The sequence below is a fragment of the Jannaschia marina genome (assembly GCF_013404595.1).
Taxonomy (GTDB): Bacteria; Pseudomonadota; Alphaproteobacteria; order Rhodobacterales; family Rhodobacteraceae; genus Jannaschia; species Jannaschia marina.
The window spans coordinates 1-55,891 of sequence record NZ_JABVAX010000012.1; the positions used below are offsets into that span (position 1 = coordinate 1).

Below are 55,891 nucleotides of genomic sequence, written 5' to 3' on the forward strand. Positions count from 1 at the left end.
TGCGACCGCCTGAACGGCACCCCCAGAAAGTGCCTCGGATGGCGAACCCCAACTGAAGCATTCAGAGAAGAGATGATGAAACTGAGATAGCGGAACCGTCGCAACGACTCTTGAGAATCCACCTGCATCACGGGGTCGACCGGATCGCATCGGGCACCTCGACGCTTCTGGAGGCCCCGGGGCGGATCAACCTGACGCTGCGGGTCGTGACCTGACCCCGGAGGTCGGAGATCGTCGGGTCGGGCCCGACGATGACGGCGCGCGGGTCACCGGGCGAGCGTGCAGCAGCCCGTGAAGCTGCCCCGATCCACCTGGATCAGGTCGAGGCGATAGCCCGCGAGCGCCTCCGACATTCCGTCCGAGCAGATCTCGCGCGAGAGAATGCCGTAGAGCGGGCCGTGGTCGCTGTCGGTGATGAGGGTCCAGGGTTCGCGGCGTCCGCCGACCGGGGCGATTTCGGGCACCTCGATCGAGAGCGATTCAACCGGTGTGGAGAACCCGAGTCTCGCGGGGCGCAGATCGAGGCTCCAGAACGGCTCGGCCCCGTAGCAGACGCGGATCGCGGGCACGTCGCCCCAGTCGTGGCCCGGCTGCCGGTCGAGGAAGCGCATCGCGGCCCAGCCGGCGATTTCACCCAGGTTGACCTGCCCCCACCGGCCGCCCGCGTCCAGCGCGACGACCTCCACGTCGGTCGCGTCCGGGGCCAGGGTGCCGATGATCTCGCCCGCCGTTCCCGGAGCCGCGCGCACGTTCAGCACGTCGTCCGCCGCGACCCCGGTGACCGAGAAGAGCGCGGGCAGACGGGCCTCCTGTGCCGTCGCGGGCAAGGCGAAAAGGAGCAGGAGGAGCGCCAGCGCCCTCATCGTCCGGCGAACCAGGACGCGGAGGCGTGCTGCCGCGTATAGAACTCTCCCATCATCCCGATCATCAGCGCGATCACCCCGATCATCAGCGGATATTCCCAGTTGGTGTAATGGGGGTTGTAGTTGATGAAGGTGTAGCCCCGCGCCTGGTCGATCGCGTGGAAGAGGGGGTTCCAGTCGAAGAAGGCGAGCATATGCGCCGGCAGGGTGTTGGCCACGAACATCTTCCCCGAGGCGATCATGTTCACCCGGCTGTAGACCATGTTCACGATCCGGACGAAGTTCGGCAACCACGGCTTCAGTGCCAGGAGAATGGTGCCGATGGCGGCACCGGAGAACCAGGCGAGCATGAACATGCCGAAGGCGGCGCTCGGATCCGCGATGACGATCGGACGCCAGGCGACATGCACGGCGAATAGGATCAGCACCATCGACAGGACCTGGATGTAGAGCGACGAGAGCGCGGCCGAGAAGATGGCGATGGCCGTGTTCATCGGCGCATGTTTCATCATGGGCGAGGTCGGGCCTTCGGCCCCGGCAAGGGCGCCCAAAGCCTTGATATGCGTCATGAAAAGGAAGATCCCCGACATGATGTAGAGGATGAAATCGCCGCGGAGCGCCGCGCCGCGCAGGCCGAGTACGTTGAAGAGGACGACGAAGGCGGTGATGAAGATCACCGATTGCATGATGTTCATCACGAGGGCCTGAAGGCCCGTCGAATGCCCCCTGCGGATATTGCGGACGGTCGCGTGGTAGACGAGTTCCGTCAGGGTGAACGCGCGGGTGAGCGCGGTATCGCGTCGTTCTACTCTGAACATCGGTCCACTCCTGTCGCGCGCTTGCCCCCAAGGCTCCGCGTGCAATAACCGTATCTTCGCAACGAAAGCATTACTTCAAGGTATATAGGCATGGATTTCGACAAAATGATGTTGGTTCTCCGCAAATTGTCTCTCGAGGCGGGTGAGAGGATCATGGATATCTACGCCGCACCGGACTTCGAGGTGAAGACGAAGTCGGACCAGAGCCCCGTGACCGAGGCCGACGAGGCCGCCGACGCCCATATCTCCGCCGGGCTGCGCGCGGCCTTTCCGGAAGCTGCCGTCGTCACCGAGGAACAGTCGGAGACCCATGACCTCGACGTGCGCGATTTCTTCATCGTCGACCCCCTCGACGGAACGAAGGAATTCGTGAACCGGCGCGGCGACTTCACGGTCAATATCGCCTGGGTCGAGGACGGGGTGCCCCTGCGCGGCGTGGTCTATGCCCCGGCGCGCGAACGCCTCTTCTGGACCCTGCCGGATGGCACGGCGGTCGAGGAGATAGGTCCTTTCGACAAGGAGACCCCCGGCACCGTCACCCCGATCCGCGTGTCCGAGCCCGACAACGACGCGCTGATGGTCGTGGCCAGCAAGTCGCACCGCGATGCCGCGACCGATGCCTACATCGGGAAATATGCCGTCGCCGACATGAAGTCCGCCGGATCCTCGCTCAAGTTCTGCCTCGTCGCGACGGGTGAGGCGGACCTCTATCCCCGTCTCGGCCGGACGATGGAATGGGACACGGCCGCCGGCCATGCCGTGCTCGCCGGGGCCGGAGGACAGGTCGTGCGGTTCGACGATCATACGCCGCTCGGCTACGGCAAGCCCATCTTCGAGAATCCGTTCTTCATCGCACTGGCACCCGGCGTGGCGCTCAAGGCCGGCTGACGGCCCCATTATCGTCTAAATTGCTTTACAGAATTGCCCTGAGAGACGGGCTCAACCAATCTGGGTGTAACATGAAACGATCCGTGACAAAGGCGATCTTCCCGGTGGCGGGCCTCGGGACGCGCTTCCTTCCGGCGACGAAGTCGGTGCCGAAGGAGATCATGACGCTCGTCGACCGGCCGTTGATCCAATACGCCATCGACGAGGCCCGCGCGGCGGGCATCAAGGAGTTCATCTTCGTGACCTCGCGCGGCAAGTCCGCGCTCGAGGACTACTTCGACGACGCGCCCGTCCTCGAGCAGGAACTGCGTCGAAAGAAGAAGAAGGATCTCCTCGACATCCTCAAGAGCACGACCATGGATTCGGGCCAGATCGCCTATATCCGGCAGCATCGGGCGCGGGGCCTCGGCCACGCGGTCGCCTGCGCCCGGCGGCTCATCCACAACGAGCCCTTCGCCGTGATCCTGCCCGACGACGTGATCGCCGCCAACAAGCCCTGCCTGGAACAGATGGTCGAGGCCTATGCGGAGACCGAGGGCAGCATGGTCGCCGCGATGGAGGTGCCGGCGGACCGGACGTCCTCCTACGGAATCCTCGACGTCGAGGAGGGCGAGGGTCAGACGCTACGCGTGCGCGGCATGGTCGAGAAACCCGAGCCGGGAACGGCACCGTCGAACCTCGCCGTGATCGGCCGCTACATCCTGAGCCCGCGCGTCATGAAGCATCTGTCGGGCATCGGCGAGGGCGCGGGCGGCGAGATCCAGCTGACCGACGCGATCGCGCGGGAGGTCGGCGGCGACGGCGTCCACGGGTTCCGCTTCGAGGGACAGCGCTACGACTGCGGCTCGAAGGCGGGGTTCCTGCAGGCGACGGTGGCCTTCGGCCTCGCGCGGGACGACCTGCGCGACGAGCTGTCCGAGTTCCTCTCCGCGCTCAGCCTGAGCACAAGCTGACGGCGATGCCCGGAGTCGACGATCTCTGGGCGGCGTACAAGTTGCGCTGGAGGCGGAGGCGTCTTCTGATCCGTTCGCTTTCGAAGCGCGGGCAGCTTCGCGCGCTCGTCGACCGGACGGGGGCGCTGCCCCGCCGCGCGATCCTCTGCTTTGCGACGGTGCGCAACGAGATGGGGCGACTGCCCGCGTTCCTGGCGCATCATCGGGCGCTGGGTGTCGGGCACTTCCTCGTGGTCGACAACGGCAGCGACGACGGCACTGCGGCCTATCTGGCCGCGCAGGAGGACATCTCGGTCTGGACGACGCAGGGCAGCTACAAATCCTCGCGCTTCGGGGTCGACTGGCTGACCGTTCTGATGATGCGGCACGGGCACGGGCGCTGGTGCCTGACGCTCGATGCCGACGAGCTCTTCGTCTATGCGCATCACGACCGGCGCGACCTGCGGGCGCTCACCGGCTGGCTCGACCATGTCGGCCGGCGCTCCATGGGGGCGCTGATGCTCGACATGTATCCGCGTGGACCGCTGGGCGAGGTGACCGATGCCGTCGCTCCCCTCCGGCAGCTGCCCTATTTCGACGCCGGCAACTACGTGATGGTGCGTCAGCCGAAGCTGCAGAACCTCTGGGTGCAGGGCGGACCGCGGGCACGGGCCTTCTTCCACGCCGACCCGCGGCGCGCACCCACGCTTTCCAAGGTGCCGCTGGTCCGCTGGAACCGTCGCTACGCCTACGTCAGCTCGACCCACTCTCTGCTGCCGCGTCACCTCAACCACGTCTACGACCGCAGGGGCGGGGAAGCCCCGACCGGCGTTCTGCTGCATACGAAGTTCCTGCCCGAGATCCTGCCCAAGTCCGCCGAGGAGAAGGCACGGCGGCAGCATTTCGAAAACTCGACGCTCTACGAGGGGTATTACGACGCGCTCACCGCCGACCCGATACTCTGGACCGAGGCATCGACCCGCTACGAGGGCTGGCGGCAACTCGAGGGGTTGGGCCTTTTGTCACGTGGCGGCTGGGACTGATGCGATGACATATTCGGCTGAAATGCATCGCGGGCGGAGAGGGCAACCGATTGGCTTCATTTCGGAAAGGATGCCGCCTATAGGTCATCAAGCGTTCTCTGATCGGTTTGAAGGTGGTACTGCGTCATGGGGCTGATTTCGTCCTACCGTATGCGCCTGCGCCGCCGATACTGGCGCATCCGCGCCCTGCGCCGCCGCCGGCAGCTCTCGGTCGTGCGCGACCGGACGTCGCGGATCGGGGCCGACGCCATCCTGTCCTTCACCACGGTCCGCAACGAACGCCTCCGGCTGCCGTACTTCCTTGATTATTATCGCAAAAAGGGCGTCGATCATTTCTTCTTCGTCGACAACGGCAGCGATGACGGCACCCGCGACTACCTTGCAGCGCAGGAGGATGTGTCGCTCTGGACGACGACGGCCAGCTACGCGAAATCCGCCTTCGGCGTCGACTGGCTCAACTGGCTGATGCGGCAGCACGCGCATCGACACTGGTGCCTGACGGTCGATGTGGACGAGTTCCTGGTCTACCCGTTCTGCGACACCCGCCCCCTGCGGGCCCTGACCGACTGGCTCGACGCCTCCTCGATCCGCAGCTTCGGCGCGATGCTCCTCGACATGTACCCGAAGGGCCCGATCGGCGCGCAGCCGTACCGCGAAGGGCAGGATCCGTTCGAGATCGCCGCGTGGTTCGACAGCGGCAACTATCTCTTCGAGAAGAACTCGACCTTCGGCAACCTCTGGATCCAGGGGGGCGTACGGGCGCGGCGCTTCTTCGAGGGGGCACCGGGGAAGGCCCCCGCGCTCAACAAGGTGCCGCTCGTCAAATGGCGGCGCGAGTTCGTCTACATCAGTTCGACCCATGCGCTTTTGCCGCGCGGGCTGAACCAGACCTACGACACCATGGGCGGGGAGAAGGCGACCGGCGTGCTGCTGCACGCGAAGTTCCTGAACCTCTTCGTCGACCGCGCCGCCGAGGAGGCGGGCCGCTCCGAACACTACCGCGCCGGAGACGAATACAAGGCCTACGCCGGCGGGCTCGACGCGGATGAAGATCTCTGGTGCAAGTGGTCGGAGCGCTACATCAACTGGCGGCAACTCGAGATCCTCGGCCTGATCTCCAAGGGGAACTGGGCATGACGCTGGGTTTCGTCCTCCTCGTGCATACGGCCTTCGACCGGGCCGAGCAGGTCGCGCGCTATTTCGCCGCGAACGACTGTCCGGTCGTGATCCACGTCGACGGCAAGGTTCGCGCGCGGACCTATCGCGCGTTTCGCGCGCGTTTCCGGGAGGAGCCGAATATCCGCTTCACCCGCCGCGTCCGCGTCGAATGGGGGACATGGTCGCTCGTGCGGGCGACGCAGCTGGCGACCACGCGCCTTCTCGGTCTCTTTCCCGACGTCCGGCACGTCTTCCTCGCCTCCGGATCGTGCCTGCCGCTGAGGCCGGTGGCGGAGCTGCGCAGCTATCTCGACGATCATCCCGAGACCGATTTCATCGAGAGCGTGACGACCGATCAGGTCACGTGGACGGTCGACGGCCTCGAAACCGAGCGGTTCACCCTGCGCTTTCCCTTCTCCTGGCGGAAGCACCGGCGGCTCTTCGACGGCTACGTCCGGCTGCAACGCCGGCTCGGGCTGAAGCGCAGCATCCCGGACGGCGTGTCGCCCCACCTCGGCAGCCAGTGGTGGTGCCTGACGCGCCGCACGCTCGAATCGATCCTCGAGGCCCCCGACCGATCGGCCGTCGATACCTATTTCGCGCGCGTCTGGATCCCGGACGAGAGCTACTTCCAGTCGCTCGTGCGACGCTACGCGACCGAGATCGAGAGCCGATCGCTGACGCTCTCCAAGTTCGACATCCAGGGCAAGCCGCACATCTTCTACGACGATCACCAGCCGCTTCTGGAGCGATCGGACTGCTTCGTCGCGCGCAAGATCTGGCCCCATGCCGACCGGCTCTATGAGACCTTCCTCGACGACAGCCGCGCGCCGACCCGGCGGGCGGAGCCGAACCCCGGCAAGATCGACCGGGTCTTCAGCAAGGCGAACGAGCGTCGGGGGCAGGGGCGCACGGGTCTCTATTCGCAGGCGCGTTTCCCGGCTCCGGGCTACGAGAACGGGCTGACCTGCGGGCGCTACAATGTCTTCTGCGGGCCCGAGCAGCTTTTCGAGGCGTTCGAACCCTGGCTCGCACGGCGGCTCGGCGGGCGCGTCCACGGGCATCTCTATCACCCCGAGAGGGTCGCCTTCGCCGGGGACGAGACGGTGATGAACGGCTGTCTGTCGGACAGCGTGGCGCTGCGCGACTACCGGCCCGAGCAGTTCCTGACCAACCTTCTCTGGTCGACCCGCGGCGAACGGCAGAGCTTCTTCTTCGGGCCGGGCGACGTGCAGGACATCGCGCCCTTCCTAGCGCGCGATCCGAACGCGACGCTGATGCTGGTGACAGGCGCCTGGGCGGTGCCGCTCCATGTCTCGAACGAGCCCTTCGAGGCCGTGAAGGCCGAGGCCGCACGTCTGCAACGGGCGGAGATGGCCTTCGTAAAGGCGCTGCGCAGCCCCGGCGTCGCCGCCCGCGTCCATATGTGGACGCTGGCGGATTTCGTGACCCAGCCGCTGGAAAAGCTGCAAGGCGTTCTCGACGAGATCGTCGGCCCGGGGCCGCGTCGGTTGACCGAAATGCCGGAGATGCACGACCTTTCGGCCTTTCACGGCTTCCTGCAGAAGTTGCGCAACGGCGGGATGAAGCCGCAGGTCATGGGGGATTTCCCGGCCGACTACGGCAGTCGAGAGGGGCGGCACCATGGCTGACCGCTTCGACGCCTTCGTCCTCTTCGCCGAGATGCGGACCGGGTCGAACCACCTTGAGGAGTCGCTCAACGCGCTCGACGGCGTGCAAAGCTTCGGCGAGGTGTTCAACCCCGTCTTCCTCGGCAGTCACAACCGCACGGAACTCTTCGGCATCGACATGGCCGCGCGGGAGGCGGACCCTGCTCCGCTGCTCGATGCGGTGGTGTCGGAGCCGGGACTGACCGGGTTCCGGTTCTTTCACGACCACGATCCCCGCGTCCTCGATGAGATCCTCGACAATCCGCGCATCGCCAAGGTCGTGCTGACGCGCAATCCGCTCGACAGCTACGTCTCTCTCGCCATCGCGTCGCAGACTGGGCAGTGGCGGCTCACGAACCCGAAGATGGCCAAGGCCGCGACGGCACGCTTCGTGGCGGAGGATTTCGACGCGCTGATCGAGCGGCAAATGACCTTCCGCGACCATGTGCAGCGACGCTTGCAGGTGTCGGGGCAGGGGGCGTTCTGGATCGCCTACGACGACATCGGGGATCTGGACGTTCTCAATGGTCTGGCCGCCTATCTTGGCGCGGGCAGCCGGCTGGCGGAGGTGCCCGGCAAGCTCAAGCGGCAGAACCCGGGCGATGTGGAGGACAAGGTCGAGAACCCCGGGGAGATGCGCGCCCATCTCGCCACGCTCGACCCGTTCCTGCTCACGCGGTCCGTCAACGTCGAGCCACCGCGCGGGCCGGCCGTACCGACGCTGATGGCGGCAGCCGATAGCCCGCTTCTGGCGCTGCCACTCCCTGGCGGCCCGACCGAGGCGATCCGGGCGTGGCTCACCGTGCTCGACGGGGCACCGCCGGTCGAGGGGATGACGCAGAAGGACCTGCGGCCCTGGATGCGCAAGGCCAAGGGGTTCGTCAGTTTCGCCATCGTGCGTCACCCGCTCCTGCGCGCGTATCGGGCTTTCGAGCGGATGCAGTCCGGCAAGGGAAACGCGGCCAATACCCTGCGCCGGGTGGTAGCGAACCAACATGGGGTCGATCCAGACGGACCGGCCCGGGACGCGTTTCTGGGATTTCTGAAATTCCTGAAAGCCAATCTGAACGGTCAGTCCTCCCTGCCCGTCGCACCCGAATGGGCAAGTCAGGCGGCGCTTCTGTCGGGGATGGCACAGGCCGTTCTGCCGCAGCGCCTGATCCGTGAAGAGGAGGCCGCAGAGGAGCTCGCGCGGCTCGCCGGGCGCGTCGGTCGATCGGCCCCGGCGTTCGAGATGCCGATGCCGGCGGACGTCGTGGCCCTTCTCGATTCGGAGGTGGAGGACGCCTGCATCCAAGCCTATCGGCGCGATTTCCTCGCCTTCGGCTTCAAGCGCTGGAAGAACTCCTGACGGTCAGGCGGCGACGGACGGCTGCGCCTCGGTGATGACCGTATAGAGCAGCGCCGGATCGCCGTTCGCCCGCAGCTTGGCGCAGAGCGAAGCATCGCGCAGCGTGCGCGAGACGAGGGCCAGTGCCTTCAGATGGGCGACGCCGGCCCCCTCCGGCGCGAAGAGCGCGAAGACCAGATCGACGGGTTTGCGGTCGGTCGCGTCGAAATCGAGCGGCGTTTCGAGCCGGAAAAACGCGCCATGCACCTGTTCGAGATCAGGCAGGCGGGCGTGGGGCAGGGCGACGCCGCCGCCCACACCCGTCGTGCCGAGCGCCTCCCGCTCCTGCAGGGCGGAGAAGGCGGCGTCGTAGGACATCTCGTGCTCGGCCTGCATGACTTCGGCCAGGTCGCAGAACAGTCGCTTCTTGCTGGACGCCTTTGGCAATACCTTCACGGCCCCGGGGGCCAGGATCTCGCTCAGCTGCATGTGCTCGTCCTCGTCGGTGCCGACGTTGCGGCGTCAGGTGCTGGTTGCGGGGTCTATCCAGCCGACGTTTCCGTCGTCGCGCTTATAGACCACGTTCACGCCGCCGCCCTTTTCGTTCTTGAAGACCAGCACAGGCGCGCCGGCCAACTCCATCTGCATGACCGCTTCACCAACCGACAGGGACGGGATCTTCGCTTCCATCTCTGCCACGATGACGGGGGCAAGCGAATCCGGCTCGTCCTCGGTCTCTTCCGCGGCGAGGATATATGAGGCGGCACCCGAAAGTTCAACCGGTTGGCTGCGTTCCTGGTGGTGGTTCTTCAGCCGGCGCTTGTAGCGGCGGAGCTGCTTGTCCATCTTCTCGCTGCAGCCGTCGAAGGCGGCGTAGATCTCCGTCGCCTTGCCCTTGGCCTGCGCCGTCAGGCCCGTCGACAGATGCACCGTCGCCTCGCAGCAGTATTCATGCGCCGACTTGGAAAACACGACATTCGCGTCCGTGGGGCGCTGCGAATACTTCTCCACGACCGAGCCGAGCTCCGTCTTCACGTGGGTCTGCAGGGCCTCGCCGATGTCGATCTGCTTTCCGGTAATCTGGTAGCGCATGATTCCTCCTTGGATAATTCGGAGCGGACCCGTCCGCCGGCGCGCGTTTCCTCGGGTGTGTGGCACCGGGCCGGTCGCGTGAGCGGCGGTCTGCACGGTCGTCCCATCGTGCGGGACAGGGGCAGCGGGTCGGGACTCCATTCTCCGATTGGGCGCTTTTCGTGACCCCCATGTCAATCTTGAAACGTGTCGAAATCGCTCCTAGCGTGCGAAGCCGCGCCGTTCAGCGCGAGAACCCCTCACCCAGGTAGACACGGCGCACGTTGTCGTTCGCCACGACCTCGTCGGGCGTGCCGGACATCAGCACGCCACCGTCGTTCAGGATGTAGGCCCGATCGACGATTTCCAGCGTTTCCCGGACGTTGTGATCGGTGATGAGCACGCCGATGCCGCGCGATTTCAGCTCCACCACGAGGCTGCGGATATCGCCCACGGCGATCGGGTCGACGCCGGCGAAGGGCTCGTCGAGGAGCAGGTAGCGGGGATTCGCCGCGAGGCAGCGGGCGATTTCGGCGCGCCGCCGCTCACCGCCGGAAAGGGCGAGTGCGGAGGCCCGGCGCAGGTGCTCGATATTGAACTCGCTCAGAAGCTCCTCGAGCCGCTCGCGCCGCCGGTGCCGCTTGGGCTCGGCGACCTCGAGGATCGCCATGATGTTCTGCTCGACCGTCAGACCGCGGAAGATCGACATCTCCTGCGGGAGGTAGCCGATGCCGGCCTTGGCGCGGCGATACATCGGCAGCCAGGTCACCTCCGTCCCGTCGAGGCTGACGGTGCCGCCGTCGGGCGTCACGAGGCCCGCGATGCAGTAGAACGTCGTCGTCTTGCCCGAGCCGTTCGGCCCGAGGAGCGCGACCACTTCGCCGCGCGCGAGGTCCATCGACACGTCGCGGATGACGGGGCGCTTCTTGTAGGACTTGCGCAGGTTGCGAATGTGCAGGCCGCCGCCTCCTTCGGTCACCGAAAGGCCGCCGGTCACGGTTGCAGCGTCGTGCGGACGCGCCCGGTCACCGTGCCGGCGCCCGAATCGAGGTTCACCGTCAGCCGGTCGCCGGCGAGCGTATTGCCGGCCTGCGTGACCACGACGTCGCCCGTCAGCAGGATGTCGGAGGAGCCGAGCGTATAGACCGCCTCCTGTCCCTCGGCTGCGTCCTCGCCCGCAACGATCAGCACGTCGCCGTTCGCGTTCAGCCGCTCGATCCGGCGGTCGCCCTCCGTGGTGGCGTAGTCCACGGTCACCTGCCGGGCCGACAGCCGAAGCTCGCCCTGCGCGATCACGACGTTGCCGGTGAGCGTCGCGCGGCCCGTCGCCTGATCGACCTCGAGGTTGTCGGCGGCCACCTCGACGGGCGCGGAACTGTCGAAATCGCCGCGTCCGAAGCCGATGTCGGCGGTCTGCGCCCACGTCGGGGCGGCCAGGAGGGAAAAGGCGATCACGCGCAGGAACATTGTCATCATCCGGTTCAGCTTGGGGGCGTGTATAGCAGGTCCACTCCGTTCGTGAACACCAACCGTCCGGCACCCGTCTCCGGGTCTTCGGTGAGCGACATGCCCCCGGCACGCAGGGTGCCGAGCGGCCCCTCGCCCCGCACCTCGCCCGGGGCCTCGACCGCAAGCGTGCCAAGCGTGCCCGAAAGCGCCTCGGTCCGCAGGGCATAGCCCGTCGACGTGTCGATCCGCACATCGCCCAGAAGCTCGATCGTGCGGGTGCCGGTGTCGACGTTGCCCCTGCGCGAGACCACGGTGGCCCGCCCGCCGTCGGTGTCCTCGAGCACGAGGCGCAGCGTCTCGGCGGACATCAGGCGCGGATTCGCGGAATCTGGCCGGGCCGCGCGCGCCGAGAGGTCGAAGGCCGTGCGTCCCTGCGAGACGCCGGTGAACCGCGGCATCGTGAGTTGCTGGTCGTTCGCGCGTTCGGAGACGTCGACGGTGGCAAGGGGGATCGCGTCCTCGGGGTTCACCCGGCGCGCCAGCAGGAACATGCTCGACAGCAGAAGCAGGGCCAGCACCGGCAGCACGAGCGCCGCCAGACGGACGAGGCGGCTGTAGAGGGGGTTGCTCGGGCTTCGATCCAGCATGGGTTCTCTCTAGGCCGGGCGCGCGCCTTTAGGAATGGGCGAAGATGTCGGTCTCCGGGTACCCGATCAGGTCGAGTTTCGCGCGCGTCGGCAGGAAGTCGAAACAGGCCTGCGCGATCTCGGTCCGGCCCTCGCGCGCGAGCCGGGCGTCGAGCTTCTCCTTGAGGCGATGGAGATAGAGCACGTCGGATGCGGCGTAGGCCATCTGCGCCTCGGTCAGCGTCTCGGCACCCCAGTCGGAGGTCTGCTGCAGCTTGGAGATATCCTCCTGCAGGAGTTCGGACAGCAGCGCCTTCAGCCCGTGCCGGTCGGTGTAGGTGCGCACGAGGCGCGAGGCGATCTTGGAGCACCAGACCGGTTGCGCCAGCGCGCCGAAGCTGTGGAAGATCGCCGCGATGTCGAAGCGGCCGTAGTGGAAGAGCTTGAGCACCGCCGGGTCATTCACGAGCCGCGCGAGGTTCGGGGCCTCGGTCTGCCCCTGCGCGACCTGCACCAGATGCGCGGTGCCGTCCCCCGACGACAGCTGCACGAGGCAGAGCCGGTCGCGGTGCGGGTTGAGGCCCATCGTCTCGCAGTCGATAGCGACCGAAGGCCCGAGGTCGAGCCCGTCGGGCAGGTCGCCCTTGTGCAGGGTGATCTTGTCCTGTGCGATGGTCATCGGGGGCCTCCGTACGCCGGGATCGGATGCAAGAACGCCCGGCGGCCATTGCAGCGCGCCGGGCGTTTCTTGATGGTCGACCGTGGTGCCCAGGAGAGGACTCGAACCTCCACTCCCATACAGGAACTGGCACCTGAAGCCAGCGCGTCTACCAATTCCGCCACCTGGGCATCCACGGTGGGCGGTGCGTATCTCCGGCACCCGGGCGTGTCAATCGCCACCGGATAGAAACTGACGCGGAAAATCGAAACTCTTGCCCGCGCCTGCCCCGGGGGGTATCGCAGGGCCAATTCCAGGAGGCCCCTCCATGCAGAAGCTCGTCACCATCTTCGGCGGTTCCGGTTTCGTCGGCCGCTACATCGCGCGCCGGATGGCCAAGCAGGGCTGGCGCGTGCGCGTCGCCTGCCGCCGTCCGAACGAAGCGCATTTCGTCCGGATGTACGGTGCCGTGGGGCAGGTAGAGCCGGTCTTCGCCAACATCCGCGACGACGCCTCGGTCGCCGCCGCGCTCTCGGGGGCGGATGCGGCGGTCAATTGCGTCGGCGTCTTGGCCGAGGCCGGGCCGAATACATTCGACGCGACCCAGGCCGAAGGGGCGACGCGGATCGCGCGCCTCGCCGCCGCCGAGGGGATCGCGACGATGGTGCACATCAGTGCCATCGGAGCCGATGCCGAGAGCGACAGCGACTACGCCCGCACCAAGGCCGAGGGCGAGGCCGGCGTGCAGGAGCATATGCCGGGGGCCGTCATCCTGCGGCCCTCGATCGTCTTCGGACCCGAGGACGAATTCTTCAACCGCTTCGCCGGAATGGCGCGCTTCGCGCCGGTCCTGCCGGTCGTGGGGCCGAACACGCGGTTCCAGCCGGTCTTCGTCGACGACGTGGCGGCCGCCGCGGAATTCGCCCTGCTGGGCAAGGCGCAGACCGGGATCTACGAGCTGGGCGGGCCGGATGTGGATACCTTCCGCGAGCTGATGCAGACCATGCTCAAGGTGATCCGCCGGCGCGCCCTCGTGGTGACCGTGCCGTTCTTCGTCGCGCGGATCATGGCTTCGGTCCTCGACTTCGCGCAGACGGCGACGCTGGGCATCCTCCACAACGGCACGCTGACGCGCGACCAGGTGCGCAACCTTGCCCGCGACAACGTGGTCACGGGCGACCGTCCGGGTTTCGAGGCGCTGGGCGTCGCGCCCACGACGATGGAATCGGTGCTGCCCGGCTATCTCTGGCGCTTCCGCCCGTCGGGCCAGTATTCCGATATCAAGGACAGCGCGAAGAACCTGAAGACCTGACCTGAGGGTCTTTCGCGCTAGATCGCGGTCCTGAACCGAGAGGACCGCAATGGCCAAGACATCCCGCGACCTGACCGAAGGCCCCGTCTGGAAGGCGCTTGCCGTGCTTTCGGGGCCGATGATGCTGGGCATCCTCGCGGTGATCTCGACGGGCCTCGTCGACGCCTATTTCCTCTCGAAGGTCTCGTCCGAGGCCCTTGCGGCGGTGGGTTTCGTCTACCCGGTGACGACGGCGATCTCCTCGCTTTCGATTGGGCTCTCGGCGGGGGCGGGTGCCATCATCGCGCAGGCGCTCGGGCGGCGCGAGGACGACGACGACGTGACCCGGCGGGGCCTGCACGCGCTTGGCATCGGCCTCGTACTCGCGGCTCTGGCCTCGGCGCTCTTCTGGCTGCTCGACGGGCCGCTGTTCGCGTTGCTGGGTGCGGAGCCGGAGGTGCTCGAGGCGGCGCTGCGCTACACGCCGCTCTGGTGTCTGTCGTTTCCGTTCCTCGTGTCGATGATGCTCATCAACGCGATCTTCCGTGCCCACGGCAGCGGCCTCGCCTCCGCCGGCATCATGGTGTTCTCGGCGGTCGTGAATGTCGCGACGACGCCCGTCTTCATCCTGGGTCTCGGTCCGCTTCCGGCGCTCGGCATAACCGGGGCTGCGCTCGGGACGCTGGTGGCGATGGTGACGGCCTCGATCCTGGCCGTGGCGCTGGCCCTTCGGGCCGGCACGCTGCAACCCTGTTCGGAGCCGCTTCGGGACTTCTGGCGCAACGCGAAGACCATCGCCTCGATCGGCGGCCCGGCGGCGACGTCGAACGCGATCAACCCGGCCGGCATGGCGCTCGTCACGGGGGCGGTGGCGACCGTGGGCTCCGCCGCGGTCGGCGGCTTCGGCGCGGCGACGCGGGTGGAATCGCTCGTGGCGGTGCCGCTCCTGGCGCTGTCGTCGGGCATCGGGCCGGTCGTCGGTCAGAACTGGGGCGCGGAGATGCGCGACCGTTCGCGCGAAGCGCTGCGCCTCTGCCTTCAGTTCTCGGTGGGATACGGGCTTCTGGTGGCGATTGCGCTGACGCTCTTCGCGGGCCCGATCGCGAGCGCTTTCGGTGCCGGGGATGACAGCACTGCGGCCGCCGAATCCTACCTGCGGGTCGTCGGCTGGTCGATCTTCGGGTTCGGGATGCTGGTGACGGGGAACGCGGCGCTCAACGCGATCTCGAAGGCGGGCCATGCGATGACGCTTTCGGTCGCGCGGGTGCTGGTGGTCTACGTGCCGCTCGCCTGGCTCGGCGTCACGCTCTTCGGCTACGCGGGCGTTCTGGGCGCGGCGGTCGTGGCCAATATTTTCGGAGCCTGGGCCGTTCTGGTCGCGGCGCGGGCGACGGACCTCCTGAAGACGGACGTGGCCCCGGTGGGTGCGCCGGCGCGCGTGGTGCCGGATTGAGGCGAGCGGGCAGGGACGACCGTTCCTAGAGATACACCCAGCCGAGCAGAAACGCCCCGAGCATCATCCGGTAGATGACGTAGGGCGTGAAGCTGACCGTGCGGAGGAGGCGCATCATCAGGGCGAGCGCGGCCAACGCCGCGAGGAAGGCCATCAGCGCGGCCACGCCCGCGTCGCGCAGGAGCTGCCCGTCGGCCTGACCCACGACCTCGAGCGACAGGAGCGCGCCCGAGGCGATGATCGTCGGGATCGACATGAGCATGGCGATGCGCGCCGCGTCCTCCCGCGTATAGCCCATGGCGCGCGCGCCGGTGATGCAGATGCCCGAGCGCGACGTGCCGGGAATGAGGGCGAGCGCCTGCCAGAGGCCGAAGGACACGGCCTGCTTCGGGGTCCAGTCGGCGAGGTCCTTCTCCTCCGCGCCGATGCGGTCGAACCACCACAGGAGCGCGCCGAAGAGGATGGTCGCCCAGCCGATGACCTCCACCGAGCGCAGCAGATAGGTCAGGTGCATGAGCTGCAGCACGAGACCCACGATGACGACGGGGATCGTGGCGACGGCGAGGCCCAGGGCGAGCCGGGCATCGGGGCCGCCGCGCCCGCGCAGCAGGTCGCGCGTGCCGGCGAGGGCGCGGGCGACCTCGGAGCGGAAGTAGAGGACGACCGCGCCGAGCGTGCCGACGTGCAGCGCGACGTCGAGGGCCGTGCCCTGATCGGCGATGCCGGTGAGCTGCGGCACCAGGATGAGATGGGCGGAGGAGGAGACGGGCAGAAACTCGGTCACGCCCTGGACGATCGCCAGGAGGATGAGGTGCCAGAGTGCCATTTGGGTCGCCCGATTCGCCTTGTTTTGCGCAGCATGGCGAAGGCCGATGGGCAAAGAAAGGCACCGGATAGGTCCGATTCGACCCTAAATTCGACGATTTGTCGCGGCGATGGCACGAAACCCTCGTGCAAAAGGACTATTTAGGTCAGCATTATTGACTTTATACTTCCGCGCACATCGTCTATGCGGGACATCTGATTTGGCAGGAGGGATTCATGGCCGGCAACAAGATGCTCCAGTTCGTCACCGTCGACCGCCAGACGCCCGAGAAGCGCGAGGCGACCGATCGCAAGACGGACTTCGGAGAGATCTATCGCGAGTTTGCCGCCGAGCGGGCCGCCGAGCAGGCCGGCCGCTGCTCGCAATGCGGCGTGCCCTATTGCCAGACCCATTGCCCGCTGCACAACAACATCCCCGACTGGCTGCGCCTCGTGGCAGAAGGCCGGCTCGAGGAAGCCTACGAGGTCAGCCAGGCGACCAATACCTTCCCCGAGATCTGCGGCCGCATTTGCCCGCAGGATCGCCTGTGCGAGGGCAACTGCGTGATCGAGCAGTCGGGCCACGGCACCGTCACCATCGGCGCGGTCGAGAAGTACATCACCGACACCGCCTTCGAGAATGGCTGGGTGCCGTCGATCAAGCCGCGGCGCGAGCGCACGGAGAGCGTTGGCATCATCGGCGCGGGCCCCGGGGGGCTGGCGGCTGCGGATGTGCTGCGCCGGGCCGGCGTGCAGGTGACGGTCTATGACCGCTACGACCGCGCGGGCGGGCTGATGACCTACGGCATTCCCGGCTTCAAGCTGGAAAAGGATGTGGTCATGCGCCGCAACGACCAGCTGGCCGAGGGGGGCGTGACGTTCGTGCTGAACTGCGAGGTGGGTTCCGACATCACATTCGACGAGATCCGCGAGAAGCACGATGCCGTCATCGTCGCCACCGGCGTCTACAAGTCGCGCGAGCTCGACGGGGCGAACGCGGATGCGCGCGGCGTCGTGCGGGCCATCGACTATCTGACCGCGTCCAACCGCAAGAGCTTCGGCGATGCGGTGCCCGAATTCGACGACGGCTCGCTCGATGCGGAAGGAAAGCGCGTCGTGGTGATCGGGGGTGGCGACACGGCGATGGATTGCGTGCGCACGGCGATCCGCCAGGGTGCGACCAGCGTGAAGTGCCTCTACCGGCGCGACCGCGCCAACATGCCCGGCTCCCAGCGCGAGGTGGCCAACGCCGAGGAGGAGGGCGTCGAGTTCGTCTGGCTGACCGCGCCGGCGGGCTTCGAAGCGGGGCTGCAGGAGGCGATGGAGGGCGGCCCGGCCGTCACCGGCGTCAACGTGCAGAGGATGCGCCTGGGCGAGCCCGACGCGACCGGGCGGCAAAAGCCCGAGCTGATCGAGGGGGCCGACTACGTGGAGGAGGCGGATCTCGTCATCAAGGCGCTGGGCTTCGAGCCCGAGGCGCTGCCGACGCTCTGGTCCAAGCCCGAGCTGGAGGTGACTCGCTGGGGCACGATCAAGGCCGATTTCCGCACGCATGAGACGCCGCTCGAAGGTGTCTATGCCGTGGGTGACATCGTGCGCGGAGCCTCCCTCGTCGTCTGGGCGATCCGAGACGGGCGCGAGGCGGGCGAGGCGATCCTGGCGAAACTCGCCGGGGCCGATGTGCCCGTGATCGCTGCCGAGTAAGGGGCCCTGCCCCATCCCTGATCCCCGCCGAAACCGGCGACCCGACCCGAGAGGCCCCATGGCTCCGACCGTTGACACCGTGCTGCAGGACGAGGACCTGATGCTGCGCTGGCTGCCCGGCAGCGCGCGGCGCATGGTCGTCGTCTTCACCGGCATGAGCGCGGGCTTCGGGGGCGCGCCGCTCGACGAGTTCGCCGGATCGGCCTCGCGCCGGGGCGAGAACAACGTGCTGTTCGTGACCGACCGCCGGGCGAGCTGGTACGCGGCTCCGGGGCTCTGGCCCAAGGTCGTCCGGCTGGTGCGGTATCTGCGCAAGTCCGAGGGGATCGAGGAGATCGTGACCCTGGGCACGTCGATGGGCGGCTACGGCGCGCTCCTCCTGCCGCGGGAGATGCGGGTGCGCCGGGCGATCGCCTTCTCGCCGCAGCTGACGCTCGACCGCACGCTCACGGACGATACGCGCTGGCCCGACGTCATGGGCAAGTACGGCCAGATGCCCGCGCGCAACGTCGGCGAGACCTTCGGGGCGACGCGGACGCAGTACTACCTGACCGCCGGGGGCGGCTGTGTCGAGGATGTGGAGCAATTGGGATTCGCGCCCGAGATCAAGCGCGTGCACCGCTGGGTTCTGCCCAAGAGCAAGCACAACCTCGCCGGGCGTCTCAAGGAACTGGGCCTGCTCTACGAGGTGATCGGTGCCGCCATCCGGGGCCGCAAGGCACGGGTCGAGACCCTCTATGCGCGTTATGCGAGGGCTATCGCATGAGCTGGGTCGACGTCTATCGCCGCGATGGTCGGCTGGAGGGTCGCTGCCTCTGCGGGGCGGTGCGCATCGAGGTGTCGGGCGCGCATCTCGCCGGCATCGGGGTCTGCCATTGCCTGATGTGCCAGCGCTGGACCGGCGGGCTCTACGGCGCGTTCGAGGCGGAGGCCGCGGCGGTCACCGTGACCGGGCCGGTGACGCGCTATGCCTCGACCGACTGGTCCGAGCGTGCCTTCTGCACGACCTGCGGCAGCAGCCTCTGGCTGCGCAATACCGACAAGGCGGACCTGCCCTACGAGCTGATGCCGGGGCTCTTCGCCGGGGCGGCGGAGTTTCCGCTCCTCTCCGAAATCTATACCGACCGGCGACCGGCCTACCTGCCGCTTGCCGGAGATCACCGAACCAAGACCCGGGCCGAATACGAACGGGACAATCGTGCCATCGAGGGAGACGATCCATGACGCATTACTTCAGCGATTGGGAACGCGACGAGCTGACCCGCCGTGCGGAGATCGCCGGACAGAGCCTCTACCACGAGGAGAGCGAGCACGCCTCCTGCGGCGTGGGCCTCGTCGTCGACGTGTCGGGCAAGCGGTCGCGCAAGGTGGTTCAGGCGGGCATCGACGCGCTCAAGGCGATCTGGCACCGCGGCGCGGTGGATGCCGACGGCAAGACGGGTGACGGCGCGGGTATCCACGTGCAGATCCCGGTGGAGTTCTTCAAGGACCAGATCCGCCGCACCGGGCACGAGCCCCACGAGGGCAAGCGCATCGCCATCGGCCAGGTCTTCCTGCCGCGCAACGACTTCGGCGCGCAGGAAACATGCCGCACCATCGTCGAGACCGAAGTGCTGCGGATGGGTTACTACATCTACGGCTGGCGGCACGTGCCGGTGAACATCGAGTGCCTGGGCGAGAAGGCCAACGCGACCCGGCCCGAGATCGAGCAGATCCTGATCTCGAACGTGAAGGGCGTCGACGAGGACACCTTCGAGCGCGAGCTCTACGTCATCCGTCGCCGGATCGAGAAGGCCGCCATCGCGGCGCAGATCAACGGGCTCTACCTCGCGTCGCTGTCGTGCCGGGGCGTGATCTACAAGGGGATGATGCTGGCCGAGCAGGTGGCGGAGTTCTATCCGGACCTGCAGGACGAGCGCTTCGAGAGCGCCTTCGCGATCTACCACCAGCGTTATTCGACCAACACCTTCCCGCAGTGGTGGCTGGCGCAGCCTTTCCGGATGCTGGCGCACAACGGCGAGATCAACACGCTCAAGGGCAACATCAACTGGATGAAGTCCCACGAGATCCGCATGGCGTCCTCGACGTTCGGAGAGATGGCGGAGGACATCAAGCCGATCGTGCCGCAGGGCGCGTCGGATTCGGCGGCGCTCGACTCGGTCTTCGAGGTGATGGTGCGCGCGGGCCGCTCGGCCCCGATGGCGAAGACGATGCTGGTGCCGGAATCGTGGTCGCAGTCGGCGGTGGAACTGCCCGACGCCTGGCGCGACATGTACGCCTATTGCAACGCGGTGATGGAGCCGTGGGACGGGCCTGCCGCGCTCGCCATGACCGATGGCCGCTGGGTCTGCGCCGGTCTCGACCGCAACGGCCTGCGCCCGATGCGCTACACGCTGACGGGCGACGGCCTGCTGATCGCCGGGTCCGAGGCCGGGATGGTGCCGGTGGATGAGGCCACCTGCGTCGAGAAGGGCGCGCTCGGTCCCGGCCAGATGATCGCGGTGGACATGGAGAAGGGGAAGCTCTTCCACGACACGGCCATCAAGGACAAGCTCGCCCGCGCGCTGCCCTTCGGCGACTGGGTCGAGAAGATCACCGACCTGGGCGACATCACCAAGGGCGTGGCCGAGACGGCCGTCCACGCGGGTGCGGAGCTGCGCCGGCGGCAGGTGGCCGCGGGCTATTCGGTGGAAGAGCTGGAGCAGATCCTCGCGCCGATGGCCGAAGACGGGAAGGAGGCTCTGGCCTCGATGGGCGACGACACGCCCTCGGCCGTTCTCTCGGAGAAGTACCGCCCGCTCAGCCACTTCTTCCGGCAGGCGTTCAGCCAGGTGACGAACCCGCCCATCGACAGCCTGCGCGAATTCCGGGTGATGAGCCTGAAGACGCGCTTCGGCAACCTCAAGAACGTGCTCGATGAAGACGGCTCGCAGACCGAGATCCTCGAATTGCCCTCGCCTTTCGTCGGCAACGCACAGTTTCAGGCGATGTTCGAGCATTTCGAGGATTCGGTCACGACCATCGACTGCACCTTCCCCGCCGATGCCTCCTACGGGGCCCTGAAGGAGGGGCTGGAACGCATCCGGGCCGAGGCGGAGGACGCGGTGCGTTCGGGCGCGGGGCATATCGTGCTGACCGATCGTCTGCAGGACGAAGACAAGGTCGCCATGCCGATGATCCTCGCTACTTCTGCGGTGCATTCGTGGCTGACGCGCAAGGGCCTGCGCACCTTCTGCTCCATCAACGTACGCGCGGCCGAGTGCATCGACCCGCATTACTTCGCCGTCCTCATCGGCTGCGGGGCGACGACCGTGAACGCCTATCTCGCGCAGGACAGCCTTGCCGACCGGATCGAGAAGGGCCTGCTCGATTGCTCCCTCGACGAGGCGGTCGAGCGTTATCGCAAGGCGATCGACGCGGGCCTTCTGAAGATCATGGCCAAGATGGGCATCTCGGTCATCTCCTCCTATCGCGGGGGCCTGAACTTCGAGGCCGTGGGCCTGTCCCGTGCGATGTGCGCCGAGTATTTCCCGGGGATGCTCAGCCGCATCTCGGGCATCGGCACCAATGGTATCCAGAAGAAGCTGGAGGCCGTCCACGCCGCCGCCTATCACGGCGCGTCGAACGTCCTGCCGATCGGGGGCTTCTACAAGGCGCGCCGCTCGGGCGAGAAGCACGCCTGGGAAGCGCAGACCATGCACATGCTGCAGGCGGCCTGCGACCGGGGGTCGTTCGAGCTTTGGAAGCAGTTCAGCCACGCGATGCAGTCGAACCCGCCGATCCACCTGCGCGATCTGCTGGCGATCAAGCCCAAGGGCGCGCCGATCCCGATCGAGGAGGTCGAGAGCATCACCTCGATCCGCAAGCGCTTCGTGACGCCGGGCATGTCGCTGGGGGCGCTCAGCCCCGAGGCGCACAAGCTGCTGAACGTCGCGATGAACCGGATCGGCGCGAAGTCCGACTCGGGCGAGGGTGGCGAGGATCCGGCGCATTTCGTGCCGGAGCCGAATGGCGACAACCCGTCGGCGAAGATCAAGCAGGTCGCATCCGGCCGCTTCGGTGTCACTGCCGAGTACCTGAACCACTGCGAGGAGCTTGAGATCAAGGTCGCGCAGGGCGCGAAGCCCGGCGAGGGCGGGCAGCTTCCGGGCATGAAGGTCACGGACCTGATCGCGCGGCTGCGGCACTCGACCAAGGGCGTGACGCTGATCTCGCCGCCGCCGCACCACGACATCTATTCGATCGAGGACCTCGCGCAGCTGATCTACGACCTCAAGCAGATCAACCCGCGCTGCAAGGTGACGGTGAAGCTGGTGGCCTCGTCCGGTGTCGGCACGATTGCGGCGGGTGTCGCCAAGGCCAAGGCCGACGTCATCCTGATCTCGGGGCACAATGGCGGCACCGGGGCCAGCCCGGCGACCAGCATCAAGTATGCCGGTCTGCCGTGGGAGATGGGGCTCACCGAGGCGCATCAGGTTCTTGCCATGAACAACCTGCGCGAGCGGGTCACCCTGCGGACCGATGGCGGGCTGCGAACGGGCCGCGACATCGTCATGGCCGCGATGATGGGGGCCGAGGAGTACGGCATCGGCACCGCGGCGCTGATCGCGATGGGCTGCATCATGGTGCGTCAGTGCCAGTCGAACACCTGCCCCGTCGGCGTCTGCACGCAGGACGAGCGCCTGCGCGCGAAGTTCACCGGCACGGCGGACAAGGTGGTGAACCTCATCACCTTCTACGCGCAGGAGGTGCGCGAGATCCTGGCCGAGATCGGTGCGCGGTCGCTCGACGAGGTGATCGGACGGGCGGACCTGCTGACGCAGGTGTCGCGTGGCTCGGCCCATCTCGATGATCTGGACCTCAACCCGCTTCTCATTACCGTCGACGGTGCCGACCGCATCACCTACGACCGCGAGAAGGCCCGCAATGCCGTGCCCGACACGCTCGATGCGCAGATCGTGAAGGACGCCGCGCGGTTCCTGAACGACGGCGAGAAGATGCAGCTGCAATACGCGGTGCAGAACACGCACCGGACCGTCGGCACGCGGATTTCGAGCCACGTCGTGAGCGCCTTCGGAATGCGCAATTCCCTGCAGCCCGATCACCTGACGGTCAAGCTCCAGGGCTCGGCCGGGCAGTCGCTCGGCGCGTTCCTCTCGCCGGGGTTGAAGCTCGAAGTGTCGGGCGACGCGAACGACTACGTGGGCAAGGGCCTCTCGGGCGGGATGATCGTGGTGCGGCCGGCAATGGCCTCGCCGCTCAAGGCCGACGAGAACACGATCATCGGCAATACGGTCCTCTACGGCGCGACCGACGGGCACCTCTTCGCCGCCGGCCGGGCGGGTGAGCGCTTCGCGGTCCGCAATTCCGGCGCGAAGGTGGTGATCGAGGGCTGCGGCTCGAACGGATGCGAGTACATGACCGGTGGTGTCGCTGTGATCCTCGGCCGGATCGGTGCCAACTTCGGGGCGGGCATGACGGGCGGCATGGCCTATCTCTACGACTCGGAGGGCCGTGCCGAGACGCTGATGAACATGGAGACGCTGGTGACCTGCCCGGTGACCGTCGCCCATTGGGAGAGCCAGCTGCGCAACCTGATCGAGCGCCATGCCGCCGAGACGAACTCCAAGCTCGCGCAGAAGATCCTCTCGGACTGGGAGCGCGAGAAAGCGCATTTCCTGCAGGTCTGCCCGAAGGAAATGCTCGTCCACCTGCCCGCGCCGCTTAGCGAGGAAGAAGGGGCGATCCCGGCGGAGTGAAACTGGGTATTGCAGGGCCCTCGGTTGTGAGGGCCCTGCATTTTTTGACTAGCCAGATCGGAGTTCATGCGCCCGTTGGCGAGATCCGATGTGGGTTTTCTCGGTAAGAACGTCCGCAATCCTAGCGGCATTGGTGCCAAATTTGGCCGCAATGAAGTATTGGGCGTCACCTGACCAGCGGAGAAGCCATACAAAGACTGCCTCTTCAAAGGTCAAGCTTGATCGCCTGACTCGTATATTGTTGAGTCGCGGATAAATCATTCGAGTTCCTTTCGGTGATTTGGGCGGGGCAGCGGCAACTGCCTCGCCAACCTTGCCCGGAGATGGTTGGCGCGTGATTCATACCACACGATGTATGGTAAGAGCCGAGAGCATTGACCAAATGTTGCGCCCTAAGCGCGCCAATGGTCTTCTGTCTATAGAAGCAACCTAATCAATTGAGCTTGACCCGATTAGCCCGGCCCGCTTGGTGAGGCGCATGGCGAAGACCGCGAAGAAGAAGAGCCCGGCGAAACGGAAGACCGCGACGCGGAAGGATACGCGGCCGGGGCCTTTGCGCCGGCTTCTGCGATGGGTCTGGCGCGCGCTCTTCTGGGGTGTCGTCGCGGTCGTTCTCTGGGTGCTGGCCTATCGCTGGATCGACCCGCCGGTGACGCCCTACATGCTGTCGGAGCGGATGCGGCTGGGTGCGCTCGATCACGAATGGGTCGATCTCGACGATATGGTCCCGGTCATGGCGCGGGCGGCCGTGGCGGCAGAGGATGCGAACTTCTGCGCCCATTGGGGCTTCGACGTGACCGCGATCCGGGAGGCGATCGAGGCGGGCGGCACGCGGGGGGCCTCGACCATCAGCCAGCAGGTCGTCAAGAACGCCTTCCTCTGGCAAGGCCGCAGCTGGCCGCGCAAGGCGCTGGAGGCTGGGCTTACGCCGCTGATGGAGGCGCTCTGGCCCAAGCGGCGGGTGGTCGAGGTCTATCTGAACGTGGCCGAGTTCGACGAGGGCGTATTCGGCGTTCAGGCGGCGGCGCGGCGCTATTTTGGCGTCGACGCGGCGGACCTTTCAACGGGGCAGGCAGCGGCGCTGGCCTCGATCCTGCCGAACCCGAAGGTGCGGGATGCCGCGGCGCTCACACCCGCGCTGCAGCGCAAGGCCCGGCGGGTCCGCGACGGGGCGGCGACAATCCGTGCCGACGGCCGCGCCGCCTGCTTCGAGGATTGAAATGCGTCTGCCGACGGGGCATTCCCGGAGCATGATCCAGCTTTACCATTTCGCGCTTTCGCCCTTCTGCCGGAAGGTCCGCCTCGTGCTGGCCGAGAAGAAGATGGAGGTCGAGCTGATCGACGAGCGCTATTGGGAGGCGTCATCGGAGTTCCTGCGCCGGAATGCCGCCGGCAAGGTGCCGGTGCTGCGGATCGACGGCCTGACGCTGGCCGACAGCGGGGCGATCTGCGAGTACCTCGAGGAGACGAACCTCGAGCCGCCGCTCCTGCCGAAGGATCCGGCGAAGCGCGCCGAGGTGCGGCGTCTGGTGGCGTGGTTCGACGATAAGTTCCACCACGAGGTGACGTCGAAGCTGGTCTACGAGCGGGTCAACAAGAAGCTGACGCGGCAGGGCTATCCGGACGGCACGAACGTCAAGGACGGGGTCAAGTCGATCAAGTTCCACCTCGACTACATGGGCTGGCTGCTGGACCGGAACCGCTGGCTGGCCGGGCCGGACCTGACGCTCGCCGACTTTGCCGCGGCGGCGCATCTGTCCTGTCTCGACTATTCCTCGGACGTCGACTGGAACCGCAACGAGGCCGTCCACGACTGGTACTCGAAGATCAAGTCGCGGCCCGCCTTCCGATCGGTTCTGGCCGACGTGGTGCCGGGGTTCAGGCCGGCGAAGCACTACGCGGACCTCGACTTTTGAACCTGCGCGCCGGGCTGGAGACCGAGGCGCGCGCGGCGGGGTTCGTCTCCCTCGGGGTCTGCCGGCCCGATGCCATTCCCGACGCTCCGGCGCGGCTCGCGGCGTTCGTGGACGCGGGATTTCACGGCCAGATGGGCTGGATGGCCGAGCGCATGTCCTGGCGCGGTGATCCGGCGAGCCTCTGGCCCGAGGCGCGCTCGGTGATCGTGCTGGCCCACTCCTACGCGCCCGATCACGACCCGCTGGGTGATCTGGATCGTCCCGAACACGGGGCAATCAGCGTCTATGCGCAGGGCCGCGACTACCACGACGTGGTCAAGAAGGCCCTGAAACGCGTGGCGCGCTGGCTGGTGGCGGAGGCCTGCTGCGAGGTGAAGGTCTTCGTCGACACGGCCCCCGTGATGGAGAAGCCGCTGGCGCAGGCGGCGGGTCTCGGCTGGCAGGGGAAGCATACAAATCTGCTGAGCCGCGACTTCGGCAACTGGGTGTTCCTGGGCGCGATCTTCACGACGGAGGCGCTGAAGCCGGATGAGCCGGAGGGCGAGCACTGCGGATCGTGCCGCAGGTGCCTCGACGTCTGCCCGACCGATGCCTTCCCGGCTCCGTTCCAGCTCGATGCGCGGCGCTGCATCTCCTACCTGACGATCGAGCATCGCGGGCCGGTGGGCGAGGATCTACGTCCCGCCCTCGGAAATCGCATCTACGGATGCGACGACTGCCTCGCGGTCTGCCCTTGGAACAAGTTCGCCGTCGCGGCGTCGGACCTGCGTTATCACGGGCCGCACCGCGCGCCGCCGCTGGCGGACCTCGCCGTACTGGACGATGCCGGCTTTCGGGAGCGGTTCAGCGGCTCGCCCATCAAGCGGGTCGGGCGGGACCGGATGGTGCGCAACGTCTGTTACGCGATCGGTAATTCGCGCCAAGAGCGGCTGAAACCCCTTGTGCAGGGACTATGCGAGGATACGGATGCCGCCGTGGCGGATGCGGCGCGTTGGGCAGTGGGGCGGTTATGAAGACACTTCTGAGCTTCGGGCACGGCTATTCGGCGCGCGCTCTGACACCGCTTCTGCTGGCCGACGGCTGGCGCGTGATCGGGACGACGCGCTCGGAGGAAAAGGCCGAGATGCTGCGGGGGGAAGGCGTGGAGCCGGTGATCTTCGGCGCGCCCATCGACGCGGCGCTGGCCGAGGCCACCCATGTGCTGACCTCCGCCGGGCCGGGGGCAGAGGGCGACCCGGTGCTGAACACCTATTTGCCCGCATTAGAGACGTATCTGGGGGGAAAGGACTGGCTCGGCTACCTCTCGACCACGGGCGTCTACGGCGACCACGACGGCGGCTGGGTCGACGAGGACACACCGCTCACGCCAAGCACGCGCCGGGGCCGCTGGCGGGTGGAGGCGGAGGCGGCGTGGCAGGCGCTGGCCGAGCGCACCGGCGCGCCGCTACATATCTTCCGGCTGGCGGGCATCTACGGGCCGGGGCGGGGACCCTTCGCCAAGGTGCGCAGCGGAACCGCACGGCGGATCGTGAAGCCCGGCCAGGTCTTCAGTCGTATCCACGTCGACGACATTGCGCAGGTGCTGGCCGCCAGTATCGCGCGGCCGAACCCGGGGGCCTCCTACAACCTCTGCGACGACGACCCGGCCCCGCCGCAGGACGTGATCGGCCATGCCGCCGCGCTTCTGGGCCTGCCGCCGCCGCCCGAGGAAGACTTCGCGACCGCCGACATGACGCCGATGGCGCGCAGTTTCTACGCCGAGTCGAAGCGGGTGCGGAACGACCGCATAAAGACGGAGCTCGGCGTGCGCCTGCGCTTCCCCGACTACCGCGCCGGTCTTGCCGACCTGTTGCGCCGCGACCGCGACACGACGACACAAGACACGTAGGCCGTTCCGTCGCCGCGTTTTTTCGGCTATGTCGGATGCGGGAAAGTGCAACGTCAGAGTGCAGGCAGTCATGGAACAATTCACCCGTCGGGGGGCGCTTGCGCTCTCACTCGGCTCCGCCGCCTTCGTCATGGGCTGCGGAAGCAAGTTCATCACCTATCGTGGCCCGGAGGTCACGCGCGTCGAGGTGCAGAAATCGAACCGCGCGATGTATCTCTTCCACCACAACGTCCTTCTGGAACCCTATCAGGTGCAGCTCGGCTTCACCGCCGCCGGCCCGAAGCAGTTCGAGGGCGACGGCAAGACGCCCGAGGGGCGCTATCACATCGACCGCCGCAACCCGGATTCGTCGTTCTATCTGTCGATCGGGATCGACTACCCGAATAACGACGATCGCGCCTTCGCCGAATCGATGGGCAAGAAACCGGGCGGCGACATCTTCATCCACGGTTGGGGCGACAAGCGTCGTGGACGCGGCGACGACTGGACGGCGGGCTGCATCGCGGTCACGAACCGGGAGATGAAGATGGTCTATGCGATGGTGCGAAACGGTACGCCGGTCGACATCTTCGCCTGACATGAAAACGGGGCCGATCAGGCCCCGTCCTCGCTGGATCGCAATCGCGGATCAGGTGCCGACGTTCAGCGTGTACCAGATCTTGCCGTTCGATTCCTGGAAGAAGCCGAAGCCCATGCGCCGGCCCTGCGGATCGAGCAGAACGCGGCGCGGCCCCGGCTCCTGCAGCCAGGCGGCAACGGTCTCGAGCTCGGTTTCATAGGTTTCCGACAGCGTTTCGCCCAGCAACTGGCCATCGAAGCCGACGCGGCGGGCCCGGTCGATGGGCGAGGAGCCGTCGGAACCGAAGTGCCAGGGGCGATTCTGGAGCGACATGTCGCGGGCATGCGTCTCGGCCGCGGCGGACAGCTTGCTGTCGAGTTCGAGCGGCGTGGCACCCGCGCCCTGACGCAGGGCGTTCACGGCATCGAGCGCGCGGAAGGGAATGCGCCGCGCGTCGGATGACGAAATGCGATAGAGCTTCGGAAGCGGCTTGCCATCCGGGCCGATCTGCGGCGGCGGCGGGGCGCAGGCGGTGACGGCGGTCGCGCCGAGAAGAAGCATGGCAAAACGGCGGTTCATCTGCAGGTCCCCTGGGTCTTTCAGTTCGAGGCTGACTATACCGGAGCCGGCGGTGAGGCAAATCTTCTGAACGTGTTGGCGTCGGCGAAACTTTGCGTGGTGTTGCGTGTTTGATTTACGAAATGACATAAATGTCCGTACCGATTCCGGATCAGGACGTGTCAACCGCGCGCGCCACCGCATCCACAAGACAGGAGATTTCCATGCGCCGTATCGATCGTCGGACCTTCCTTGCAACGGGGGCCGCCGCCACATCCGGGTTGGCGATGCCGGCTCTTGGTCAGAACCTACCGGATACGGTCCAGCTCGAAGCCGAGCTGTCGAGCACCACGCGACGGAACACCTCGAGCTTCCATTCGCAGAGCTGGCAGCCCTATTTCAACAGTCTGCGCAACGGCGCGATCCTCGTGGATATCGACAGCCGGGCCCTGCACATGTGGGAAGAATCGGGTGTCCATCACCTCTATCCCTCCTCCGTGCCCCAATCCGAGGAACTGACCCGGCGGGGCCGGACGCGGGTGGTGCAGAAGGTCGTCGGCCCGACCTGGCGGCCGACGCCGAACATGCGGCGGCGCAACCCAGAATGGCCGGCTGTCGTGCCGCCGGGCCCGGACAACCCGCTCGGCACCCATGCCCTCTATCTGTCGTGGACGTATTATCGCATTCACGGCACCCATGACACGCGCAAGATCGGCCGGCGTTCCTCCTCCGGCTGCATCGGCCTCTACAACGAGCACATCGCCGAAGTGTTCGCGATGTCGAAGGTCGGGACGCAGGTGTTGCTTATTTGACGAGGTGCCGTCGAAAGCGGCTGCGGCAGGCACCACCGGGCGTTGCAAAGGTTTGGCTTAGCTGCTTAACGAGTCGCACGAGGTACAGTCTTGGGTGCCATATGGTGTGGCAACTGTCGCCTCACCGATGGCGTATCTTGGAGGATACTATTATGAAGAAACTCGCACTCGCCGCCGCCCTGTCGGTCGCTTCCACCGCCGCTTTCGCCGGTAACCCGGCCCCCGCTCCGGTCGAGCCCGTTGTCATCGTCGAGGACACCTCGTCCTCGTCCGCCGGCATCATCGTTCCGATCCTGGCGATCCTGCTGCTGGCCGCTGCCGCTGCTTCGGACTGATCCGACAGGCGACGAACCACAGGTTCAGGAAGACGCGCTCCCTCGGGGGCGCGTTTTTCGTTTGGGCGGCCCGAATGGATCGGACCGCCCGCCGCGTCAGGCGGCGGCGCGTGACGCCGCGGTGTCACCCGACAGCGACAGGAACGTGTCTCGGTCGCGCATCAGGAAGAGCGCGAGCGACGCGCCCAGTACCGGCAGGGACGCCGCGAACAGGATATTGCCACCCCCCACGACGACAGGCGCGATCGTCGGGATCGACACCAGAAGCGTCACTGCGTTCATCAGGAGCACGCCGCCCGTCGTGATCGTCCGGGCGAGGCCGGCGACGAAGGCCAGCAGGAAGGCGATCTGCAGCACGCCGATGGCGATCACCGGGGCATTGCCGAGGTTGATGCCGTAGAACGAGGCGAAAATGCCCTCGCCGGCATAGGATCCCGGGGTCGTGACCTTCAGCAGGGCCCAGAGCAGCATGAAGAGGAAGAGCGACAGGCGCAGGCCGAAGAGGCCGAGCGCGGTGGAAGAGGCATTCATGGGTCTATCCGTTCTTGAAAGCAAAGCCGGCGTGAGGTGCCGGCACCTTCAAGCTGGGCGCGCGGCACCCGATTTGGAGGGGCGATACGACTTCGTGACGGGGCCGTGAGCCACCTGTGAACCGGATGAAAAAGAACCCCTGAACCCGGCGTGCGGGAACAGGGGTCAAGGTGCACCCGCCGGACATTGGACAGCGGGCGCAGGCGGTAACTCGTGCGCTCAGTTCAGCTTGGTCATCTCCGCGCGGATCTGCTGCCGCAGCGTGTCGATGGAGACGGTTTTTCCTTCGCGCCGGAAGTGCCAGTAGGTCCAGCCGTTGCAGCTCGGCGCGCCCTCGTAGGCGGCGCCGACCTGGTGGATCGAGCCCTTCACCCCGTCGCCCGAAAGCGTGCCGTCGGCGCGGATCTTGGCGCGGAAGCGACCGTTGCCTGACTGCAATTCCTCGCCCGGGCGCAGCATCCCGCGCTCGACGAGCTGGCCGAAGGGCACGCGCGGCTCGGCCCGTTTGGAGGTCGTCGTCTCGAGCGCCTCGCGCGGCAGGGTGCGGACCTTGGCGATGCGCTCGGCTGCGAGTTGGCGGTACGCGTCTTCCCGTTCGATCCCGATGAAATGACGGCCGAGCATCGTGGCGACCGCGCCCGTCGTTCCGGTGCCGAAGAACGGGTCGAGCACAACGTCGCCCGGGTTGGTCGTCGCGACCAGAAGGCGATGGAGCAGGGCCTCGGGTTTCTGCGTCGGATGGGCCTTCTCGCCGCGCGCGTTCTTGAGCCGCTCGTGCCCCGTGCAGATCGGGAAGGTCCAGTCGGAGCGCATCTGCGTGCCCTCGTTCAGGGCCTTCAGCGCCTCGTAGTTGAAGGTATACTTCGACCCCTCGGACTTGGAGGCCCAGATCATCGTCTCGTGGGCGTTCGTCAGGCGCTTGCCGCGGAAGTTCGGCATCGGGTTCGTCTTGCGCCAGACCACGTCGTTGAGGATCCAGAAGCCCTGATCCTGCAGCGTGGCCCCGACGCGGAAGATGTTATGATAGCTGCCGATCACCCAGATCGCGCCGTCGGGCTTCAGGATGCGGCGGGCGGCCTTCATCCAGCGACGGGTGAAATGGTCGTACGCCTTGAGACTCTCGAACTGGTCCCAGTGGTCGTCGACGGCATCGACCATCGAGTTGTCGGGCCGGTGCAACTCGCCACGCAGCTGCAGGTTATACGGGGGATCCGCGAAGATCAGGTCGACGGAGTTCTCGGGGAGGCGTTCCATCGCCGCCACGCAGTCACCGGACATGATCGTATCGAGCGGAAGCGGGGTCGCCTCCGGGTTGGGTCTTGCCATTGTCTGTCGCCTCAAGTGACCCCCGTTTCGTCGGGGTGTCGATGTTGTGAGGCCAAGATGGCGGGCGTGCCGTTAACCGTCCACAGGTCGGATGCGGCAAGAATAAGGCAGCGTCACGGACACAACATCTTGCGGATTGGTGCAAAGGAACGCCGATGATGTTGTGTCACTCCGTATTTCAACAAGCCCTCCTGGTGTGATTTCGTGCCATAGCCGGCATTCGTTTCCCAGCCATAGCCCGGGTGCTGTTGCGCCAGCGACACCATGCCTTGATCCCGCCTTGTTTTCGCCAGAACCGATGCCGCGGCGATGGACAATGACCGCCCGTCGCCCTTCACGAGGAGCGTGTGCGGACATTCCACCCAGGCGGGACGATCGTTGCCGTCGATCAGCAGGTGATCCGGGGCTGTCGGCAGGGCGGCGACGGCCCGGCGCATGGCGATATGCGTGGCCTGCCGGATGTTGAGCGCGTCGATCTCCTCGACGCTCGCCTCGCCGAAACCGACCTCGCAGCATTGAAGCAAGAGGGGGACGAGCGCCGCTCGGGTCTCGGCGGTCAATTTCTTGGAGTCGTTCAGGCCGGGCGGGGTCTTCTCCACGAGGCGCGCGGCGCAGGCGACGACGGGGCCGGCCCAGGGGCCGCGGCCCACTTCGTCGAGGCCCGCGATGCAGTGTGCGCCTGCGCGGCGCGCGATTTCCTCGTGGGTCAGGTCAGGGGACAGGGCCGGCGATGTTCTCCGCATCGCGCGACCCTGCCCCCGCTCCGGCGGAGCGTCAACGCCTGCGCGTCAACGCCGTGCGGCGCGGGAGGTCCAGCCCGCGCGGCGCATGCAGCGGGGCGTGTAGAGGTTGCGGGTGCCGCGGTCGGTGCGGACCTGGCGAATGCATTGCGGCGGCAGCGACCCGGGGCGCGCGACGTGCCGCTGCATGCAGCGGGCTCCGTAGCCGCGTACGACGCCGCGGCGGGTGTCGAAGGTGCGGAAGCAGCGATCCGGCAGGACCTTCTGTCGGGCGCGGCGGTCGTCGCGCTTCTCCTCCCGCCGGTCGGCGTGGCGTTTCAGAAGGTAGAGCGCGGCAAGCCCCCCGATGATGGCGATCGCGCGGCCGTTGTTGTCGCGGTCGTGGCGATGGGCATAGCCGGTCTGATGTGCGGCGGCCGGCGCGGTCAGGACGGGCAGAGCAAGACTCACGGACAGAAGGGCGGCGAGCAGGGTGCGGAACATGGAAACGTCTCCCGGTGGATGTGTGGTGTCCCCCGAGGGTGCGGGCCCCGTCGCCCGCCGCTCAATGACGGCGCGCTGTCATGCGATAACGGCACGCGCGACATTGCCTGACGCGCGGTGCTGACGCATGAAGGGGCCATGAGACACGCACTTCCGATCCTTGTCGCGCTGATGCTGGCGACGCCCGCCTCGGCCGCCTGCTATGCCGACTACAAGGCCAAGCAGGACGACCCCCTGCAGCTGCACTATGGTGTCATCGAGTTGCCGGATGCCGCCTGCGATCCGCAATCCGCCGCCGATCAGCTGCGCGCCCGTCTTGGCGACGGCTGGCAGTTGTTGCAGGTGATGTCCGTCTTCGACGATGCGGGTCTCGAACAAAGGAAAGCCAGTGCAGGCCAGTTCTTCCTCCGTTACTGAAACGCGCGCCGCCTCGGCCAAGGTCGTCGGCCTCGGCATCGCCGCGATCGTCCTCATCCTGGCGGCGGCGGCCGTCTTCCTCTTCGCGACGCTGCCCGACGCGAACGCCTTCAACGCGCGGGTCGAGCGCCTCTTCGTGGAGGCCGACCTGACGCGCCCGGCCGAGATCGGCCTGCTGGAGGTGCTGGCGCAGTCCGGCACGGCCTTCTCCGACGTGTTGGCCAGCTACCGGACGATCATCTTCGTGCTTCTGGTCTTCGCGACGGCGCTCCTCATCGCCTGCATGGTGCTGCTCGTGGCGATCGTGACGCTCAACCGGCGCATGGGCGAGATCGAGCGGTCTGGCATCCAGGTGACGTCGCTCATCCTGGCGCGGGCCGAGAACGCGGTGATGCTCAACGATATCGAGCTGAAGTTGACCGATGCGGCGATGGAGACGCTGGCCGTTCTGGCCGAGGCCCGGCTCGACGGCGACATGCTGACGGGGGCGCAGATCGAAGCGATGATCTCCGGCAAGCCCGAGGCCGACTGCGAAGAGGCGGCGGGGGCGACTCGGATCAAGCGGCTGCGCGACGCGCTCGGCAACCAGATCGTGACCCATCTGCTGATCCGCAACATCACGCGGCAGGGCTATGTCCTCGCGCTCGACCCGAAGGTCATCCGCATGACCTGATGCGGTGCGGCGGGTATGGTCGGGCCTGACCCGACCATACCTTGCCCACGCCGGGAGATCGTCGGACCGGGTCCGACGATGACGCCGCCTCAAGTGGCCCGTTTCGCCTTCGGCTTCTTGCCCTTGAACGGGGCCTTTCCCGGCTTTCCCTTGAAGGGCGGCTTGCCCTTCCCCTTCTTCGGATCGGGATTGCCCTTGAAGCCGCCGCCCTTCTGCGCCGGGGGCTCCTCGGAGCGGCGGATGCCCAGCCCGTCCTCGCCTTCCATCGCTGGTCCAAGCGCGGCTTCGAAGGCGGTGGCCTGCGCCTCGGCGATCTGGAAGAAACTCTCGGTGTCGCGGATGCGGATCGCGCCGATGGCATCGCGGGTGACGTCGCCCAGCTTGCACAGCATCGGGAGGAGGCGGCGCGGGTCCTGGTTGGCGCGGCGCCCACCCTCGATGGCGAACCAGACGGCGGGGCCGAAGTCCTTGCGCTTTTCCGGCGGGGCGGAGGCCACGTCGGAAAGGTCTTCGGGTGCGGTGCGACGCTCGGCCAGAAGGCGCAGGTAGGCGACGGCCAGCTGCTCGGGCGAAAACCGGGCCGTCAGGTCGTTGACGGTGGGGGATTCGGTCTCGGTGACCTCCTCGAACCACATCGGATCGTCGAGCATCCGTTCCCGGTCCTTCGCGCGCACGTCGTCGGCCCCGGGTGCGGGCGACCACGTGGCCGAGACCTTGGCCCAACCGAGCAGCCGATGCGCCTTCTTGCGCGCCGCCGGCGGCACGATCAGCGCGCTCACCCCCTTGCGCCCGGCGCGGCCCGTCCGGCCGGAACGGTGCAGGAGCGTGTCGGAGCCGGTCGGCAGCTCCGCGTGGACGACCAGATCGAGGTTCGGAAGGTCGATGCCCCGCGCCGCCACATCCGTCGCCACGCAGACCCGCGCGCGACCGTCCCGCATCGCCTGCAGGGCGTTCGTGCGCTCCGACTGGGTCAACTCGCCAGAGAGCGCCACGACGGGAAAGCCGCGATTCGACAGGCGCGTCGTCAGCCGGTTCACCATCGCGCGGGTGTTGCAGAAGACGATGGCATTCGGGGCCTCGTGGAAGCGCAACACGTTGATGATGGCGTTTTCCGCGTCTCGGGGGGCGACCTCGAGGGCCTGGTAGTCGATGTCGGTGTGCTGCGCCTTGGGGTTCACGGTGGTGATGCGGACCGCATCCTGTTGATAGCTTTCGGCGAGCTTGGCGATGGCCGCGGGCACCGTGGCCGAGAAGAGGAGCGTCTGCCGCGCTTCGGGGCATTCGCCGAGGATGAACTCCAGGTCCTCGCGGAAGCCGAGGTCGAGCATCTCGTCGGCCTCGTCGAGCACCACGGCGCGGATTGCCGAAAGGTCGAGCGTGCCGCGCATGATGTGGTCGCGCAGGCGACCCGGCGTGGCGACGACGATATGCGCGCCGCGCTCCAGCGCCCGACGCTCGTCGCGCATGTCCATGCCCCCGACGGTGGAGGCGAGCGTCGCCCCCGCCTTCTCGTAGAGCCAGGCGAGCTCGCGCTTGACCTGCATCGCCAGCTCGCGCGTGGGCGCGATGACGAGGGCGAGGGGCGCACCGGCCGCGCCGAAGTGCTCGGCCGTGCCCAGAAGCGTGGGCGCGATGGCGAGGCCGAAACCCAGCGTCTTGCCCGAGCCGGTCTGGGCGGAGACGAGCATGTCGACGCCGTCGAGCTCGGGCTCCAGCACGGCCTGTTGCACGGGCGTCAGCGTATCGTAGCCGCGTGCGGCGAGGGCATCGGCGAGGGCGGTCTTCATCGAACGGGCCTTTCCTGGCCCCGGGGAGCGGGGCGGCAAGCGCCGGGCACTACGCCCTTGGCTGCCGATTGTATAGGCCCCGCGTTTCGCTCAGGAGAAGACGAGGCCCCCGTTCACGTCGATGCAGGCCCCGTTGACGAAGCTCGACCGATCGGATGCCAGATAGGCCACCAGATCGCCGATCTCCGCAGGCCGCCCCTCGCGCTTCAGGGGCGTGGCGTTGGCGACGTTGGTGCGCACGGCGTCCTTGGTGAAGATGTTGTGGAAGTCGGTGTCGATCATGCCCGGGTTGATCGCGTTGACGCGGATGTCGGGGCCCAGCTCCTTGGCGAGCCCGCGCGTCATCGTCATCACCGCGCCTTTCGACGTCGCATAGGCGACGGATCCGGGGCCGCCGCCGTCGCGCCCGGCCTGGCTTGCCACGTTGATGATCGCGCCACCCGCGCGCAGATGGGGCAGGGCGGTCTTTACCGCGTGCCAGGTGCTCGTGAGGTTGAGGTCCATCACCGTCGTCCAATGGTCGAGGTCCATCTCGGCCATGGTCTTGCGCGCGACGAGACCGCCGGTGTTGTTGACGAGGATGTCGAGCCCGCCGAAGGCCTCGACGGTGCGCGCGACGAGGGCCGCCACGTCGCCGGCGTCGGTCATGTCGCCCTGCATGGCGAGCGCGCGGCCGCCCGCCGCCTCGATCTCGGCGACGGCGCTTTCGGCCCCTTCGCCGCTCGAATGGTAGTTGATGGCCACCGCGGCCCCCGCTTCGGCCAACGCCATCACGCAAGCCCGCCCGATGTCGCGCCCGCCTCCCGTGACGATCGCCACCTTGTTTTGAAGTGTCATGTCGAAATCCCTCGTTGCGGTGTCTGTGTCACTGGTCGCGGCCTCCGGGGCCGGCATCGAATGTCTTTGGCACGACGATCTTGAAGCTGCGTTCCTCGGCATCGGTGAAATAGAGGTCGCAGTCGTAGCCCTGATCGTCGAGGAAGCTGAAGACGCGGCGCGGCGCGTCGAGCGGGTAGGGCACCAGAAGCGTCGCGATGCGGTGGCGCGTGGCCTTCGGGAAGCGCGCGTGCAGGCAGGTCGAGACAGGCAGGCCCTCGTAGTCCTGCGGGTCGACGCCGGGGAAGCCCGTCTCCTGCGTCAGGTCGGGCGTGCCGGCCTCGGACCAGAGGAACTTGCCGTAGAAGCCTGCGCGTTCGCCCGTGTAGCGGAAGGTCGATTGCCCGAGCTGCATCGGCGCGTTCGCGTGGAGGAGCCAGTCGATCTCGACCGGCGCGGCGGCGTCGACCTGATCGACGATCACGAAGTAGCTGCGGTTCACGAAATAGATGTCGCGCAGGACCCGCTCGACGCCCGGGTTCAGCGCGGCATAGGCGGCGGTGGCATCGCCCTGGATATAGATGTGATCGGCTTCCTCGCGCGCGCTGACGATGCGGCCGGTCGCCGCCATGGCGCGGGCCTTGTCGCGGTCGGCGTATTGTCCCTTGCCGTCGATCAGGATCGCGTTCTTCGATCGGGTCTGTCGCCGCCAGGCCTGATGCATGGAGGAGTTGAAGGCGACGTAGTGCCCCGACTGGATCGCCAGGTCTTCGCCGAAGGCGGCGAGGCAGAAGGCGTTCTGGTCACCGTGGCTGTGGCTGACCGAGCCGAAGGGGGAGGACTTCATGACGAACTGGATATGCTCATCGGGGTCCGCCTGCGCCGTCTGCAGGGCGACCCAGCCGATCCCCCGGAACCAGCGCATCCCGTCCTCGGGCGGTGTGGCCTCTACGACGGGGAAGTCGGTGCGATAGGTCAGCTCGTCGAAATTGAAGTCCCACCAGCCCCAATTGTAGAAGGCCATTTCCGTGCCCGGGTCGTTGCGCCGGATCTCGTCGTAGTACCACTGGTAGGCCCCATTGCCGGTCACGCCTGCGAACTGGCGCAGGTTGTAGCCGATCTTGAGGCAGGGCAGGTCGCCCATGGTGCTGTCGTCGCCGAAGGTGGCGCGGCGGGTGTCGGGGGCCTTGGTAAAGAGCGGGAAATCTCCCGTCTTCTGGAGGAAGGGGCGCTGGTAGAGGTCGATGCCGGCGAAACCGCGCAAGAGGTTCGCGGCCTCGATCAGATAGGCCATGCCCGTCATCCAATAGTGCGGCCCCTCGGCCCAGCCGCCGTCGGCATCGCCCCAGGGCGAATAGACGGTCATCAGGAACTCGACCGAGTAGTCGAGCCAGTCGCGCGCCTCCTCCGCGTCGTCGAGCAGGGCGATGGAGGCGGGCACCAGCACCGCCGAGACGGCCCGGACGGCGTGACTGTCGAAGGGAAAGACCTGAATGTTGGCGTTGCGGATCACGTGGTCCGCCGTCTCGCGCGTGCGGGCGAGGAGAGCCGTGCGCACCGTCGCGCGCTCTTCCTCGGTCAGGACGTCATAGAGCCAGTCGTAGCCCCAGGCCAGCGCGACGTTCACGCGGAAGGCCCATTCGTCGGTATAGGCGCGGGACGTCGTGCCGGCGGGATTCCAGCCGGCGGCGGCAAGGAGCCAGTCCTTCGCACGCTCGGTCAGCGCGGCGTCACCCGTGACCGCGCCGCCGATGGCGAGGTGGCGGATCGCGTAGATCAGCTCCTGACAGTCGATGTAGGTCTGCCGCCAGATCGGAGCGGTCCGCTTGTGGCCGGGATAGCCCGCGGGCTCCGCCATGATGTCGCGGTCCATCCATGGCAGGACGGACTTCTCGAAGAAGGTGGACCAGGTGCAATGCTCGGGCTCGGTTGCGACGGCCTGGCGGAAATCGGCAAGGCGCGCGGGCGAGAGCCAGAGCCGGGGGTGCGCCATGTCGGCCTGCGCGTAGCGGGTGGCGCGGGGGGCGAGCGGCGTCTCGGGCAGGTCTTCGGCCAGCGTGAAGCTGCGGGTGGAGGACCAGTCGCTCGCCACCTGATCGCCGGACCAGACGGCATAGGCCCAGTGCCATGTCCCGTGAGCCAGCGGGGCATCGGGCGTGAAGAAGTTCAGCGGCAGGTCCGTGAAGGTCTGCGTGGCCTTCGCCGGGAAGGCCGGATCCTGCGACAGGCGGATCACGTAGCGGGCCTCGTCCTCGATCACCGGCAGCCAGGTGAAGCGCGGCGGGTTCTCGACCGGCGCGTCGCCCTCGGCGGGCGCGTACTGGATGTTGAGCCGGCCCGCGCGGGGCTCGTCGAGCGTGATGCGGGCGGGGGCCGTGGCCGCAGAGGTCATGTCAGGTCTTTCCCGGATGATCGCGAAGGAGTCGGGGCGCGGGTCGGCCGCGCCCCGGCGGTCTGGTCAGCCGCCGTACTGGCGATCGTAGGCGGAGTTCATCACCTCGATCACCTCGGCGTAGCCCATCTCGTCGAGCGTCTCGATGTAGCCGTCCCAGTCGGCGTTCACGTCGCCGTTGCCCAGGATCCAGCCCTGCTGCCGTTCGAGCATGTAGTCGCGGATCGCGGGCCAGTAGCGGTCGTAGACGCGCTGCTCCTCGGCATTGAAGGAGACGCCGAGGAACTGGTCGATCAGGTAATCGCCCGCGTCGTAGAGCGCGATGCCCTCGAGCGCGACCTCGTTCGTCCACTGCTCCTCGTAGGCGTAGTCCTGGAAGTAGCCGCGGGCATGGAGCTGTGCGCCGATCTCGTAGAGCTGGTTGTTGACCGGCTTGCCGTTGGTCAGGAACTCCTCGGTGAACTGCGGCTCGCCGTCGACCATCGTGTATTGCTGCCCCTCGACGCCGAAGTTGGCGAGGCGCCGGCCTTCGGGCGAGAACCAGAAGTCGAAGTACTTGATCGTCTCGACGGGGTGCTCGTTGGTGTGGCCGATCGCCCAGCCGTCGGGCTTGATCGGGATGCGGCGATGCTCCTCCATGCGCACGCCCGAGACCGAGGCCGGCGGGGCCATGGCCTTGAAGGCGAAACCGTCGACCTTGTCGGCGAGCGAGGCGTTGTAGCCGGAGGTGGAGGCGAACCAGTCATGGGTCATCCCGCCCAGGTTCTCCGACAGAAGGTACTCGCGCGAGGACGAACCGCGCGTGAAGATCTCGGCGTCGACAAGCCCCATCTCGTACCAGCGGGCGAGGTTGGCGATGCCCTCGCGGTAGCCTTCCTGCGCGTAGGGGTGCAGCACCTCGCCGTCGTCGACGTAGAAGTCGTGATAGGTGTCGGACCCCGAGGACCGGCCGTCCCAGAGGGTGACGAGCCGGATGAGCTCGGGCCACTGCCGGGCGAAATAAGGCACCTCGTCCTGCATTCCATTGCCGTTCGGGTCCTGGTCGCGGAAGGCGATGAGCACCTCTTCGAGCTCCTCCACGTTCTGCGGCACGTCGAGGTCGAGCGCCTCCAGCCAGTCGTAGCGGATGAAATAGGCGCGTCCGTATTTGCCGTCGGGCAGGTAGGGGATGTAATACATCTCGCCGTCGGCGGCCGAGATGGCGGCGCGGATCTCGGGCCGCTCCTCGAAGAAGGCGCGCATGTGGGGCGCGTGCTCCTCGATGAGGGCGTTGAGGCCGATGAACGCCCCCTCCGGTCCGTACTGGTTGACGAAGGCCTTGATGTTGCTCGACCCCACGATGTCGGGGATCTCGCCGGTGGCGAGCATCAGGTTCAGCGCCTCGGCCTTGCCCGTGTTCTCGTCGGTCCGTGTGTTCGCGCCCACCGTGGCGTCGACGAGGTGGATCCCCGTCATCTCGCGCGCGACGACCTCGACGGGCCAGTCCTCCTGGTAACGCGGATAGCGCGCGTGGTTCATCTGGATGGTCAGCTCCAGCGGCTCCTCCACGATCCGCTGGCTTTCCTCGGCACTGGCCGGTCCGGCCAGGCTCGTGCCCGCAAGAAGCGCGGCCGCAAGTGTCAGTCTTCGCATGTTGTCCTCCCGTTTTCTGCGAATGCTGTCGTCGGTCACTCCTTCACCCCGCCGAGAAGGATGCCCTTCTCGAAGTAGCGCTGGATGAAGGGATAGATGATGAGGACGGGGATGATGGAGCAGACGATGATCGCCGCCGTCACCGTCTCCACGCTATAGGGCGCGGTGACGAGCGTGGCCCCGAATTCGTTGTCGTCGGACAGGTTGACGATGGTGTGGCGCAGGTAGACCTGCAACGGGATCTTCTCCTCGTCCTGCAGGAGGACCATGGCCCAGAAGAACCCGTTCCAGCGCGACACGATGCAAAAGAGCGCGACCGTCGCGATGGCGGGCTTGGAGAGCGGCACATAGACCTTCCAGAGCACCTGGAAGTCGTTCGCCCCGTCCATGCGCGCGGCTTCCTCGAAGCTTTGCGGGATGGACTCGAAGAAGTTGCGCAGAAGGATCAGGTTGAAGCCGTTGACGGCGAAACCGATGATGATGCCGAAGTAGCTGTCGAGCAGCCCCAGGTCCCGCATGTTGAGGAAGAACGGGATCATGCCGGCGTTGAACCACATGGTGAAGGCCACCATCAGGTTCCAGAACCGCCGCCCGTAGAGCTGCGGCCGCGAGAGCGCGTAGGCCCCGGGGATGATGAAGGCGAGCGAAGTGATCGTGCCGCCGATCGTGTAGATGAAGGTATTGCCGTAGCTGACCCAGAACATGCGCTGGGACAGGACGTGCTCGTAGGCGGCGACGGTGGCGTCGATCGGTGCCAGGATGACGTTGCCCGCCCGCGCCTCGAAGCCCGAGCTGAAGGAGACGGCTCCGATGTAGATGAACGGATAGAGAGTCGAGAGCGCGAAGATCGTCACCAGGAAGACGTTGATCCAGACGAAGACCCGGTCGCCGCGCGAATAGAGGTTCATGTTGGCCATTTCCGCCCCCTCACCACAGCGACGTGCGCGAGTAGCGCCGCGAGATGGCATTGGCCGAGATCACCAGGACGAAGGCGACGACCGCGTTGAAGAGCCCGGCGGCGGCCGCGAAGTCGTATTGCCCGTTCTGGAGGCCCTGCCGGTAGATGTAGGTGTTGATGATGTCCGCCGTCTCGTAGGTGGCGGGCTGATAGAGCAGGATCACCATCTCGAAGCCGACTTCGAGGATGTTGCCGATCCGGATGATGAGCATGATGATGATCGTGGGCAGGATCGACGGCAGCGTGATCTTCCACATCATCTGCCAGCGGCTCGCCCCGTCGACGACCGCGCTCTCGTAGAGCGTGGGCGAGACGCCCGCGATCGCGGCGAGGTAGACGATGGAGCTGAATCCCGCCTCCTGCCAGATGCCGGTGCCGACGAAAATCGGGCGGAACCACTCGGGTTTCGTCAGGAAGTAGATCGGATCGAAGCCGAACCATCCGAGGATCGTGTTCACGATGCCCGCCGAGGGCGAGAAGGCGGTGATGACGATGCCCGCGATGATCACCGCCGAGATGAAATGCGGCAGGTAGACGATGGTCTGAAGTGTCTTCTTGAAGGTGCGCTGCAGGATCTCGTTGAACGACAGCGCCAGCAGGATCGGGATGGGGAAGCCGATCAGCAGGGAATAGAAGCTGATGAGGACGGTGTTGCGGATCGCGCGGAGGAACTGGTCGGAGGAGAAGAGCGTCTCGAAATGCTCGAAGCCGATCCAGGGGCTGCCGGCGATGCCACGAAAGACGCTGTAGTCCTTGAAGGCGATCTGCAGTCCGTACATCGGCTTGTAGAGAAACAGCAGAAGCCAGATGAGGGTCGGCGCGAGCAGGACGTAGATCTGCCACTCGCGGCGCAGGTGGTCGCCGACGCGCCGGGCGCGGTCGCGCCAGCTCGGGCGGCGCACTTCGGCCAGTTGCCCGGCCAGCGCCTCGGGGGCGGGACCGACGGTCTCGCCGGTGCTGCCCGAACTCATGCCGCCACCCCCTGGGCCGCCTGCCCCTGCAGCGCGCGCCCGGTTTCGGCGTCGAAGACGCGGACGAGATCGGGGGCCACGGTGAACCCGTCCGCCCCCTCGAGGTGCGCAAGGCTGCCGCGCGTGTCGGCCTTCATCACGAAGGGCGCGCCTTCGAGCGTCGCGTGGAGCAGGGCCTCGGAGCCGAGCGTTTCGACGAGGTCGAGGTCCACCGCGATGCGGTTCGGCGCGTCCGGGCCGGCGAGGGTCACGTACTCGGGCCGGATGCCGACGACGATCCGCCGCCCGTCGGCCCCGAGAAGCCCCGCAAGCGGCGGCAGCGGCAGGCGCTGGCCGCCGATCGCCGCCACCGGGCCGTCGGCGGTCGTGGCGACTTCGGCCTCCACCATGTTCATCGGCGGCGAGCCGAGGAATGACGCGACGAAGGTGTTGGCCGGGTTCTGGAACAGCTCCATCGGCGTCCCGATCTGTTCGATCCGGCCGTCGTTCATCACGACGATCCGGTCGGCGAGCGTCATCGCCTCGACCTGATCGTGGGTCACGTAGATCGACGTCGCGCCGAGGCGCTTGTGCAACCGCTTGATCTCGGCGCGCATGGCCGTGCGCAGCTTGGCGTCGAGGTTCGAGAGCGGCTCGTCGAAGAGGAAGACCTTCGGCTGGCGCACGATGGCGCGGCCCATCGCGACGCGCTGCCGCTGACCGCCCGAGAGATCGGCCGGCCGCCGGTCGAGATACTCGGTCAAACCCAGGATGCCCGCGACTTTCTCGACCGTGCGCGCGATCTCGGCTTTCGATTCGCGGCGGATGCGGAGGCCGAAGGCGATGTTGTCGGCCACGTTGAGATGCGGGTAGAGCGCGTAGTTCTGGAAGACCATCGCCACGTCGCGGTCCTTCGGGGCGACGCGGTTCACGGTGCGGTCGTCGATGGCCAGCGTGCCGTCGGTGATCTCCTCGAGGCCCGCGATCATGCGGAGTGTCGTCGACTTGCCGCAGCCCGAGGGGCCGACGAGGACGACGAATTCGCCGGGCGCGACCTCGAGGTCGATCCCATGCACGACCTGAAGCGCCCCATAGGCCTTCACCACGCGATCAAGCGTAACCCCCGACATCGACGTCCTCCCAAACGGGGCCGCGACTGGTCCGAGCGGCCTCTTGAAATGAAGACTAGTATCCTAGTATTGATTTTGGCAACCGCTAATTTTCGATCGGGTTGCCCAACGATGCAGCGTCCCGCCCTGATTGCCCCGTGACGGAGGCCGCCGCGCCGCCCGAGATGTCGACGCCCGATCAGCTCCGGGTTCAGGGGCATCTGATCCGGTCGACCTTCATGGGGTCGCTGTCGAAGGACATGGTCGTCGGGCCCTATCTGACGGCCTTCGCCGTGCAGGTACTGCTGCTCTCGAACGGCAAGATCAGCCTCTTCCTTGCCGTGCTGCCGCTCGTCGTCCTGCTGCGCTATCCGTTTCTCGACCGCATCCGCGGTCTGCCACGGCAGCGCGTCACGCTCGCCTCCCGCGCGGTGCAACTTGCCTGCCTGCTACTGCTGCTCGTGCTGCCGCAGGAGGCGTTGGGCCTGCCCGGGCTGATCGCGATCGCCGTCCTCTTCACCTTCGGCAACGAGTTCCTGCAAAACGCGGTCTGGACGAACTTCGTCGCCGAGGTTGCCGCACGGGGCGACCGTGGGCGATTTCTCGGTCGGCTGCGAACGGGCAAGCAGGCCTTCGCGCTGCTCTTTGCGCTCTTCGGCTTCTTCCTCGTGGGCGAGACGCTCGACCGGGCGGAGCACCGCATCCTTCTTCTCGTCGTCATCGCGCTGCTGCTCAACTCGGTGTTCTGGCTCCTGCGCGTACCGGCCACCGCACCGCCGGTGCAGATGCGCGGGTTTTCGGGGCGGGGGCAGTTCTGGTCGACGGTCCGGCACAGCCCCCTGATGCGCAGACCGCTCGCCATCGCCGTGCTGAGTGGCGTGCTGACCTGGCCGATCCTGAACGTCTACCTGTTGGGGGTGCTGAACCTTCCGGCGAACCTGCTGATGCTGATGACCGTCGCCTGGATGCTCGGCCCGATCTTCAGCGTCTTCCTCTGGGGGCGGCAGGCCGACGCGCTCGGCGAGCGGCGTATCTTCCGCGTCTATTTTCTCGGTGCCCTCGCGGCGCTGCCGCTCCTGCTGCTCGTCCCCGACTTCGCGGCCGTCGCCTCCGGGAGCGCGGCCTGGTGGGGCGGGGTCGCCGCGGTCCTCGGGATGCAGTTCGTGACGGGTATCCTGCTTGCCGGGCACCTGATGGCGACGACCATGTACCAGGCCCGCTACGTGACCGAGGGCGCGGGCTTCCACGCGCTCAACATCCTCACGCTGCTGACGCAGCTTGCCGGGGCGGGGATCGTTGCGCTCGGCGGTGTCATCCTGACGGCGACGACGGGAGACGGGGCGGGGGCCGTGCCGCTCGGGCCGATCTGGGTCGACGGGTTCAAGGCGGCTTCGATCGGGTTGCAGGCGCTGGCCTGTCTTCTCGCGCTCCGGGTCGTTCGGGGCATTCCCGATGGGTGACATGCGGACAGAGCGACCGCCCGGCCTTTACACGGTCTCGGGTGACGCTACGAAAAGGGGTAGCGGGACCAGTATTGGTATCCTAGTATGCTATTGAGTGATAGGGGACGGCATATGGTGGCACTGCCACAGGCGAGCGAGCGGCGGACGAGCGCGGATGTCGTGTTCGAGGATCTCTACGAGCAGATCGTGAGCCTCGACCTGCTTCCGGGCACGAAGATGTCGGAGGTCGAGATCGCCAAGCGCTTCGGCGTCTCCCGCCAGCCCGTGCGCGATGCCTTCAGCCGCCTCGGCAACCTCGGCCTCCTGGTGATCCGCCCGCAGAAGGCAACGGTCGTGCGCCATTTCTCGCTCGAGGGGATCCAGAACGCGCGCTTCATCCGCACGGCCGTGGAGGTCGAGGTGCTGCGCCGTGCCTGCCGGTCGTGGGACACGGCTTTCGATGCGCGGATCGACGACAACCTGGAGGCGCAGCGGGCCGCCATCGCCGCGAAGGACACCGAGGCCTTCCACCAGATCGACTACGAATTCCATCGGCTGCTCTGCGAGGCGGCGGGGGCGAGCTTCGCCTTCGAGACGATCGCGGCCAACAAGGCGCAGGTGGATCGGCTCTGCATCCTCAGCCTGAACGCGGCCGAAAGCATGGAGACGCTGCTGCAGGATCATATCGACATCATGGACGGGCTGCGCGCCGGGGACGCGGCCGCCGTGGACGGCGCGATCCGACGGCATCTGGAGCGGCTCGACCCGACGATCGAGACGATCCACGCGACCCACAGCGACTACTTCCAGGACTGACCCGCCGATGACGCGACGACTGACGGGGGTGGGTGAGTGCATGGTGGAGCTGTCGCAGGCTCCGGGCGGGCTCTACCGGCAGGGCTATGCGGGCGATGTCGTGAACACGCTCTGGTATGCGCGCAAGGCGCTGCCCGACGATTGGCAGGTGCGCTTCCACACCGGCCTCGGAATCGACCTGGCGTCGCGCGGGATGGAGGAGTTCCTGAATGCCGCGGGGATCGAGACGGATACGGTGCTGCGCGTGCCGGCGCGGCGGCCGGGGCTCTACATGATCCATCTCGACGGGGCCGAGCGCAGTTTTTCCTACTGGCGCGACACCTCGGCCGCGCGGCGGCTCGCATCGGACGAGGCGCAGCTGGCCGCGGGGCTTGCCGACAGCGACGTGATCTATTTTTCGGGTATCACTCTCGGCATCCTCGACGCGGAGGATGCGGAGCGCCTGCTGGCCGCGCTCGACGGACGGCGGCGGATGGGCGCGACGGTGGCCTTCGACCCCAACATCCGGCCCGCGCTCTGGTCCGACAGCGCGACGATGCGCGCCCGCCTGACGCGCGGGGCAGACGTTGCCGATCTGATCCTGCCGAGTTTCGATGACGAGACCGCGCACTTCGGCGACGCGAACCCGGAGGCAACGGCCCGCCGCTACGCCACGCGCGAGGACCAGACCGTGGTCGTGAAGAACGGCGCGCATGACGTGCTGATCTGGGACGGGGGCGCGGGTCGGATCGTAGAGACGCCGTCGGTCGCCGACCCGGTCGACACCACGGGCGCGGGCGACAGCTTCGCCGGCGGCTTCCTCGCGGCCCATGTGACAGGGTTCGATGTGGAGGCTGCGGTGCGCGCCGGGCAGGCCACGGCGGCGCACGTCATCCGCCATCACGGCGCGCTGGTCTAGGCCGCTTTCGTCGGCGTCAACGCGGCGCGGATGACTTCGGACAATTCGGTCAGCGGCTCGGCCAGCGGCGAGCTGCGCCGCCAGACCATGCCGATGGTCCGCCGCGGCCGGTTGCGGGCGAAGCGACCGACGGCAACGGGAGCGGTGCGGGTTTCGCTCGCGACGGCCATCTCGGGGATGAGGGTGACGCCGATGCCCGCGCCGACCATCTGCACCAGCGTCGCGAGCGACGATCCGTCGAGGCCGTGGCGCGGCCGGGCCTTGGGCAGGCTGCAGAACGACAGCGCCTGATCGCGAAAGCAGTGTCCCTCCTCCAGCAGAAGGAGGCGCATCGTGTGCAGGTCCGAGGGGTCGGGCATCGGGTGCTCGGCCTCCTCGGCAGGCCGCACGAGGACGAAATCCTCCGAGAAGAGCGGCACCTCGGTCAGCGCGGGCTCCGACACCGGAAGGGCGACCAGTGCGGCGTCGAGGCGTCCGTCGGTCATCTCCTCCACGAGGCGCGGGGTGATCGTCTCGCGGATGTCGAGGTCGAGCCCCGGATAGGCCCGGCCGAGCCCCGCGATGAGCGGCGGCAGGAGGTAGGGTGCGATCGTCGGGATGAGGCCCAGCCGCAACCGGCCCGAGAGCTGCCCGCGGGCGGCGCGGGCGAAGTCGCCCAATTCGTCGACACCGCGCAGGATCTCGCGTGCACGGCTCGCGAACGCCTCCCCGAAGGCGGTGAGTCGCACCTGCCGGGGTGTGCGCTCGAAGAGCGCGGCCCCGAGCGTCGCCTCCAGCTCCTTGATCTGGATCGAGAGTGCGGGTTGCGAGATCGCCGAGGCCTCCGCCGCGCGGCCGAAATGGCCGTGACGGGCCAGCGCCTCGAAATAGCGCAGCTGCTTCAGGGTGATGTTCATAATAATTTCAAGTTATCGAGCGAATAGGAAAATGCAACTTATACATATCAATTCGCGATGCTAGGTTCGAGACATCCAAGGGGTGTGGACCCCCCCTCAGACAACAGGAGATTCCCATGATGGACGGAAGCGACAGCGACGGAAAATGCCCGGTCATTCACGGCTCGACGCTGCACACGCTCAACCGCGGCCGCTCGAACCGCGACTGGTGGCCAAACCAGCTGAACCTCAAGATCCTCTCGCAGAACGGGCCGCAAGTCGATCCGATGGGCGAGGCCTTCGACTACGCGGAGGAGTTCAATAAGCTGGATCTCAAGGCGCTGAAGAAGGATCTGGCCGACCTGATGACCGACAGTCAGGACTGGTGGCCTGCCGACTACGGTCACTACGGCCCGTTCTTCGTGCGCATGGCCTGGCACAGCGCGGGCACCTACCGCACCGCCGACGGGCGCGGCGGCTCGACGAGCGGCAGCCAGCGGTTCGCCCCACTCAATTCCTGGCCGGACAACGGCAACCTCGACAAGGCCCGCCGCCTGCTCTGGCCGCTCAAGCAGAAGTACGGCAACCAGATCTCCTGGGCCGACCTGATGATCCTGGCGGGCAACGTCGCGATGGAGACGATGGGCTTCAAGACCTTCGGCTTCGGCGGCGGCCGCGCCGACATCTGGGAGCCGGAGGAAGACGTCTACTGGGGCATGGAGGACGAGTGGCTCGCGACGTCGGGTGGCCCGAACACGCGCTATGACACCGGCGAGGACGGCCAGGGCCGCTATCTCGAGAACCCGCTCGCTGCCGTGCAGATGGGCCTCATCTACGTCAACCCCGAGGGCCCGGACGGCAACCCGGACCCGATGAAGTCGGGCTACGACATCCGCGACACCTTCGCCCGCATGGCGATGAACGACTACGAGACGGTGGCGCTCGTGGCCGGGGGACACACCTTTGGCAAGTGCCACGGAGCGGGCGATGCGGCGCTCATGGGTGCGGAGCCGGAAGGCGCGCCGATCCACATGCAGGGCCTCGGCTGGAAGAACGGTTTCGAGACGGGCGTGGGCGAGCATACGACCACCTCGGGCATCGAAGGCGCGTGGAAGCCGAATCCGACGACATGGGACATGGGCTATCTCGAGACGCTGCTCGGCAACGAGTGGGAGCTGACGAAGTCGCCCGCCGGCGCGCATCAGTGGAAGCCCGTGGGCGATGCGATGGCCGGAACGGTGATCGACGCGCACAACCCCGACAAGACCCATCAGCCGATGATGACGACGGCGGACATGGCGCTGAAGGTCGATCCGGCCTACGCCAAGATCAGTCAGCACTTCCTCGAAAACCCCGAGGAGTTCGCCGATGCCTACGCCCGCGCCTGGTTCAAGCTGACGCACCGCGACATGGGGCCGAAGGTGCTCTACCTGGGCGAGGAAGTGCCCGAGGAAGATCTCATCTGGCAGGATCCGATCCCGGCGAACGACACCGCGCTGTCGGATGCCGATGTGGCCGAGCTGAAGTCGCAGATCCTCGCGTCGGACCATTCCATCGGTGAGCTCGTCAACGCCGCCTGGGCCTCCGCGGCCTCCTTCCGCGGCTCCGACAAGCGCGGCGGGGCCAATGGGGCCCGCGTGCGCCTTGCCCCGCAGAAGGACTGGGCGGCGAACCAGCCCGAGGTTCTGGCCAAGGTCCTTTCGACCCTCGAGAGTATCCAGAGCGGCTTCGGCAAGCCCGTGTCGCTGGCCGACCTCATCGTCTTGGCCGGAACAGCCGCCGTCGAGAAGGCGGCGAAGGACGCCGGGCACGACATCACCGTGCCCTTCATGCCGGGTCGCGGAGACGCGTCGGCCGAGCAGACCGACGTCGAGAGCTTCGAGCCGCTCGAGCCCAAGGCCGACGGCTTCCGCAACTTCCAGTCGCAGGAGTTCAAGATTTCGGCCGAGGAACTGCTCCTCGACCGCGCGCAGCTGCTGACGCTGACGGCACCGGAGATGACCGTGCTCGTCGGCGGCCTGCGGGTGCTCGACGCCAACACCGGCGGCAGCCAGCACGGCGTCCTGACGGATCGTCCGGGCCAGCTGACGAACGACTTCTTCACGAACCTGCTGTCGATGCGGACCGAGTGGACCCCGTCGAGCGAGGACGCGACGAGCTTCGTCGGCGTCGACCGCACATCGGGCGAGAAGAAGTGGACCGGCACGCGCGTCGATCTCGTCTTCGGATCGCATTCGGTGCTGCGCGCCATCGCCGAGGTCTACGCCCAGGACGATGCGGGCGAGAAGTTCGTGCGCGACTTCGTCAAGGCCTGGGTCAAGGTGATGAACCTCGATCGCTACGACCTCGTGGCGTAAAGACGGACGCCTCCATCGAGGCCGACAGGAAGGGCCCCCGCGTTCGGCGCGGGGGCCTTTTCATTGCTCAGACCATTTCTTCGGGAATACCGGGCAGGTTGCGCCCGAACCGCCGGGCAGGCCCCGAGGCGTAGGGCAGGATGTAGCCCCGCCGGTCGGCCGGCGCGCGGCGAACGTTTTCCCGGGCGCGGCCGCGCCAAGCCTCGACCGCCGTCTCGTGCGCGACGAACCGCTCGGTCAGGGCGCTGCGCAGCCAGTGGGCATAGCATTGCCGGCGCAGATCCTCGATCTGGATGCGGCTCGTCAGGGGCACGCCGGCCTCGGTGTCCCAGTAGAAGCTGCGCCCGTTGAGGTTGGCCGAGGAGACGATGGCGAGCGTGTCGTCGAAGATCGACAGCTTCGCATGGAGATAGATCAGGGGTGCGCCGTAGAGCGAGGGCTCCCCGCGCTTCGCCTTACGATGTTGGGCGGGTGACCCGATGAAGAGCCGATCCCCGAACCCGCGCCGCAGGATCTCGATGCATTTCGCCTGAAGGTACTCGCCGTAGCGCGCGTCATGCCCGCTGTTCCCCTGGAAGGCTACGTCATCGGGCCGTGCAGGCAGGATCAGGATCAGGCGAAGGTCGCGGCGCGCCCTGGCCCGCCGCGCGAGCCGGCGGGCGAGCCGGGTGTCGCGGAAGAACTGCGTTTCGAGGTAGATGAGCCGTTCGGCCCCGTCGATCGCCTCGGCATGGGCGCGGGCCAGCTCCGAGAGAACGGGGATCGGCGACATCAGGAACGCATGGCTCCGCCGCGCGCGTGAAACCGTGCGCAGGAGGCCGGGCGTCTTTGGCGCCGGCTTGCCCAGCGTCACGTCGACGAAACTGTCGAGGTGGGTCTCGGCCGGCGCGGCACCGGGTCCGCGGAGGAGAACCTGCAGGTCGTGCCACGTCTCGGAGGCGGGGCGGGCGTGATCGGTCGTGTCGTAGCGTCGCTCGTTGAGATCGAGGCCGCCGATGTAGAGCAGCTTGCCGTCGGCCACGGCGAGCTTCTGGTGGTGGGTCACGGGCGTCAGCCGCGGCATCTTCCATCGCCGCAGCGCGACCGTCCCGTCGGGCTCCGTGCGCCAGTATTTTTCGAGCGCGGGCAATTCGGAACGCGCGCGGGCGCGGCCCGCCGGGGTCTTGGCGTTCAGCTCCGCCGCGGTCCGCAGGAGATAGCCGCGGGCCCGTGGCCAGAGCACCAGCGCCGGCAGCCAGCCGATGCGCGCGGGATGCAGTGCCGCGCGGACGCGGAGCAGTTCGGGTCGGCCCGAGATCTCGCCCGCGGCGACGATGAGGCGATGACAGCGGGTCGCGCGGGCATGGTAGTCGGGGCGCACGACCGCTTCGAAATCGCTCAGCGTGATGTCGAGCCGGACCCCGCGCGACAGGGTGTGCGCGATCAGGTCCACCCATGTCTCTCCGATCGCGCGGGCCTCGGGCGAGCGCAACGCGGTACGGGGGTCGAAGATACGGAAGCACATCGCCACCCGCTCCTCGGCCTGCAGCACCATGCGCTCGAAGGCGGGATAGGCCTGGGCTGCGGTCAGAAGGGGGGTTAGCAGGTCGTCGGCACCGTCCGCGTCCGACCCGAGCCCCGGCATCAGAACGTCCCCGGAGCCGGCGCGAATTCCGACGCCGTGAAGGTCACGTGCAGATGGTATCGTCCGTCGGATTCGTTCACCTGCGTCTCCGCGCCGAGCTGCGTCGCGAAGGCCTGGATCAGCCGCCGACCCATGCCGCGCGGCCGGGTCGGTTTCTCGCCGCAGCCTGCCGAGTTCTCGCATTCGAAGATGCAGGTCCGATCCTCGAGCTGCGTGAGGCGCACGCTCATGAAGCGGCGCCCCCGCGTGTCAGCCGCCGCCGGCATGTGTTTGAGCGCGTTGATGACCGCCTCGGAGGCCAGGAGGGACATCGGCACGGCCTGGTCGGGGTAGAGCCAGATCCCCTCGATCTCCGTCTCGACGTCGAGAGGGTCGCCGTCGGCGTTGATCTCGATTGTCTTCCCCACGACTTCCTGCACGAGATGGCCGACGTCCACGAGTCCGGTCTCGTTCGTCTGATAGAGGTCGCGGTGGATCGTCGCCATCGACAGGACGCGATCCTGCGTCTGTCGCAGGGCCTGTTTCGCCTCGTTCGACGCGACTTCGCGGACCTGCATGTTGATGATCGAGGAGATGAGCTGAAGGTTGTTCTTCACCCGATGGTGGATCTCCTTCACCAGCACCGATTTCTCGCGCACCGCGTTCTCGAGGCTCGCCTCGTCGCGCACGAGTGCCGCCGTCATCCGCAGGAAGGCGCGCTGGATCCGGCGGATCTCGGTCGGGGGGTCTTCCATCGCTTCCGCATCGGGCAGCCGGCGCGCGGCCGTGAAAAGCGCCATCTGCCGGCCCAGCACCTGGAGGTGACGCGTGACGAGCCGGTGGACGGCGATGAGCGCGACGGCCAGCCCGGCCAACCACATGAGCGCGGGGAAGAAGGCCGTGATGACCTCCCCCTGCGTCTGCAGCGCCAGACCGGCGGAGCTGTCCCAGATGCCGAGCGCATAGACCTGGCCCGGCTCGATCGTGGAGACGGTGTAGATGCGCTCCGTCCCGCTGCGGTCCATCAGTGTCAGGGCCTGACGTTCACCGGCCAGGAGGTTCGTGAGCGACCGGTTCTCCGGCAGGACGGCATCGGCGGCGTCGCGTTCCCCGGTGGTCGTCAGGATTTCGCCCAGGTGGTTGAAGGTGATGAGGCTGACGAGCGACTCCTGCACCTCGTCCTCGTCCGGCGGACGCAGGACGGAATGCGGCACGGACAGCGTGACGTAGCCGAGGAAGGTCTGGCTGTCGTCGGAGGCATAGACCGGCATGCTTACGATGAGGACGGGGATGCCGGAGATCGGCGCGTTGAGCTGCACCGAGACGGAGGGCGAGGGTTCCGCCATCCTGGCGCGGAAGGTCTCGGTGTTCGAGAAGTCGAAGGGCTCCTCGATGGTCGAGCAGGTCATCATGCCGTCGAGCGGCAGGAATCCTCCGAAGCTGAACAGGTCGGAGCCTGTGACGGCGCGGCGCAGCAGCGCGCTGCATTGCTCGGGGTCGTCGAGCAGAAGCTCTATGGAATTGGCCAGGACGCGGGCCGCCCCCTGCGCGTAGTTCAGAACCTCGCGCTCGTTGACGGCCGCCTGCTCGGTCAGCGCCAGCAGATAAAGCTCCGCATTGCGCTGCGATTTCACCGCAACGTTCTGTGTCTGCATCACCGCGACAAGGCCAATCGGGAACAGCGCGATGGACAGCAGCGCCGCCATGCGAAACCGAAGGCTCTTGTACCAGGGGTCGGGAATATTGCCCGTCGGTGTCAGCGCATCACCCCGCCGCCGCCCGCGACGACGGCCATCGTCGCGTTGTCGGTGATCTCGAGCGGGCTGTCCCCGTCGAGCGACAGAAGCTCGGTCAGGCGGGCGCGGCCGCGATTGGCGCGGCTCTTGATGGTGCCGACCGCAACGCCGCAGATCTGAGCCGCATCCTCGTAGGAATGACCGGCGGCCCCGACCAGCACCAGCGCCTCGCGCTGTTCGTCGGGCAGCATCTCGAAGGCCTTCTTGAAATCGCTTAGGTTGAGGTGGCCGTCGTGGTCGGGCTTCACCGACAGGCTGTCCGTCATGATCCCGTCTGCATCCGACACCTCGCGGTTCGCCTTGCGGCGGCTCGAGTAATAGGTGTTGCGCAGGATCGTGAAGAGCCAGGCCCGCATGTTGGTGCCGACCTTGAACTTCTCGATGTTCGTCCAGGCCTTCACGACGGTATCCTGAACCATGTCGTCGGCGGTGGCACCATTGCGCGTCAGCGACAGGGCGAAGGCGCGCAGGGCCGGCAGATGCTCGAGCATCTCCTCCCGCGGGTCCGGGGCCGCGCCGCTCACTGGCCGCCTCCGGAGGCTTCGTTCTTCTCCGCGTCCTGTGCCTTGAGCACGGCCAGCAAATCCTTGAAACGGTCAGGCAGCTCTTCCTGAACCAGGTCGGAATAGACCCGCTTCAGGTTGTCGTCGATGAGCGCCGAGATCCGTTTGTCCACTTCGTTATCGGGGTCTGTCATTCTGCTTCACATTAATTCTTGCGCAGGTTTTTTACTTTTTCCGGAACCAAACATGATCCGGCACGGTTCGGTTCCAGAAATAACGAAAAAAGGTTTTCGACATATGTCGTCTGCACAAGGGATAGCCGATCTTTCGGATCGGATCGCAGCCGAACTCCCCTATCTTCGTCGCTACGCACGTGCCCTGACGGGCGCGCAGACGACGGGTGACAAGTACGCGATCGCGACGCTCGAGGCGATCCTCCAGGATCGCGGCATCTTCGACGAGGCCAAGCATCCGCGCGTCGCACTCTACAAGTGCTTTCACGCGATCTGGTCCACGACCGGTGCCCCGACCTCCGCGGGCACGGGCGACGGTCCGGCCGGCCGCGCAGCCGACCTGATGGCCGAGTTGCAACCAAACACGCGCGAGGCGCTTCTGCTGTCGACCGTCGAGGAATTCTCGAACGAGGACATCGCGACGGTCATGGATCTCGACCGGGAAGAGGTGACGCATCTCATTTCCACGGCGCGGTCCGACATGGAGTCGAGCATCAAGGGGCGCGTCATGGTGATCGAGGACGAGCCGATTATCGCGGCCGACATCTCCGCCATCGTGGAGGACCTCGGCCACAGCGTCGTCGGGGTCGCACGGACGCGGGACGAGGCGGTCAAGATGGGCAATTCCGAACGCCCCGATCTGATCCTCGCCGACATCCAGCTGGCCGACAATTCCTCGGGCATCGACGCCGTGAACGACCTGATGGTGAATATGCCCGAAACACCGGTCATCTTCATCACGGCCTTCCCCGAGCGTCTGCTGACCGGCGACAAGCACGAGCCCGCCTTCCTGATCTCCAAGCCCTACAAGGAGGATCAGGTCCAATCCGCGGTAAGCCAGGCGATGTTCTTCGCCTCGACCGAGACCCTGCGCGCCTGACCCCCTTCCCTGCGCAGAGCAAACCCCGCATCAGGTTCTGATGCGGGGTTTTTCGTTCGTGCAATCACGGCTTCCGTATCGCTATTCGTTCGGATCGCTCCGCAGCAGAAACGCACCGAGGCCGATGCCCGCGAAGATCGTCGCGAGCCAGCGACCCATGTCCGAGGTCGCGAACGGCCCGAAGCCGAATCCGGCCGAAAGCACCGCTAAAACCAGAAAAACAATGGTCCATGTCATATTACGCCCCTTTTTCAGGTCGTGCACGCGGGGCCGTCCCGACCGGCCCTGCCCGCAAGGGTCAATCGAAGGGCGAACGCCACGGGGCTACAGATGTTCCAGGGCCGGGCCAGGAAGTTCCCGGAACTTCCGAACCGGCCATCCGTTGCTATGTCGAGCGACATAACGTCAGCGGCGCTCAGATGCCGCGGACAGATGCGAGAGGTGCCACATGGCTACCAAATGCGACAAATGCCCCCTGCGGGCCCTGAAGATCTTCGAGGAGTTCACGGTCGAGGAGCTGCGGTTCATGAACCGGTTCAAGGTGGGCGAGCTCACCATAGAGCCGCAGACCCGCATCCTTATGGAGGGGTCCAATGCGCCACAGCTCTATACGGTACTCGCCGGACAGGGCACGCGTTCGAAGAAGGTGGGCGACGACGATCGACGGCAGGTGCTGAACTTCGTCTTCCCCGGAGATTTCCTCGGCCTTCAGGCGGGGGTCATGGGCGAGATGGGGCACACCGTCGAGTCCGCCACGTCGATGACGCTCTGCGTCTTCGACCGCTCCGAGATCTGGTCGCTGTTCAAGAGCCATCCCGATCGGGCCTACGACCTGACGTGGCTGGCCGCGTCGGAGGAGATGTTCCTCGGCGAGGCGCTCGCGACGATCGGTCAACGCTCGGCCCTCGAGGCGGTGTCCTGGGCGATGCTGCGTCTGCTGGAACGGGGCGAGTCGCTCGACATGGCGCAAAACGGGCGGATGCCGCTGCCCTTCCGCCAGCAGGATCTGGCGGATGCACTCGGACTGTCGCTCGTCCATACGAACAAGACGCTGGCCAAGCTGAAGGAACGCGGCCTCGTCACCTGGGC

53 protein-coding genes, 1 tRNA gene and 2 pseudogenes (1 of these 56 cut by a window edge) are annotated in these 55,891 nt (G+C 66.9%); 28 read left to right on the forward strand and 28 right to left on the reverse strand.

The window, feature by feature from the left end:
* Window positions 1-125: 125 nt before the first annotated feature.
* Window positions 126-215, forward strand: a pseudogene (locus HSX43_RS15575) (alpha-ketoglutarate-dependent dioxygenase AlkB); the annotation flags it as partial.
* A 51-nt stretch (window positions 216-266) separates the two neighbouring features.
* On the opposite strand, the gene HSX43_RS15580 reads toward HSX43_RS15575, so the two are convergent.
* Window positions 267-863, reverse strand: coding sequence for an SH3 domain-containing protein (locus HSX43_RS15580; RefSeq protein ID WP_179381062.1), 597 nt, complete (start codon window positions 861-863; stop codon window positions 267-269).
* Window positions 860-1,681, reverse strand: coding sequence for an ABC transporter permease (locus HSX43_RS15585; RefSeq protein ID WP_179381063.1), 822 nt, complete (start codon window positions 1,679-1,681; stop codon window positions 860-862). The genes HSX43_RS15580 and HSX43_RS15585 overlap by 4 nt, the downstream gene beginning before the upstream one ends.
* 90 nt (window positions 1,682-1,771) lie before the next feature.
* Here HSX43_RS15585 and cysQ point away from each other — a divergent pair, with 90 nt between their 5' ends.
* The 6 genes from cysQ (at window position 1,772) to HSX43_RS15615 (ending at window position 8,723) form a co-directional block, all read left to right on the forward strand.
* Window positions 1,772-2,569, forward strand: coding sequence for a 3'(2'),5'-bisphosphate nucleotidase CysQ (gene cysQ / locus HSX43_RS15590; protein ID WP_179381064.1), 798 nt, complete (start codon window positions 1,772-1,774; stop codon window positions 2,567-2,569).
* Between the two features lie 71 nt (window positions 2,570-2,640).
* On the forward strand, window positions 2,641-3,522 hold the full coding sequence (gene galU / locus HSX43_RS15595; RefSeq protein ID WP_179381065.1) for a UTP--glucose-1-phosphate uridylyltransferase GalU: 882 nt from the start codon (window positions 2,641-2,643) through the stop codon (window positions 3,520-3,522).
* A gap of 5 nt (window positions 3,523-3,527) precedes the next feature.
* Window positions 3,528-4,544, forward strand: coding sequence for a glycosyltransferase family 2 protein (locus HSX43_RS15600; protein ID WP_179381066.1), 1,017 nt, complete (start codon window positions 3,528-3,530; stop codon window positions 4,542-4,544).
* A gap of 126 nt (window positions 4,545-4,670) precedes the next feature.
* Window positions 4,671-5,681 (forward strand): glycosyltransferase family 2 protein, encoded by a 1,011-nt coding sequence (locus tag HSX43_RS15605; protein ID WP_179381067.1) that lies wholly within the window; start codon window positions 4,671-4,673, stop codon window positions 5,679-5,681.
* Window positions 5,678-7,354, forward strand: a complete 1,677-nt coding sequence (locus tag HSX43_RS15610; RefSeq protein ID WP_179381068.1) for a DUF5927 domain-containing protein — start codon at window positions 5,678-5,680, stop codon at window positions 7,352-7,354. Before HSX43_RS15605 ends, HSX43_RS15610 begins: the two co-directional genes overlap by 4 nt.
* On the forward strand, window positions 7,347-8,723 hold the full coding sequence (locus HSX43_RS15615; protein WP_179381069.1) for a nodulation protein NodH: 1,377 nt from the start codon (window positions 7,347-7,349) through the stop codon (window positions 8,721-8,723). Before HSX43_RS15610 ends, HSX43_RS15615 begins: the two co-directional genes overlap by 8 nt.
* 3 nt (window positions 8,724-8,726) lie before the next feature.
* Here the strand turns inward: HSX43_RS15615 and HSX43_RS15620 are convergent, their stop codons facing one another.
* From HSX43_RS15620 to HSX43_RS15650, 7 genes are all read right to left on the reverse strand, one after another.
* Window positions 8,727-9,191: a PTS sugar transporter subunit IIA gene (locus HSX43_RS15620; RefSeq protein ID WP_179381070.1), complete on the reverse strand. Its 465-nt coding sequence runs from the start codon at window positions 9,189-9,191 to the stop codon at window positions 8,727-8,729.
* 33 nt (window positions 9,192-9,224) lie between these two features.
* Window positions 9,225-9,794, reverse strand: coding sequence for a ribosome hibernation-promoting factor, HPF/YfiA family (gene hpf, locus HSX43_RS15625; protein ID WP_179381071.1), 570 nt, complete (start codon window positions 9,792-9,794; stop codon window positions 9,225-9,227).
* Between the two features lie 223 nt (window positions 9,795-10,017).
* Window positions 10,018-10,770, reverse strand: coding sequence for an LPS export ABC transporter ATP-binding protein (gene lptB / locus HSX43_RS15630; protein ID WP_179381072.1), 753 nt, complete (start codon window positions 10,768-10,770; stop codon window positions 10,018-10,020).
* Complete coding sequence (lptA, locus tag HSX43_RS15635; protein WP_179381073.1) at window positions 10,767-11,240, reverse strand: lipopolysaccharide transport periplasmic protein LptA; 474 nt, start codon at window positions 11,238-11,240, stop codon at window positions 10,767-10,769. Before lptA ends, lptB begins: the two co-directional genes overlap by 4 nt.
* Window positions 11,241-11,254: 14 nt before the next feature.
* Entirely contained in the window at window positions 11,255-11,869 is a 615-nt protein-coding gene (gene lptC / locus HSX43_RS15640) for an LPS export ABC transporter periplasmic protein LptC (RefSeq protein ID WP_179381074.1), read from the reverse strand.
* Between the two features lie 28 nt (window positions 11,870-11,897).
* Window positions 11,898-12,527 carry a ribonuclease D gene (locus tag HSX43_RS15645; RefSeq protein WP_179381075.1) on the reverse strand — a complete coding sequence of 210 codons (630 nt, stop codon included), beginning with the start codon at window positions 12,525-12,527 and terminating at the stop codon, window positions 11,898-11,900.
* Window positions 12,528-12,610: 83 nt separating this feature from the next.
* A tRNA-Leu gene (locus HSX43_RS15650) sits at window positions 12,611-12,697 on the reverse strand.
* Window positions 12,698-12,834: 137 nt separating this feature from the next.
* Between HSX43_RS15650 and HSX43_RS15655 the strand changes: the two genes are divergently transcribed.
* Together HSX43_RS15655 and HSX43_RS15660 are read left to right on the forward strand one after the other, a co-directional pair.
* The gene (locus HSX43_RS15655) at window positions 12,835-13,818 is read left to right on the forward strand and encodes a complex I NDUFA9 subunit family protein (protein WP_179381076.1); all 984 of its coding nucleotides are present in this window, start codon (window positions 12,835-12,837) and stop codon (window positions 13,816-13,818) included.
* Between the two features lie 49 nt (window positions 13,819-13,867).
* Window positions 13,868-15,250 (forward strand): MATE family efflux transporter, encoded by a 1,383-nt coding sequence (locus HSX43_RS15660; protein WP_179381077.1) that lies wholly within the window; start codon window positions 13,868-13,870, stop codon window positions 15,248-15,250.
* Between the two features lie 25 nt (window positions 15,251-15,275).
* Here HSX43_RS15660 and HSX43_RS15665 read toward each other — a convergent pair whose 3' ends face one another.
* Complete coding sequence (locus HSX43_RS15665; protein ID WP_179381078.1) at window positions 15,276-16,076, reverse strand: undecaprenyl-diphosphate phosphatase; 801 nt, start codon at window positions 16,074-16,076, stop codon at window positions 15,276-15,278.
* Window positions 16,077-16,291: 215 nt separating this feature from the next.
* Here HSX43_RS15665 and HSX43_RS15670 point away from each other — a divergent pair, with 215 nt between their 5' ends.
* From HSX43_RS15670 to HSX43_RS15710, 9 genes are all read left to right on the forward strand, one after another.
* Window positions 16,292-17,758 carry an NAD(P)-dependent oxidoreductase gene (locus HSX43_RS15670; protein WP_179381079.1) on the forward strand — a complete coding sequence of 489 codons (1,467 nt, stop codon included), beginning with the start codon at window positions 16,292-16,294 and terminating at the stop codon, window positions 17,756-17,758.
* Between the two features lie 58 nt (window positions 17,759-17,816).
* Entirely contained in the window at window positions 17,817-18,524 is a 708-nt protein-coding gene (locus tag HSX43_RS15675) for a hypothetical protein (protein ID WP_179381080.1), read from the forward strand.
* Window positions 18,521-18,982, forward strand: a complete 462-nt coding sequence (locus HSX43_RS15680) for a GFA family protein (protein WP_179381081.1) — start codon at window positions 18,521-18,523, stop codon at window positions 18,980-18,982. The genes HSX43_RS15675 and HSX43_RS15680 overlap by 4 nt, the downstream gene beginning before the upstream one ends.
* Entirely contained in the window at window positions 18,979-23,517 is a 4,539-nt protein-coding gene (gene gltB / locus HSX43_RS15685; protein WP_179381082.1) for a glutamate synthase large subunit, read from the forward strand. Before HSX43_RS15680 ends, gltB begins: the two co-directional genes overlap by 4 nt.
* 478 nt (window positions 23,518-23,995) lie before the next feature.
* Window positions 23,996-24,736, forward strand: a complete 741-nt coding sequence (gene mtgA / locus HSX43_RS15690) for a monofunctional biosynthetic peptidoglycan transglycosylase (RefSeq protein WP_179381083.1) — start codon at window positions 23,996-23,998, stop codon at window positions 24,734-24,736.
* Window positions 24,737-24,767: 31 nt separating this feature from the next.
* Window positions 24,768-25,433 carry an FtsZ-binding protein FzlA gene (fzlA, locus tag HSX43_RS15695; RefSeq protein WP_179381084.1) on the forward strand — a complete coding sequence of 222 codons (666 nt, stop codon included), beginning with the start codon at window positions 24,768-24,770 and terminating at the stop codon, window positions 25,431-25,433.
* Window positions 25,430-26,446, forward strand: coding sequence for a tRNA epoxyqueuosine(34) reductase QueG (gene queG / locus HSX43_RS15700; protein WP_179381085.1), 1,017 nt, complete (start codon window positions 25,430-25,432; stop codon window positions 26,444-26,446). The genes fzlA and queG overlap by 4 nt, the downstream gene beginning before the upstream one ends.
* Window positions 26,443-27,321: an SDR family oxidoreductase gene (locus tag HSX43_RS15705; RefSeq protein WP_179381086.1), complete on the forward strand. Its 879-nt coding sequence runs from the start codon at window positions 26,443-26,445 to the stop codon at window positions 27,319-27,321. The genes queG and HSX43_RS15705 overlap by 4 nt, the downstream gene beginning before the upstream one ends.
* A 70-nt stretch (window positions 27,322-27,391) precedes the next feature.
* Window positions 27,392-27,898, forward strand: coding sequence for a L,D-transpeptidase family protein (locus HSX43_RS15710; RefSeq protein WP_179381087.1), 507 nt, complete (start codon window positions 27,392-27,394; stop codon window positions 27,896-27,898).
* Between the two features lie 51 nt (window positions 27,899-27,949).
* On the opposite strand, the gene dalA is transcribed toward HSX43_RS15710, so the two are convergent.
* A complete protein-coding gene (gene dalA, locus HSX43_RS15715; protein ID WP_179381088.1) occupies window positions 27,950-28,459 on the reverse strand; it encodes a divisome-associated lipoprotein DalA in 510 nt (169 codons plus the stop codon).
* Between the two features lie 203 nt (window positions 28,460-28,662).
* On the opposite strand from dalA, the gene HSX43_RS15720 reads away from it, so the two are divergent.
* Window positions 28,663-29,250 carry a L,D-transpeptidase gene (locus HSX43_RS15720; RefSeq protein WP_179381130.1) on the forward strand — a complete coding sequence of 196 codons (588 nt, stop codon included), beginning with the start codon at window positions 28,663-28,665 and terminating at the stop codon, window positions 29,248-29,250.
* Between the two features lie 152 nt (window positions 29,251-29,402).
* Entirely contained in the window at window positions 29,403-29,585 is a 183-nt protein-coding gene (locus HSX43_RS15725) for a hypothetical protein (protein WP_179381089.1), read from the forward strand.
* Window positions 29,586-29,681: 96 nt separating this feature from the next.
* Here HSX43_RS15725 and HSX43_RS15730 read toward each other — a convergent pair whose 3' ends face one another.
* From HSX43_RS15730 to HSX43_RS15745, 4 genes are all read right to left on the reverse strand, one after another.
* On the reverse strand, window positions 29,682-30,116 hold the full coding sequence (locus HSX43_RS15730) for a hypothetical protein (RefSeq protein ID WP_179381090.1): 435 nt from the start codon (window positions 30,114-30,116) through the stop codon (window positions 29,682-29,684).
* A gap of 219 nt (window positions 30,117-30,335) precedes the next feature.
* Window positions 30,336-31,442, reverse strand: coding sequence for a site-specific DNA-methyltransferase (locus tag HSX43_RS15735; protein ID WP_179381091.1), 1,107 nt, complete (start codon window positions 31,440-31,442; stop codon window positions 30,336-30,338).
* A 113-nt stretch (window positions 31,443-31,555) separates the two neighbouring features.
* Entirely contained in the window at window positions 31,556-32,185 is a 630-nt protein-coding gene (locus tag HSX43_RS15740) for a ribonuclease HII (RefSeq protein WP_179381092.1), read from the reverse strand.
* 45 nt (window positions 32,186-32,230) lie between these two features.
* The gene (locus tag HSX43_RS15745) at window positions 32,231-32,665 is read right to left on the reverse strand and encodes a hypothetical protein (RefSeq protein ID WP_179381093.1); all 435 of its coding nucleotides are present in this window, start codon (window positions 32,663-32,665) and stop codon (window positions 32,231-32,233) included.
* Window positions 32,666-32,803: 138 nt separating this feature from the next.
* On the opposite strand from HSX43_RS15745, the gene HSX43_RS15750 reads away from it, so the two are divergent.
* Both HSX43_RS15750 and HSX43_RS15755 read left to right on the forward strand, forming a co-directional pair.
* Window positions 32,804-33,082, forward strand: a complete 279-nt coding sequence (locus HSX43_RS15750; protein ID WP_179381094.1) for a hypothetical protein — start codon at window positions 32,804-32,806, stop codon at window positions 33,080-33,082.
* A complete protein-coding gene (locus tag HSX43_RS15755; protein WP_208454632.1) occupies window positions 33,027-33,755 on the forward strand; it encodes a winged helix-turn-helix domain-containing protein in 729 nt (242 codons plus the stop codon). The genes HSX43_RS15750 and HSX43_RS15755 overlap by 56 nt, the downstream gene beginning before the upstream one ends.
* Before the next feature lie 98 nt (window positions 33,756-33,853).
* Here HSX43_RS15755 and HSX43_RS15760 read toward each other — a convergent pair.
* The 7 genes and pseudogenes from HSX43_RS15760 to HSX43_RS15790 all read right to left on the reverse strand — a co-directional run.
* Window positions 33,854-35,542: pseudogene (locus HSX43_RS15760) on the reverse strand (DEAD/DEAH box helicase); the annotation flags it as partial.
* Window positions 35,543-35,632: 90 nt separating this feature from the next.
* Window positions 35,633-36,379: an SDR family NAD(P)-dependent oxidoreductase gene (locus HSX43_RS15765; protein ID WP_179381097.1), complete on the reverse strand. Its 747-nt coding sequence runs from the start codon at window positions 36,377-36,379 to the stop codon at window positions 35,633-35,635.
* Window positions 36,380-36,407: 28 nt separating this feature from the next.
* A complete protein-coding gene (locus tag HSX43_RS15770) occupies window positions 36,408-38,750 on the reverse strand; it encodes a DUF4962 domain-containing protein (protein ID WP_179381098.1) in 2,343 nt (780 codons plus the stop codon).
* Between the two features lie 66 nt (window positions 38,751-38,816).
* Window positions 38,817-40,382 (reverse strand): type 2 periplasmic-binding domain-containing protein, encoded by a 1,566-nt coding sequence (locus HSX43_RS15775; protein ID WP_179381099.1) that lies wholly within the window; start codon window positions 40,380-40,382, stop codon window positions 38,817-38,819.
* A gap of 35 nt (window positions 40,383-40,417) precedes the next feature.
* A complete protein-coding gene (locus tag HSX43_RS15780) occupies window positions 40,418-41,299 on the reverse strand; it encodes a carbohydrate ABC transporter permease (RefSeq protein ID WP_179381100.1) in 882 nt (293 codons plus the stop codon).
* 10 nt (window positions 41,300-41,309) lie between these two features.
* Window positions 41,310-42,311: an ABC transporter permease gene (locus HSX43_RS15785; RefSeq protein WP_179381101.1), complete on the reverse strand. Its 1,002-nt coding sequence runs from the start codon at window positions 42,309-42,311 to the stop codon at window positions 41,310-41,312.
* Window positions 42,308-43,420 carry an ABC transporter ATP-binding protein gene (locus tag HSX43_RS15790; RefSeq protein WP_179381102.1) on the reverse strand — a complete coding sequence of 371 codons (1,113 nt, stop codon included), beginning with the start codon at window positions 43,418-43,420 and terminating at the stop codon, window positions 42,308-42,310. The genes HSX43_RS15785 and HSX43_RS15790 overlap by 4 nt, the downstream gene beginning before the upstream one ends.
* 137 nt (window positions 43,421-43,557) lie before the next feature.
* Between HSX43_RS15790 and HSX43_RS15795 the strand changes: the two genes are divergently transcribed.
* The 3 genes from HSX43_RS15795 (at window position 43,558) to HSX43_RS15805 (ending at window position 46,555) form a co-directional block, all read left to right on the forward strand.
* The gene (locus HSX43_RS15795; protein ID WP_179381103.1) at window positions 43,558-44,859 is read left to right on the forward strand and encodes a hypothetical protein; all 1,302 of its coding nucleotides are present in this window, start codon (window positions 43,558-43,560) and stop codon (window positions 44,857-44,859) included.
* A gap of 114 nt (window positions 44,860-44,973) precedes the next feature.
* On the forward strand, window positions 44,974-45,657 hold the full coding sequence (locus HSX43_RS15800) for a GntR family transcriptional regulator (RefSeq protein ID WP_179381104.1): 684 nt from the start codon (window positions 44,974-44,976) through the stop codon (window positions 45,655-45,657).
* A 7-nt stretch (window positions 45,658-45,664) separates the two neighbouring features.
* Entirely contained in the window at window positions 45,665-46,555 is an 891-nt protein-coding gene (locus HSX43_RS15805) for a sugar kinase (RefSeq protein WP_179381105.1), read from the forward strand.
* On the opposite strand, the gene HSX43_RS15810 is transcribed toward HSX43_RS15805, so the two are convergent.
* The gene (locus HSX43_RS15810; protein ID WP_179381131.1) at window positions 46,552-47,454 is read right to left on the reverse strand and encodes a hydrogen peroxide-inducible genes activator; all 903 of its coding nucleotides are present in this window, start codon (window positions 47,452-47,454) and stop codon (window positions 46,552-46,554) included. The genes HSX43_RS15805 and HSX43_RS15810 overlap by 4 nt on opposite strands.
* 116 nt (window positions 47,455-47,570) lie before the next feature.
* Here HSX43_RS15810 and katG point away from each other — a divergent pair, with 116 nt between their 5' ends.
* Window positions 47,571-49,787 carry a catalase/peroxidase HPI gene (gene katG, locus HSX43_RS15815; RefSeq protein ID WP_179381132.1) on the forward strand — a complete coding sequence of 739 codons (2,217 nt, stop codon included), beginning with the start codon at window positions 47,571-47,573 and terminating at the stop codon, window positions 49,785-49,787.
* 67 nt (window positions 49,788-49,854) lie between these two features.
* Here the strand turns inward: katG and HSX43_RS15820 are convergent, their stop codons facing one another.
* Genes HSX43_RS15820 through HSX43_RS15835 form a run of 4 tightly spaced genes read right to left on the reverse strand, consistent with a single transcriptional unit; the run spans window position 49,855 to window position 53,883 of the window.
* Window positions 49,855-51,411, reverse strand: coding sequence for a phospholipase D-like domain-containing protein (locus tag HSX43_RS15820; protein ID WP_179381106.1), 1,557 nt, complete (start codon window positions 51,409-51,411; stop codon window positions 49,855-49,857).
* A complete protein-coding gene (locus tag HSX43_RS15825) occupies window positions 51,411-53,096 on the reverse strand; it encodes a sensor histidine kinase (protein ID WP_179381107.1) in 1,686 nt (561 codons plus the stop codon). Before HSX43_RS15825 ends, HSX43_RS15820 begins: the two co-directional genes overlap by 1 nt.
* Before the next feature lie 50 nt (window positions 53,097-53,146).
* Window positions 53,147-53,710: an RNA polymerase sigma factor gene (locus HSX43_RS15830; protein ID WP_328795438.1), complete on the reverse strand. Its 564-nt coding sequence runs from the start codon at window positions 53,708-53,710 to the stop codon at window positions 53,147-53,149.
* Complete coding sequence (locus tag HSX43_RS15835) at window positions 53,707-53,883, reverse strand: NepR family anti-sigma factor (RefSeq protein ID WP_179381108.1); 177 nt, start codon at window positions 53,881-53,883, stop codon at window positions 53,707-53,709. Before HSX43_RS15835 ends, HSX43_RS15830 begins: the two co-directional genes overlap by 4 nt.
* 103 nt (window positions 53,884-53,986) lie before the next feature.
* Between HSX43_RS15835 and HSX43_RS15840 the strand changes: the two genes are divergently transcribed.
* Window positions 53,987-54,802, forward strand: coding sequence for a response regulator (locus HSX43_RS15840; protein ID WP_179381109.1), 816 nt, complete (start codon window positions 53,987-53,989; stop codon window positions 54,800-54,802).
* Between the two features lie 81 nt (window positions 54,803-54,883).
* Here HSX43_RS15840 and HSX43_RS15845 read toward each other — a convergent pair whose 3' ends face one another.
* Window positions 54,884-55,066, reverse strand: coding sequence for a DUF1328 domain-containing protein (locus HSX43_RS15845; RefSeq protein ID WP_179381110.1), 183 nt, complete (start codon window positions 55,064-55,066; stop codon window positions 54,884-54,886).
* 184 nt (window positions 55,067-55,250) lie between these two features.
* Here HSX43_RS15845 and HSX43_RS15850 point away from each other — a divergent pair, with 184 nt between their 5' ends.
* On the forward strand, window positions 55,251-55,891 hold the 5' portion of the coding sequence (locus HSX43_RS15850) for a Crp/Fnr family transcriptional regulator (protein ID WP_179381111.1). Its footprint extends 91 nt past the window's final position; only the first 641 of its 732 coding nucleotides appear in the window; it begins with the start codon at window positions 55,251-55,253; the stop codon falls past the right edge of the window.

Bases quoted from the DNA above. Each gene is read 5' to 3' on its own strand.
- HSX43_RS15770 (WP_179381098.1), bottom strand. From the start codon at position 38,750: ATGACCTCTGCGGCCACGGCCCCCGCCCGCATCACGCTCGACGAGCCC.
- HSX43_RS15745 (WP_179381093.1), bottom strand. From the start codon at position 32,665: ATGTTCCGCACCCTGCTCGCCGCCCTTCTGTCCGTGAGTCTTGCTCTG.
- HSX43_RS15800 (WP_179381104.1), top strand. From the start codon at position 44,974: ATGGTGGCACTGCCACAGGCGAGCGAGCGGCGGACGAGCGCGGATGTC.
- HSX43_RS15825 (WP_179381107.1), bottom strand. From the start codon at position 53,096: ATGGCGGCGCTGCTGTCCATCGCGCTGTTCCCGATTGGCCTTGTCGCG.
- HSX43_RS15740 (WP_179381092.1), bottom strand. From the start codon at position 32,185: ATGCGGAGAACATCGCCGGCCCTGTCCCCTGACCTGACCCACGAGGAA.
- HSX43_RS15580 (WP_179381062.1), bottom strand. From the start codon at position 863: ATGAGGGCGCTGGCGCTCCTCCTGCTCCTTTTCGCCTTGCCCGCGACG.
- HSX43_RS15790 (WP_179381102.1), bottom strand. From the start codon at position 43,420: ATGTCGGGGGTTACGCTTGATCGCGTGGTGAAGGCCTATGGGGCGCTT.
- HSX43_RS15600 (WP_179381066.1), top strand. From the start codon at position 3,528: ATGCCCGGAGTCGACGATCTCTGGGCGGCGTACAAGTTGCGCTGGAGG.
- HSX43_RS15645 (WP_179381075.1), bottom strand. From the start codon at position 12,527: ATGACCATCGCACAGGACAAGATCACCCTGCACAAGGGCGACCTGCCC.
- lptC (WP_179381074.1), bottom strand. From the start codon at position 11,869: ATGCTGGATCGAAGCCCGAGCAACCCCCTCTACAGCCGCCTCGTCCGT.
- HSX43_RS15710 (WP_179381087.1), top strand. From the start codon at position 27,392: ATGGAACAATTCACCCGTCGGGGGGCGCTTGCGCTCTCACTCGGCTCC.
- HSX43_RS15670 (WP_179381079.1), top strand. From the start codon at position 16,292: ATGGCCGGCAACAAGATGCTCCAGTTCGTCACCGTCGACCGCCAGACG.
- HSX43_RS15725 (WP_179381089.1), top strand. From the start codon at position 29,403: ATGAAGAAACTCGCACTCGCCGCCGCCCTGTCGGTCGCTTCCACCGCC.
- cysQ (WP_179381064.1), top strand. From the start codon at position 1,772: ATGGATTTCGACAAAATGATGTTGGTTCTCCGCAAATTGTCTCTCGAG.
- HSX43_RS15720 (WP_179381130.1), top strand. From the start codon at position 28,663: ATGCGCCGTATCGATCGTCGGACCTTCCTTGCAACGGGGGCCGCCGCC.
- hpf (WP_179381071.1), bottom strand. From the start codon at position 9,794: ATGCGCTACCAGATTACCGGAAAGCAGATCGACATCGGCGAGGCCCTG.
- HSX43_RS15680 (WP_179381081.1), top strand. From the start codon at position 18,521: ATGAGCTGGGTCGACGTCTATCGCCGCGATGGTCGGCTGGAGGGTCGC.
- lptA (WP_179381073.1), bottom strand. From the start codon at position 11,240: ATGTTCCTGCGCGTGATCGCCTTTTCCCTCCTGGCCGCCCCGACGTGG.
- HSX43_RS15835 (WP_179381108.1), bottom strand. From the start codon at position 53,883: ATGACAGACCCCGATAACGAAGTGGACAAACGGATCTCGGCGCTCATC.
- HSX43_RS15735 (WP_179381091.1), bottom strand. From the start codon at position 31,442: ATGGCAAGACCCAACCCGGAGGCGACCCCGCTTCCGCTCGATACGATC.
- HSX43_RS15840 (WP_179381109.1), top strand. From the start codon at position 53,987: ATGTCGTCTGCACAAGGGATAGCCGATCTTTCGGATCGGATCGCAGCC.
- HSX43_RS15620 (WP_179381070.1), bottom strand. From the start codon at position 9,191: ATGCAGCTGAGCGAGATCCTGGCCCCCGGGGCCGTGAAGGTATTGCCA.
- HSX43_RS15585 (WP_179381063.1), bottom strand. From the start codon at position 1,681: ATGTTCAGAGTAGAACGACGCGATACCGCGCTCACCCGCGCGTTCACC.
- HSX43_RS15660 (WP_179381077.1), top strand. From the start codon at position 13,868: ATGGCCAAGACATCCCGCGACCTGACCGAAGGCCCCGTCTGGAAGGCG.
- HSX43_RS15730 (WP_179381090.1), bottom strand. From the start codon at position 30,116: ATGAATGCCTCTTCCACCGCGCTCGGCCTCTTCGGCCTGCGCCTGTCG.
- HSX43_RS15750 (WP_179381094.1), top strand. From the start codon at position 32,804: ATGAGACACGCACTTCCGATCCTTGTCGCGCTGATGCTGGCGACGCCC.
- HSX43_RS15820 (WP_179381106.1), bottom strand. From the start codon at position 51,411: ATGCCGGGGCTCGGGTCGGACGCGGACGGTGCCGACGACCTGCTAACC.
- HSX43_RS15610 (WP_179381068.1), top strand. From the start codon at position 5,678: ATGACGCTGGGTTTCGTCCTCCTCGTGCATACGGCCTTCGACCGGGCC.
- HSX43_RS15665 (WP_179381078.1), bottom strand. From the start codon at position 16,076: ATGGCACTCTGGCACCTCATCCTCCTGGCGATCGTCCAGGGCGTGACC.
- gltB (WP_179381082.1), top strand. From the start codon at position 18,979: ATGACGCATTACTTCAGCGATTGGGAACGCGACGAGCTGACCCGCCGT.
- HSX43_RS15765 (WP_179381097.1), bottom strand. From the start codon at position 36,379: ATGACACTTCAAAACAAGGTGGCGATCGTCACGGGAGGCGGGCGCGAC.
- katG (WP_179381132.1), top strand. From the start codon at position 47,571: ATGGACGGAAGCGACAGCGACGGAAAATGCCCGGTCATTCACGGCTCG.
- galU (WP_179381065.1), top strand. From the start codon at position 2,641: ATGAAACGATCCGTGACAAAGGCGATCTTCCCGGTGGCGGGCCTCGGG.
- HSX43_RS15755 (WP_208454632.1), top strand. From the start codon at position 33,027: ATGCGGGTCTCGAACAAAGGAAAGCCAGTGCAGGCCAGTTCTTCCTCC.
- HSX43_RS15805 (WP_179381105.1), top strand. From the start codon at position 45,665: ATGACGCGACGACTGACGGGGGTGGGTGAGTGCATGGTGGAGCTGTCG.
- dalA (WP_179381088.1), bottom strand. From the start codon at position 28,459: ATGAACCGCCGTTTTGCCATGCTTCTTCTCGGCGCGACCGCCGTCACC.
- HSX43_RS15705 (WP_179381086.1), top strand. From the start codon at position 26,443: ATGAAGACACTTCTGAGCTTCGGGCACGGCTATTCGGCGCGCGCTCTG.
- HSX43_RS15775 (WP_179381099.1), bottom strand. From the start codon at position 40,382: ATGCGAAGACTGACACTTGCGGCCGCGCTTCTTGCGGGCACGAGCCTG.
- fzlA (WP_179381084.1), top strand. From the start codon at position 24,768: ATGATCCAGCTTTACCATTTCGCGCTTTCGCCCTTCTGCCGGAAGGTC.
- HSX43_RS15615 (WP_179381069.1), top strand. From the start codon at position 7,347: ATGGCTGACCGCTTCGACGCCTTCGTCCTCTTCGCCGAGATGCGGACC.
- HSX43_RS15675 (WP_179381080.1), top strand. From the start codon at position 17,817: ATGGCTCCGACCGTTGACACCGTGCTGCAGGACGAGGACCTGATGCTG.
- HSX43_RS15780 (WP_179381100.1), bottom strand. From the start codon at position 41,299: ATGGCCAACATGAACCTCTATTCGCGCGGCGACCGGGTCTTCGTCTGG.
- mtgA (WP_179381083.1), top strand. From the start codon at position 23,996: ATGGCGAAGACCGCGAAGAAGAAGAGCCCGGCGAAACGGAAGACCGCG.
- HSX43_RS15785 (WP_179381101.1), bottom strand. From the start codon at position 42,311: ATGAGTTCGGGCAGCACCGGCGAGACCGTCGGTCCCGCCCCCGAGGCG.
- HSX43_RS15605 (WP_179381067.1), top strand. From the start codon at position 4,671: ATGGGGCTGATTTCGTCCTACCGTATGCGCCTGCGCCGCCGATACTGG.
- HSX43_RS15655 (WP_179381076.1), top strand. From the start codon at position 12,835: ATGCAGAAGCTCGTCACCATCTTCGGCGGTTCCGGTTTCGTCGGCCGC.